Source organism: Rhodovulum sulfidophilum DSM 1374 (assembly GCF_001633165.1).
Taxonomy (GTDB): domain Bacteria; phylum Pseudomonadota; class Alphaproteobacteria; order Rhodobacterales; family Rhodobacteraceae; genus Rhodovulum; species Rhodovulum sulfidophilum.
In genome coordinates this window covers 3183885-3239102 of sequence record NZ_CP015418.1, presented here as the reverse complement: position 1 = coordinate 3239102, position 55218 = coordinate 3183885, and the positions used below count along the sequence as shown (strand labels likewise).

The window sequence follows — 55218 nt, the reverse complement described above, 5'->3', positions numbered from 1 at the left end:
GCCCCGCCGCGACGTGCTTTGTATCGGGGTCCGATTGCAGGATGTCCTCGCCCTGGACGTAAAGCCCGCGGAAGCTGCCATCGACGGCCGCGTCCAGCATGTTGGGGATCCGAAGCCCCGGCTCGTCCGAGATCGTCACCTTCCAGAGCCGCTCGAAGATGGCACGGGTCCCGGCGTCATGGACATGGCGGTAGCCCGGCAGCTCATGCGGGAAGCTGCCCATGTCGCAGCTTCCCTGCACGTTGTTCTGGCCGCGCAGCGGGTTCACGCCGACGCCCGCACGCCCGATATTGCCGGTCGCCATGGCAAGGTTCGCGATCGCCATGACCGTGGTCGAGCCCTGGCTGTGTTCGGTGACGCCGAGCCCGTAATAGATCGCGGCATTGCCGCCGGTGGCGTAAAGCCTTGCGGCCCGCCGGACCTCGGCCGCCGGAACGCCGGTCAGCGCCTCGGTCGCCTCGGGGCCGAGATGCTCTTCGGCGACGAAGGCCGCCCAGTCCTCATAGGCCTCCCGGTCGCAGCGTTCGGCGATGAAGGCCCGGTCGGTCAGGCCTTCGGTCACGATCACATGGGCCATGGCGGTCAGAAGCGCCACATTGGTGCCGGGCCGCAGCGCCAGGTGATGCGCGGCCTGCACATGCGGCCCCCTGACCAGGTCGATCCGGCGCGGATCGGCGACGATCAGCTTCGCGCCCTGCCGGAGCCGCTTCTTCAGGCGCGAGGCGAAGACCGGGTGGCCGTCGGTCGGGTTGGCGCCGATCACCAGCACCACATCCGCCGCCTCGACGCTGTCGAAATCCTGCGTGCCGGCCGAAGTGCCGAAGGTGGTCTTCAGCCCGTATCCGGTCGGCGAATGGCAGACCCGGGCGCAGGTGTCGACATTGTTGTTGCCGAAGACCTGCCGGATCAGCTTCTGCACCAGGAAGGTTTCCTCATTGGTGCAGCGCGAGGAGGTGATGCCGCCGATGGCGCCGGTGCCGCTTTCGGCCTGGATCCTGCGCAGCCTTTTCGCGGTGAAGGTCAGGGCTTCCTCCCACGAGACCTCGCGCCAGGGCTGGTCGATGGTCTCGCGGATCATCGGGCTCTGGATGCGGTCGGGATGGGCGGCATAGCCGAAGGCGAAGCGGCCCTTGACGCAGCTATGGCCGCGATTGGCCTTGCCGTCCTTCCAGGGCACCATGCGCACCAACTGATCGCCCTTCATCTCGGCCCGGAACGAACAGCCCACGCCGCAATAGGCGCAGGTGGTGACGATGGCCCGGTCGGGCGTGCCCATCTCGATCACCGCGTTTTCCTGCAGCGTCGCGGTCGGGCAGGCCTGCACGCAGGCGCCGCAGCTGACGCAGTCGGAATTCAGGAAATCCGTGGTGCCGGAGGCGATCCGCGCCTCGAAGCCCATCCCCTCGACGGTCAGCGCGAATGTGCCCTGAACCTCTTCGCAGGCCCGCACGCAGCGGAAGCAGGCGATGCATTTCGACGGGTCATAGGTGAAATAGGGGTTCGAGCTGTCCCTGGCCTCGTAGCGCGGGTTGGCCTCGCCGTTCTGCCGGGGCTCGAAATGGTTGGCGCCCGGGGTATAGCGCACCTCGCGCAGCCCGACGGCACCCGCCATGTCCTGCAACTGGCAATCGCCATTCGCGGCGCAGGTCAGGCAGTCGAGCGGGTGGTCCGAGATGTAAAGCTCCATCACCCCGCGCCGCAGCTTCGCGAGCCTGGGCGTCTGGGTCTGCACCTGCATGCCTTCGGCGGCGGGCGTGGTGCAGGAGGCAGGCGTGCCGCGGCGGCCCTCGATCTCGACCATGCAAAGACGGCAGGACCCGATGGGCTCGAGACTGTCGGTGGCGCAGAGCTTGGGGATCTCGATCCCGGCCTCGGCCGCGGCGCGCATCACCGAGGTGCCCTCTGGCACGGTCACCTCCATGCCGTCGACGGTCAGCGTCACGGTCTTGTCCGAGCAGCGGGCGGGGGTGCCGAAATCGGCATCGGGAATGATGAAGTCCTTCATCTGCTGGCCTCCGGGCTGGCGGATTGGTCATGCGATGCGAAAAGGGCCGCGCCCGATCCTGGGAGCGCGATCCCTGACGACAGGGCGGTGCGTTTCATGGCGCAACCCGCTGCCATGCGTTCCGCTGTCTGAAATGCTGCAATGCGCCTTCCCCCGGGGGGGATCGGACGTGGCCCGGGCCGGGCGCCCGGGACAGACCCTGGGGCGCTTTCGGGCCAGACGGCGTATGGCTGCCCCATCGAGGCGACATGAACCCGGCTCATTCGGCCGCCTCCCGCGCGGGGGGGAAATCCTCGGGGAAATGCCGCAGCGCGCTTTCGACCGGGTAGGGGGTGAAGCCGCCCAGCGCGCAGAGCGAGCCCGCGCGCATGGTCTCGCACAGATCGGTCAGGATCTCGGGCGCGGCCGGATCGCCCGCGAGGATGCGGTCGATGGTCTCTATGCCCCGGACCGCGCCGATCCGGCAGGGGGTGCAGGTGCCGCAGCTTTCCACCGCGCAGAATTCCATGGCAAAGCGCGCCATCGCGCCCATCTCGGCGGTGTCGTCGAAGACCACGAGCCCGGCATGGCCAATCAGCCCGCCCGCCTCGTCGCATTCCTCGTATCCCAGCGGCGTGTCGAACAGCGAGCGGGGGAAATAGGCCCCGAGCGGGCCGCCGATCTGCACCGCCTTGACGGGTCGGCCCGAGGCGGTGCCGCCGCAGACGCCCTCGACGAGTTCGCCGATGGTCATGCCGAAGGCCGCCTCGAACAGCCCGCCACGCCTGACATTGCCCGCGATCTGCAAGGGCACGGTGCCCAGAGAGCGGCCCAGCCCGAAAGAGCGGTAATGCTCGGCCCCTTCCGACAGGATCGCCGGGACCGAGGCCAGAGTGATCAGGTTGTTGACCACCGTCGGCCGCCCCATGAACCCCTTGTGGGCGGGCAGAGGCGGTTTCGGGCGCACGGTGCCGCGCTTGCCCTCCATCGAATTCAGAAGCGCGGTTTCCTCGCCGCAGACATAGGACCCGGCGCCGACACGGTCCTCGATGTCGAAATGATCGCCCAGAATGCCGGCCTCGCGCGCGATCCTCAGCGAGGCGTCCAGCGTCGCGATCGCCTGCGGATATTCCGAGCGCATGTAGACATAGCCCCGGTCGGCGCCGACCGCGCGGGCGCAGATCGCCATGCCCTCGATCAGGCAGAACGGATCGCCCTCGATCAGCATCCGGTCGGCGAAGGTGCCGCTGTCGCCCTCATCGGCATTGCAGACCACGGCCTTGCGCGCGCCCCCGGCCTCCAGCACCGTCTTCCACTTGATGCCGGTCGGAAAGCCCGCGCCGCCCCGGCCGCGCAGGCCCGAGGTGGTGATCTCGGCCACGATCTCCTCGGGCGTCATCGTCATCGCGCGGTCCAGCCCCTTCAGCCCGCCTTGCGCGCGATAGGCGTCCAGATCGAGCGGCTCGGCAATGCCGCAGCGGGCGAAGGCAAGACGGGTCTGGCGGGCGAAGAACGGGATCTGCTCGACCGGGCCGAGGGCCTTGGGGTGATCCTCGAAGGCGCCCTCGAACAACGCGGGCACATCGGCAGGCTCGAGCGGGCCGAAGCCCATGCGCAGGCCGTTTTCCTCGATCTCCAGCAGCGGTTCCAGCCAGACCATGCCGCGCGTGCCGGTGCGTTTCAGCATCAGGTCGAGCCCGCGTGCCTCGGCTTCGGTCTGCAGGGCCCGGGCGACCTCGTCGGCACCAAGGGCCAGGGCGGCGGCGTCAAGCGGCAGATACAGCGTGAGGCTCATGCCGATCCCTCCCGCGCGAGGCGTTCCAGCCCGTCGGCCGTGACCCGGCCGACGGGGCGGTCATCGACCAGCGCCGCGGGCGCGCAGGCGCAGAGCCCGAGGCAATAGGCCGGTTCCAGCGTCACCGCGCCATCTTCGGTCGTGCCATGCCACTCGACACCGAGCCGTGCCTTCAGGTCATCGCCCAGCGCCGCCGCGCCCATCGCCTGGCAGGCCTCGGCCCGGCAGACCCGCAGCACCCGGCGGCCGCCGGGCTCGGTCCGGAAATCGGGGTAGAAGCTGACCACGCCATGGATCTCGGCCGTGCTGAGGCCCAGTTCCTCGGCCAGGGCCGGATAGGCCGCCATGGGCACATGGCCGATTTGATCCTGCACCGCATGCAGCACGGGCAGCAGCGGGCCGTCGAGATGCGCATGGGCCGCGGCGATGCTGCGGCATCGCGCGATGATGTCGGTGGTCATGCAGTCCTCCCTTTGCATGCCATAGTGTGCCGTTTCGACCCCGGCGGGATCAATGGCCGCGATTCGTCGGGCGATAGAAATATTCTATTGAAACTTCGCCTGCCGCGCGGCCTCCATCAGGGCGTCGAGCACCGGGGTCATCGGTTCGCGATGGGGCGCGATCAGCCCGACCACATGTTCGGCCTCGGGCTCGGTCAGCGGCACCGCGACCAGCGATCCGGCGCCGAGGAAGGGCTGGGCGGTTCTCAGCGGCAGGATCGTGACCCAGCCCGAGGTCTGGACATGGGCGATCAGCGCCAGAAGCGAGTTCGACTCGAGCCGGGCCGTGGCCACCGCGCCCGCTTCGGCCATATGGCGGTCGACGATCCGGCGGTTCTGCATGTCGGGGGACAGAAGGCAGAGCGGTTCGGCCGCGGCCTCGGCCCAGGGCACCGCCGCGCGCCCGGCCAGAGGGTGATCGGCGCGCATCACCAGGGTGTAATGCTCGGCATAAAGCGGCACCGTCGCGACCCGGCCGAGCGGCTCGTTTTCAAGATAGGTCAGGCCGGCATCGACCTGGAGATCGTCCAGCATCTGGACGATTTCCGTCGAATTCCGCGAGAAGATGGTGATTCGCAGATTCGGGTGACGCAACGTCAGAGGGCCGGTCAGCGCGGTGATCGCGGCCAGCGCGGTCGGCACCGCGGCAAGCCTCAGATCGCCCGACAACCCGCGTTTCACCGCGCGCATCTCCTCGCGCAGCGCGCGGGCGTCGGCGACGATCACCCGGGCGCGTTCCAGCACCCTTGCGCCCTCGGGGGTCAGCCCGCCGAAGCGCGAGCCGCGCCAGACCAGAAGCACGTCAAGTTGTTCCTCCAATTGCTTTATCGCGGCCGAAAGCGTGGGCTGGGTCACGCCGCAGGCCTCGGCCGCGCGGCCGAAATGGCGCTCGCGCGCAAGCACAATGAACATCTCGAGCTTGTCGATCATCGGTCTCCTCCTCGCGACAGACTGCACCGGACCGCGCATGGCGCAAAGCACCTTAACGCGTATATGGGCGGAGAGGGCGTCGTGCCGTCCCGGCGATGGCACGCTTGAAAAGTGATCCGGAAGCCGCTTTGACTGCGCCTCGCAGCCCTTCCGAGACCGGGGCCGAACCGAAAGGACGCCAGATGAGGCCGTGCCTGCTTGCTGCCTGCCGAGACTGCCAGCCCCGTTTCCCGGCCGATCCGGCCGGCTTCCGGAGGGCGCGGCGATGATCCGGCGCGGTCCGAAGAAGGAGCTGACGCTTGGCCGGGCGCAAAGCCGCGGCCTGCTTCTGGCGGTGCTGGTCTTCAGCGTCTTCACCAACCTTCTGATGCTGACCGGCCCGATCTTCATGCTGCAGGTCTATGACCGGGTGCTTGGCTCGCGCTCGGAGGAGACCCTTGTCGCGCTCTTCATCCTGGTCGCGGCGCTGTATCTGTTCTACTGGCTGCTCGACTATGCCCGCGGCCGGGTGATGGCGCGGATCGGCTTGCGGCTGCAGGCGGCGCTGGCGCGGCGGGTGTTTTCGGCAATGGTCGAACGCGCGGCCTTGCGCGGCGGGGAGGGGCCGGGCGCCACCGCCATCGGCGATCTCGACGCGATCCGGAACCTCTTCGCGGCGCCGGTGCTGCTGGCGCTGTTCGACATGCCCTGGACGCCGGTCTTCCTGGCGGCGATCTTCCTGTTTCATCCCCTGCTGGGATTTGCGGCCATCGGCGGCGGCGCGGTGCTGATCCTGGCCACGCTCGTCAATCGCTGGGTGACGGGGGGCGCGCTGGAACGCTCGCAGTCCAGATCCTCGCGCGCGGCGCGGCTGGCGCGGCAGGCCGAGGAGGGCGGCGGGCTGATCTGGTCGCAGGGCATGGCCTCGGTGATGTCCGAGCGCTGGGCGCGGATGCAGGACGAGGCCAATGCCGAGGGCATGTCGGCCAATGACCGCAGCGGCAGCTTTGCCAGCTTCTCGCGCGCGTTCCGTTTCTTCCTGCAATCGGCGATTCTGGCGCTCGGGGCCTATCTGGTGCTGCAGCATGCGGTGACGCCGGGGGCGATGATCGCCTCGTCTATCCTGCTGGGCCGCGCGCTCGCGCCGATCGAGCAGGTGCTGGGCCAGTGGGCCCTGATCCAGCGCGCCCGCAGCGGCTGGCGCGCGCTGACCGAGTTCCTGCAGGCGGTGCCCGAGCGGATCCGGCCGACCCGGCTGCCCGATCCGGTGGCGCATCTGAGCGTGACCAATATCGGCCTGCGGGCCAGCGCGCCCGGCGCGCCGCCGGTGCTGCAGGGCATCAGCTTCGAGATCACGCCCGGCGAGGCGCTGGGCGTGATCGGCAAGAGCGGCGTCGGCAAGACCACGCTGGCGCGGATCATCCAGGGGCTATTGGCGCCCAGCGCGGGCGAGGTCCGGCTCGACGGCGCCACGCTCGACCAGTACGGTCCCGAGCGGCTGGGCCAGTTGATGGGCTGTCTGCCGCAGGAGGTGCGCTTCTTCGACGGCACCGTGGCCGAGAACATCGCCCATATGGAACTGAACCCCGATCCGGCGCGGGTGGTGCAGGCGGCCACGCTGGCCAGGGTGCATGACATCATCCTGAGGCTGCCGCAGGGCTATGACACCATGCTGATCGAGGGCAGCGGCCTGTTGTCGGGCGGTCAGCGGCAGCGGCTGGCGCTGGCGCGGGCGCTTTATCACGACCCGGTGCTGCTGGTGCTCGACGAGCCCAATTCCGCGCTCGACGCCGACGGGTCCGAGGCGCTGAACGCGGTCGTGACCGACATGAAGCGGGCCGGAAAGTCGGTTCTGATCATGACCCACCGCCCGACCGCGATCGCGGTCTGCGACCGTCTGATGGTGATCGATGGCGGCCAGCAGAAGGCGCTGGGGCCGCGCGACGAGGTCCTCAGAAGCGTGGTCCGGAACGCGCCCGAGGTGCAGCGCGCGATGGGCGCGGTCCGCAGCACCGCGGTGCCGGAGCAGGAGGCGCGGAGATGACCGCGAGATCGCCGGAAAGCGCCCGCTTGCCGCTGGCGGTGGGGCTCGTCGCCATTCTCTGCCTGGTGGGCGGCATCGGCGGCTGGAGCGTGGCCACCAGCATCGCGGGCGCTGTCGTGGCGCCGGGCACGATCAAGGTCGAAACCGAACGTCAGGTGGTGCAGCATGCCGATGGCGGCGTGGTCGGAGAGATCCTGGCCAAGGATGGCGATGCGGTCGCGGCCGGGCAGGTCCTGGTCCGGCTCGACGGCACCTTCCTGCGCTCGGAGCAGATGATCGTCGAACGCCAGCTGCTGGAGATCCAGGCCCGCAAGGCCCGGCTGGTGGCCGAGCGCGACGGGCTCGACAGCCCCGATTTCGCCGTCCTCGACAGTTTCGACAATATCGATCCCGCCTGGGTCCTCGATCATGTCGAGGGCCAGACCCGGCTGTTCGCCGCGCGCAAGACGGCGCTGGCGCAGGAACTCGATCAATTGCACGAGCAGACCGTGCAGATCGACAACCAGATCGAGGGCACCCGCGCCCAGCAGGACGCGCTGCAAAAGCAGCTGGTGCTGATCGAGAAGGAACTGGCCGACAAGATGACGCTCTATCGCCAGAGCCTCGTGCCAGCGAGCCAGGTGCTCGCGCTTCAGCGCGAGGAGGCGGGGCTCGAGGGCAATATCGGGCGGCTGGCCTCGCAGGAGGCCGAGCTGCGCGCCAAGGTCTCGGAGCTTGTCGTGCGGGGGCTCCGGCTGCGCGAAAGCCGCCGCGAGGATGCGATCACCACGCTGCGCGACCTGCAATATTCCGAGATCGAGTTGCAGGAGCGTCGGCTCAGCCTGGCCGAGCGGCTGTCGCGGCTCGATATCCGCAGCCCGGTCGACGGGGTGGTGTTCGGCTCGAAGGTGTTCACCGTGGGCTCGGTGGTGCAGGCGGCCGAACCGATGATGTATGTCGTGCCGGGCGGGCAGGCGCTGCTGGTCTCGGCCCGGGTCGAGACCACCGATATCGACGAGGTGTTCCCGGGCCAGCCGGTCTCGCTGAAATTCACCACCTTCGACAGCCGGACCACGCCCAATGTCTCGGGCCAGGTGCTTCGGGTCTCGGCCGATGCGCTGACCGACGAGGCGACGCGGGCGACCTTCTACGAGGTGGTGATCCAGCCCGATATCGACGAGATGGCCGATCTGCCCGATATCGAGCTGGTGCCCGGCATGCCGGTCGAATCCTTCATCCGCACCCGCGACCGCTCGCCGCTATCCTACCTGCTGCATCCGCTGGCGGTCTATTTCGAACGCGCCTTCCGCGAGACCTGAGCTTGCCCGAGGCTGCCGCCGGTCCGGGCTGACGCTTTTCGCGCCTGACGCGTTCCGGGCTTGACCGGGAACGGGCCGCGTCGCAGCCTGCGCCGGGCAATGCGCAAGGGGAGGAAACGCATGGAAAATCCGGTCAACAGGTTCAAGGCGGGGCTGAGGGACGGGCGGCATCAGCTGGGGGTCTGGAACGCGATCCCGGATGCGACCGTCGCGGAATGCCTGGCTGCCTGCGGTTTCGACTGGATCGTGATCGACGGCGAACATGGCGCGATGGAGGTGACCGACGCGCTGCCGGCGCTGCAGGCGGTGGCGGGCTATCCGGCGGCCTCGGCGGTGGTGCGCCCGGCGATCAATGACTGGGTGCTGATCAAGCGCCATCTCGATCAGGGGGCGCAGACCTTGATGCTGCCTTACGTGCAGTCGCGCGACGAGGCCGAGGCGGCGGTGCAGGCGATGCGCTATCCGCCGCGCGGGCTGCGCGGGATGGCGGGGATGACGCGGGCCAGCCGCTACGGGCTGGTGGCCGATTACCTCCGCCGTGCCGAGGAGGAACTATGCCTGATCCTGCAGATCGAGACCGTGGCCGCGCTCGAGCGGCTGGAAGAGATCGCGACCGTCGAGGGGGTCGACGGCATCTTCATCGGCCCTGCCGATCTGTCGGCCAGCATGGGCTATCCGGGCCAGCCCGAGCACCCGGCCGTGATCGCGGCCATCGAGGGCGCCATCGGGCGGCTGAAGGCGGTGGGGGTGCCTTCCGGCATCCTCGCGCTCGATCCCGATTTCGCGCGGCATTGCATCGCGCTCGGCACCGGCTTCACCGCGGTCGGGGTCGACATGGTGACATTGCAGCGCGGTATGACGGCGCTGGTCGAGACCTTCGCAAGCGGCTGAGCAGGGGGCTCAGGCGCTGATGCGGGCGTTCTGGCGACGGTCGTAGGAGGAGGGGATGCCCAGCACGTCGCGATACTTGGCGACGGTGCGGCGGGCGAGGGCAAATCCCGCCGCCTTGGCCTCGGCCGCGATCGCCGCATCCGAGAGCGGCCGGGCCGGGTTCTCCTTGGCCACGATATCGCCCACCAAGGCGATCAGCGCATCCTGCGACGGCCCGTCCTCGCCCGATCCGGGGGTGAAGGCACGGCTGAAGAAGGTCCGCAGCGGCACCGTGCCGCGCGGCGTCTCGATCATCCGGTGCTGCACCGCGCGGCTGACGGTCGAGGCATGCAGGCCCAGTTCCTCGGCCACGTCCTCGGTGCCGAGCGGGTGCAGATGGCGCGGGCCGCGGTCGAGATAGTCGCCCTGCCGCCGCACCAGGCAGACCGCGGCCGCCAGCAGGGTGGAATGCCGCCGCTCGACCGCGCGGGCCAGCCATTGCGCGCGCGAGCGGGCCCGGGTGGCATAGGTCCGCGCGGCGGTGTCGCGCCCGGTCTCGGGGGCTTCGGTGACCTTGATCGCGGGCAGGGCCGAGCGGTTCAGCTCGACCGCCCAGGTGCCGTCCTTGCGGATCACCCTCAGATCGGGCGGCAGGATCGGGGGCTCGGTCGCGGCGAAGGCGAGGCCGGGCTTGGGATCGAGCCCGCGGATCGCGCGCAGCGCATTGCGCACGTCCTGGGGCGTGCCGTCGCAAAGCTCGGCCAGCGCGTCGATCCGGCCCTCGGCGACCATTCCGAGATTGTCGAGAATGACCGACAGCTCCCAGGTCAGCATGTCCCTGTCCTCGGCCTGAAGCCGGAGACAGTCGGCAAGTCCGCGGGCGAAAAGCCCGGCCGGTTCGAACTGCTGCAGCCGTGCCAGCACCGCCTCGGCCACGCTGATCGGCACCCCGGCCGCGGCGGCGACGGCCTCGGGCGGGCTGCCGAGCCAGCCGGTCGGCTCCAGCGCCTCGGCGAAGGTCTCGGCCACGCGGGCCTGGCGCGGATCGGGAAAGGCCAGCGCGATCTGGCGCAGGACATGGTCGTAAAGGCTGGGCCTGTCCGAGGCCAGCGCCGCGACCGCGTCGAAATCGGAGCCTGCGCCGCTGCCGGCAACGCCGCTCGGCACGGCGCGCAGCGCCTGCGGCACGGATACTTCGAGACAGGGATTCTCCAGCGCCTCCTCGGCCAGATAGGCCGAGAGGTCGACCGCCGTCATCTGCAGGATCCTGAGCGCCGCCTGCATCTTCGCGGTCATGGCCAGACCCTGGGTCTGGCGCTGGGAAACCATCATCTCCATGGTACAACCCTAACACGGAAACGACCGTGTTCCACACTCATAGCGCAGCATTCCGTCACGCCCGGCCGCCCGGGCCGACAAGGTCGGGGCGCGCCGGTCCGGGGGCTCAGCCGAACTTGAAGAGAACCCCGTAACCGCCTCGGGGATAAGACCATTCCAGCTCGCCCGTGGCCTGGCACACGATCCGGCAGGTGCCGCATTCCATGCAGCCATCGGCCGCCACCTCGACCTGGCCCTCCTCGTTGATCGAGTAGCAGCCGGCCGGGCAGATCTTGGTCAGCGCCTTCAGCTCTTCGCTGTCGCCGCCGGGCTGGTGGTTGATCTTCACATGGGGGCGGCCTTCATCCACCTGATAGCGGTTCTGGTAAAGCCGTTCTTCCATGCGTGGGGATTTGGTGCCGTTGGTCTTGTCGTTCATCTCCAGGCCCTCGCCACTTTGAGCATGTCGACGGCAACATTCAGCCAGTTGCCGCGCGATGTCTTGAGACCCTTCAGGATCTCGGCTTCCTTGGCCCGCTTGTCGCGCCCGTCGACCCGCAGGAAGGCGTTCATCGACCGGTTGAGGATCGCGGGGTAGGTGGTGAAGAGCTGCCGGTTCTTCTCCAGCAGCCGCGGGATCTTGCGGTATTTCCTGAGATCCTTGATCACGAAGCTCTCTTCGAGCGCGTCGCGGTAAAGCTTGAGATTCTCCTCGCTGGCGGGCAGGCCCTGCGCCTTGAGCGCGGCCAGGCTTTCGCCCGCCAGCCGGCCCGAGGTCATGGCGAGGTTCGAGCCCTCGCGGTGCACCGCGTTCAGGAACTGACCGGCATCGCCCACGATCAGCCAGCCATCGCCGGTCAGCCGCGGGATCGCGTCATAGCCGCCCTCGGGGATCAGGTGGGCGACATATTCCTTCATCTCGGCGCCCTTCAGGAGCGGCTTGACCGAAGGGTGGTTCTTGAACCGGTCGAGCAGCTCGTAGGGCGGGATCTTCTCGCGGGCGAAATCGGCGACCAGACAGCCGACGCCGATCGAGATCGATTCCTTGTTGGTGTAAAGGAACCCGGTCCCGACCATGCCAGACGACACCGAGCCCAGCACCTCGATCACCACGCCCTCCTCCTCGTCGGCGAGATTGAAGCGTTCGCGGATGGTCTCTTCGGGCAGGAAATGGGTTTCCTTGACCGCCAGCGCCACATGCTGGGGCTTGAGCTCGGGGCGGAAGCCCGAGCGCTGGCCGACAAGCCCGTTCACGCCTTCGCCCAGCACCACCACATCGGCATAGACCGGGCCGCCCTCGCGGTCGGTCAGCACGCCGATGACCTTGCCGGCCTCGTTCTTCACCAGCTCGGTCACCGTGGTCTCGGTGATCAGCGTGACCCCGGCCTCGCGCACCTGTTTCGAGAACCACTTGTCGAACTGTGCGCGCAGGATGGTGTAGCGGTTGGGTTTTTCCTCGTTGAAGGTGTCCGAGCGGTGATGGGTGCCGGTATGGGAGTTTTCCGACAGCATCCAGAACCGCTGTTCGACCACATGGCGTTCGAGGGGCGCGGTCTCGCGGAAATCCGGGATGATGCGTTCCAGGGCATCGGCATAGAGGATCGCGCCCTGCACGTTCTTCGAGCCGGGATATTCGCCCCGGTCGATCTGCAGCACGTTCATTCCGGCCTTGCCCATGGTGTAGGCGGCCGCGTTGCCGGAGGGCCCGGCCCCGACGACGATTGCATCGAAATGTTCAGCAGGCATCGGTCAGTCCTCTCAGCTGGCCATCGCACGCGCCGACAACCGGCGGGCGAAGGCATCGGTGAGCGCCGGCAGCACGGTCAGCGCGTCGGCCACCACGCCCAGATGGGCGAATTCGAAGATCTTGGCCTCGGGGTCGGTATTGATCGCGATGATCAGATCCGCCCCCTCGACCCCGACCCGGTGCTGGATCGCGCCCGAGATCCCGGCGGCGATGTAAAGCTTGGGCCGGATGGTGTTGCCGGTCTGGCCGATCTGGCGTTCGGCCGGGGCCCAGCCCTTCTGCACCAGCGGCCGCGAGACGCCCCATTCGGCGCCCAGCACCTCGGCCAGCCGCTGCACCAGCGCCAGGTTCTGCGGCTGTTGCAGCCCCAGCCCGCCCGCGACGACGATATCGGCATAGGCGAGGTTGGCCTTCTCGACCTGGGCGTCCGAGACGAATTCGAGCACCTTGGTGACGATGTCGTCCTCCTGCATCCTGAGCGAATGCCAGACCATCCGCCCCGAGCGCGAGGTATCGGGTTCGGGCATCGCCATCACCCGCGGTCGCACCGTCGCCATCTGCGGGCGGTGGTTCAGCGTGTGGATGGTGCACAGAAGCGTGCCGCCGAAGGTGGGCCGGGTCGCGGCCAGCGACTTGTCATCGGCGATCTTCAGCTCGGTCGCATCCGCCGTCAGACCGGTCTGAAGCGTGGTCGCGACCGAGCCCGCCAGGTCGCGCCCCAGAGGCGTCGCGCCCAGAAGCAGGATCTCGGGCTGGTACTTGTTGACCAGATCGGTCATCGCCTGGGTGAAGGGCTCGTTGCGGTAATCCGCCAGCAGCGGATCCTCGCAGATGTAGCAGACATCGGCGCCGTAGTGATAGGTCTGCCGGATCGCCTGCTTGGTGTCCTCGTCGCGCCCGCCCAGCACCAGGGCGCAGAGATCGACGCCCAGATCGTCCGCGAGCTTGCGGCCCTCGCCCATCAGCTCCCACGAAACCGGGTGGACCTTGCCGCGCTCGATCTCGATGAAGACCCAGACATGCTTGTAATCCTTGTATTTCTCGGCCAGCTGCATCTGCATCGCGGCGCGGCTGCCGGCGGGGGGTTGCGGCGCTTGTGCCATCACGCTGTCTCCTTATGCAGGGGTCTTGGCGGAGAGGTCCGCCTCGAGTTTCGGGCTTTTCGCGAACAGGACGTCGAGGATCGCATCGCCGATTTGCGCCGGCGCCTTGCCCTCGACCGCGACCATCTCGGCCTTCTCGGCGCGGGGCTGGGGCGCGAAGACGCGCCTGACCACCGTGGGCGAGCCGCGAAGCCCGCATTTCATCGGGTCCTCGATGCCCGCATCCTCGGCCGACCAGATCGTCAGCGGCGCGCGGGCGGCGCGCAGCATGTCCTGCAGGCTGCCCCGGCGCAGCAGGTTGGTATCCTCGAGCATGGTGATCAGGCAGGGCAGCCTAGATTGCAGCACCTGCACCCCGCCCTCGGAGCGGCGCCGGACGGTGATCGTGGCGCTGTCGCTTTCCAGCGAGTCGATGGCCGAGACATAGGTCAGCTGGTTCAGCCCCATCCGCCGGGCGATGCCGGGGCCGACCTGGGCGGTATCGCCGTCGATGGTCTGCTTGCCGGTGAAGACGATGTCGATGGGGCCGTCCTCGGCCAGCTTGGCCAGCGCCGCGCTCAGCGCGAAGGAGGTCGCCAGCGTGTCCGACCCGGCAAAGCGGCGGTCGGTGATCAGCACCGCCTTGTCGGCGCCAAGCCCCAGCGCGCGGCGCAGCGCGTCCTCGGCCATGGGCGGACCCATGGTCAGCACGGTGACCGACCCGCCGTAATCGTCCCTGAGCCGCATCGCCTCTTCGAGCGCGAACAGGTCATAGGGGTTGATGATCGTCGGCACGCCCTGGCGCATGATGGTGTTGGTGACCGGATGGACCCGGATCTGGGCCGAGTCCGGCACCTGCTTGATGCAGACGACGATATTGAGCCCCTTCTTGGTCTCGACGGGCGCTTCGGGCGCGTCGATGGCCTCGGCGGCGGGGAAGTCGGGTTCGGTGAGTTTCTCGCTCATTTGACAGACAGCCGGAGCCCCTCCATCGGCACGACATTGCCGCGCGGTTGCGTGTAGATCTTCAGCGCCTTCTGGGCGCGCGGGGTGGAATTCTCGAAATCGGCATGGGCCTTCTGCAGCGCATCGCGGGCGGCGGCGCGCACGCCGTCGTCGTCGAGCTGGTCCAGATCGGTCTCGTCCAGATACTGGCCCATCCGCTTCATCACATGCAGACGTGCGCGGTTCAGGACCGCCTGATCGAAGGGCAGGTCGAGAAAGGCGAAGAGATCTTCGGCCGAGGACAGGGCGTAGAGCTGGTCGAGCATGCTCGGCCGGGGTGCTGGGCGTGTCATGTCAGGCTCCGTTCTTGGGGTTCGGTCGGTCCGGGGTGGCGGGCAAGCGCCTCGGCCCGGGCGGTGAGGAGGATCAGGTCGGCAGCGGTGGCGGCGCGCTTCTCGCGGTCGGCCCAGTCGCGCAGAACCGGCAGCAGCGCGCGGGCCGAGGCCTCGTCCGAGGGCAGCCCGGCAGCCGAAAGCGCCCGGGTCACCGCGGCCAGCCCCGAATGCTTGCCCAGCACGATCTCGCGGGCGCGGCCGAAGCGGGCCGGGCTCAGCGCCTGGGCCTCGTAGGTGCCGGGGTCCTTCAAGAGCCCGTCGACATGGATGCCGCTTTCATGGCTGAAGACATTGGCGCCGACGATGGGCCGGGTCGGCGACAGCGGCCGGTTCGAGGCGCGGGCGACGATCTGCGACAGCCCGCACAGCCGGTCGAGCGCGACGTCGGTCGGCCGTCCCTGCACGGCCAGCGCCGCCGCGACCTGTTCCAGCGCGGCATTCCCGGCGCGTTCGCCAAGACCGTTGACGGTGACCGACAGGAAACCCGCGCCGCCGCGATGGGCCGCGAGCGTATTGGCGGTGGCCAGCCCCAGATCGTCATGGGCGTGAAATTCCAGCGGCAGCGGCCCCGTCGCCAGGATCGACACCAGCGTATGCGCCGCGAACGGGTCCATCAGCCCCAGCGTATCGGCCAGCCGCAGCCGGATCGCGCCGGCCTCGGCCGCGACCTGCGCCAACTGGGCGAGAAAGCCGATATCGGCGCGCGAGGCATCCTCGGCACCGACCGAGACCTCGAACCCCGCTTGCGCCGCCAGCCGGACCAGCCGCGCGACCTCGGCCAGCGCCCAGTCGCGGTCGCGCCCCAGCTTGCCCGCCAGCTGGCGGTCCGAGGCGGGCACCGTCAGATGCAGGCGCGAAAGTGCGGTCATCGCCGCCAGCTCCAGGTCGCTGTCGCGAAGCCGGCACCAGGCGACGCCCCGGGCGCGGGTGAGCCGCGCGCCCGCCTCCCGGATCGCGGCGACCTCGGCCATGCCCATGGCGGGCACGCCAAGCTCGATCTCGGCGACGCCCGCAAGATCGAGCGCCGTCGCGATCTCGATCTTCTCGGCGGCCGAGAAGGCCACGCCCGCCGCCTGTTCGCCGTCCCGAAGCGTGGTGTCGCAGATCCGGGCCGGAGGCGGGGCGGGGGTGAAGTCGTCGGGGACATAGGGGGCAGTCATGGCAGCGGTCCTCAGCGGCTGGGGGCGGGAACGACGAAGACCGGCCGGCCAAGTTCCTCGGCCAGTCGCTTCTGCAGCCCGCCAAGGGTGAGCCCAGCCAGCTGACAGCCCGAACAGCTGCCCTTGAGATGCACCCGCACTCTGGGGCCCAGAATGTCGTGGAAGGCGACATCGCCGCCATCGGCGCGGAAGCGGGGTCGCATCTCTTCCAGTACCGCCTCGACCCGGGCGCGCTCTTCCTCGGCCGAAAGGCGCGGGGCACCGGTCTTCGAGGGCAGGGCGGGCCGGATCGGGGCGACACCCAGCGGCTGGGCGACGCGGAGCCCTTGGGCGGCGCGGAAGGCCGGAGGCTGGGCGTAATCCTTCAGCGCGGCGGCCAGGCCCTCGGCCGCGACCTCGGCGGCGGAGCGGTCCTCGGCGGGCAACCCGCCCAGCGCGGCCTCAATGGCGTCGGCGTCGATAGCGCGGGCCTCGGCGAGGGTCTTTCCGGTCACGAGCTCGGTCAGGGCCGAGCCCGCGGCGATTTCGGGCCCGCCGCCGGTCGACTGGAACATCGCGGCGGCGATCTGCCCGGCCTCGATCTTCAGGGTCAGGCGAAAGGCGTTGCCGCTGCGCACCGATCCTGCTTCGCCGAGCGCGTTGGCGCTGTCGAGCGTGCCGCGGTTCCGCGGGTTCAGGAAATGGTCGGTGAGGATTTCGGAATAGTCCAGCATCTCTCTCTCCCGGGCTGTCAGCAGAAGGACTTGCCGCAACCGCAGCCGCCCTTGGCATTGGGGTTGTCGAAGACGAAGCCCGAGCCCTCGAGCCCGGTGACGAAGTCGATGGTGGTGCCGAGCAGATAGCCCTGGCTCTCGGGATCGATCAGCACCGTGACCCCGCCCTCGGTCTCGACCACGGCATCGGTCGCTTCGCGGGTCAGCTCGAGCGCCATGGCATATTGCAACCCGGCGCAGCCGCCCGATTGCACCATCAGGCGCAGCCCCGCGATGGGCCGACCCGCGCCCTGGATCGCGCTGGCCATGGCGTCTCTGGCGGCTTCGGTGATCTGGATCATGGCTGTCTCCTGTCGGTCTCGGTCCCTGACGGAAGTGAAGCAAGGAGCGTGCCAGGAACCGTTCGCACCGGTTTCAACAAGATTTATGGTCCGACCCCGTCCGGTGTGGGTTTTGTCGGTGCGCTCTTTGGCGGATTTGCGACATGCTGATCGCGGCCGATTGTCGGAAACGGGAGGGCTCCCGCCCCCGTCCGGCCTTAGGCCGGGCCGCGGCCGCTTCGCGGAGGGTATTTGTGCCAAGAAGAAGAGCTGCGAATCCCTTCTTCTTCTTGGTTGAAATACCCCGGGGGTCCGGGGGCAGGGCCCCCGGCGCCGAACAGGTGTCGAGCCGGCCCCCGTTAGGGGCGGCTCGCCGCGGCGGTCGGAGTGAAGGCGATATGGTCAGGCGGGAGCGTGGGTCTGGCAGCTCGAGGGGCAGACCCGGGCGCAGGCGCCGCAGCCGATGCAGTCGTCGCCATCGGCGATGACCATGATCCTGCGTTCGATCTCGTCCTCGAATTCCTCGTCGTCGAGATCGACGATTTCGTCCTCGTCGGTGACGCCCTTCAGGGTCAGCACGTTGCGGGCGCAGACCTTGAAGCAGCGGCCGCAGCCGATGCACTTGCCCTGATCGATGGCCATCAGGAATTCGGGGATGTATTCGGTCCCGCCGCGGGTCGTGGCTGTGATCGTCATGGCTCGGATCTCCTTTGCGGCTTTCGGGGCCGCTTTCAATGCTTGGCCTGTGTCTTTGCTGTCTTTGACGTCATGGCGGGGCCGGTTGCGGCAAGGGGCCCGATCCGGTCATGCGGATCCGTCGGGGCGCCCGTGATGCGCCGCGACCGGGTCGGCTTCCGGAGGAGCCCGGGCGGGACGGGCGGGGTCGGTCAGGCCCGGGCGGTCTCGGGGAAGCGGGCGATCATCTCGGCCGCGTCCCGGGTCATCGCCTCGCCGGTGTCTGCCAGTTTCGCGAAGGTCTCGAAGCCGAAACGGTGGATGTCGCGCACATGTCTGGACAGCACCACCAGCCGCCCCGAGATCAGGACGATCCGGCCGAAGCCCTCATGGGTGATTTTCGACATCTGCGCCGCCTGGGCGCCGGTCCGGCGTTCGAGCAGAAGCGCCACGGCATCGTAGAACCGCTCGACCCGCCAGAGCAGGTCCGGGTCGGGGTCGCAGATGATCGGGATCTCGCGGCGTTCCTCCCTGGTCACGATGAAATCGGCCAGGATCTCGGCATCGGGCTTGCCCTCCCAGCTGCCATGGGTGTCCTCGGCGCGGATCACCGCGATCAGCTGGCTCAGGTAATCGCTGACCGGCAGCGCGCCGCCGCGGGGCAGGGTCTCGGCTTCGGTGCTCATTCGCTGTACTCCCCGGCAGGATCGGTGGCGAAATCGGTCCGCGGACGGCCCAGGACCTTGCGCAGGAAGGGCGGGGGCGCGCCTTTCAGCATGGTCTGGGTTCGGGCCAGGACCTCGGCGATGGGTTCGGGGGCCTTGCGCTTGATCGGATGGATGCCGGCGCGCACCACCCGGGCGGCCGACGGCCCGCCGATCGCCAGCACGAACAGAAGCGCGCAGCCGCTCAGCGCCTCGACCTTGGGCGTGATCCGGTCGTCGAGACTGTCATGGCCGCCTTTCTGGTCGGTCACGGCATCGAATTCCAGCACCTCGACCAGACGCGAGGAGGCGGTCGTCACCTCGTAGACGGCGAATTTCGCGGCCGAGCCGAAATGCGCGTCGAGATGTTCGAGGTCATTGGTCGCAATGGCGATTATCAGCGGGATCTCGCTGTCGGTCATGTCTGTCTCCGGCTCAATGAGGCGCAGTCTGCGGGCGGTCATGCTCGAACTCCGGCTCGATGGGGGCGGCACCGAAATCCTCGGGGCGGGCCGCGTCATGCGGATGGGAGAGCACCGCATTGGCCACCTCGAAGAGGAAGGCGCGGGTGCCGCGATAGCCGACCCGGCAGATATCCTGGGCGCCGAGCCGGTCGTTGATGGGAAAGCCCGCGCGCAGGAGCGGCAGGCCCAGCGCCTGGGCCGCGTGACGGCCATGGGCATGGGCGATCAGAAGGCCCGCGCCCGCCTTGCGGGCCCCGGCCTCTAGATCGCCCAGATCGCCGAGCACGGCCTCTTCGGCCGGGATCAGCTCGACGATGGGATTGGTGCCCGAGGTGGTGACGACGGCGACCGCCTCGGCTCCCATGCCGGCCAGCGCCGAACTCAGCGCATAGGCGAGGTCGGGATCGGCGGCGATGGCATAGCGCAGCCCCCCGGTCTGGAAATGCGCGTCCAGCATCGCGTCCTGCAGCCGGGCGCGGTCGCGCCGGATCGCGGGCGGCGCATCGGCGGTGCCGGCCAGCGCCATCAGCGCCCGGACAAAGCCGTCGACGGCGCGAAGCCCGGTCAGCGAGGGGAAGACCTGCACCGGCATGCCGCCGCGCGCCCCCAGCAGCCGCGCCGCGCCCTGCATGCTTTCGCCGATGGCGAAGGTCGCGGCCGAGCGCGCCATGGCCGGGATGTCGTCCAGCCGGGTGCCGCCGAGCGAGCGGCCGGACCAGTCCTCGGCCAGATGGCCGTCAAGCGCGGTCGAGAGGTCGGGAAGGAAGATCGGCGTCAGCCCGAAAGCGCGGATCAGGCGGTCGATTTCCTCGATCTCGGCCGGGGTCACGCAGGCCGAGGGCAGCACGTTGACCTGTCGGCTGTCGGTATTGCGCTGCTGCGGGTCGGTCTCGGGCACCAGCGCCTCGACGATGGCGGTGACGGCGGCGGCCCAGCCATCCTCCATCGCGCCCTCGAAATCCGGGGTCGAGGCGTAGACCACCTTCAGATCGCCGAAATCCCGGCGCCGGGCCAGGACCTCGCGCAGCTCGCCGGGCACGTCCTCGCCGCGGGTCTCGGTCAGGGCGGTCGAGGCGATGCCGATGAAGCGGGGATGGGCGCGCTTGCGGATATTGGCGATGGCCTCCTCGATCTGCTCGGCGCCGCCGAGGATGGTCGAGACCTCGTTCATCGCCGTGGTCTGGAGCGGGATCGCCTCCTTGAAGTGGCGGACCATGTGGACCATGGCGAAGGCGGTGCAGCCCTGGGCGCCGTGAAACAGCGGCACCGCCCCCTCGATGCCCAGATAGGCCATCGCGGCGCCGAGCGGCGCGCTCGATTTCAGCGGGTTGGTCGACAATGCGCGGCGGGGTCGGGTGAGGCGGGCCATGTCAGCAATCCTCGAAATCCTTGGGGTCATTAACGGGACCCGGGGCCGGGTCCTCGGGGGCGGCGGCGGGACGAAGCCCGGTCGCCGGGCGTGGCGCATCCCCGGGGCCGTCCCAGGGGGCAGGGCGCCGGACATCCTCCCAGACGGGATTGTTGACCGAGCGGTCGATGGCGCGGACCAGATCGACCATGCCCATGTAACCCGCATAGGGTTCGTGCTTTTCCTGGTTCACGTCGATCCAGGGGGTGCGCGCCTTCAGCGCCACGAACTGGCTGCGCGCGCCCGACATCAGGATGTCGGCTTTGGCGGCCTTGAGCGTCGCGTACATGTCCTTCGGCGCCATGTTCTCGTACATGTGGGTTTCGTCGCCCATGATCCGGATGACGCGCGCCTTGTCGGTCTCGGTGGCCTTGCGCACGGAGGTGCCGACGACCTCGATGCCAAGCTCCTGCAGGGCCGAGACCACCGACCAGCTTTTGTGCCCGCCGGTATAAAGCAGCACCCGTCTGCCCTCGACGCGCGGCCGGTAGGGGGCGAGTGCTGCGCGCGCCTTGGCCTCTTCCTCGGCGATCAGCGCTTCGCAGCGGTCCATGAGGTCCTCGGCCGCGCCGCGTTCGACCAGCATCCGGCACATGGTCCGAAGCGCCTCGGAGGTGTCCGAGATGCCGTAGAAGGAGCCCTCGAAGAACGGGATGCCCCAGCTGTCCTCCATCTTCCGGGCAAGCCCGATCAGCGCATGCGAGCAGACCAGCATCGTCACCCGTGCCCGGTGCATCACCGCCACCTGCCGGTAGCGCGCATCGGCCGAGAGCGAGCCGATGATGCGGATGCCGAGCCGGTCGAGCAGCGGCTTGATCTGCCAGAGCTCGCCATTCAGGTTGTAATCGCCGATGATGTTGATGTCGCAATCGGTCATGCGCTCGGGCTCGACCGTGCCGATCACATGGCGATACATCATCTCGCCCGCGAGCTTGCAGCCGAGGTTCTTCGACCCGGCATAGCCCGGCACGTCGACCGGGATCGCGGGCGTGCCGAAGGCCTCGGTCGCGGCCTTGCAGACCGCGGCGATATCGTCGCCGATCATCGCCGTCACGCAGGTGGCATAGACGAAGACGGCGGGCGGGGCATGTGTCTCGACGATCTCGCGGATCGCGGCGTAGAGCTTTGCCTCGCCCTTGCCCATGACGATGTCGAGCTCGGTCAGGTCGGTGGTGAAGCCGGTCTTGTAGAGCATCGAGCCCGAGGAGGCCGAGCCGCGATTGTCCCAGGAATTGCCGCCGCAGGCGAGCGGCGCATGGACCAGATGGGCGACATCGACGATGGGCTGCAGGGTGATCATCGCGCCGTCGAAGGCACAGCCCCCGGCCGCGGCCCCCGGGGTCAGCGGCTTGGCGCAGCCCTTCTTGCGCGCCTCGGCCGACTTGGCGCGGTTGGTGGCGCAGCCGGGCTCGTTGAAGGCTTCCTGCACGGTTTTCTTGAGCGCGTCGGACATCCGGGTCTCCCTGCTTCATGGGAAAGAAGCAGGAAGCGTGCCAAGGCGTGGCTGTCATGGCGGGGCGCGCAAAAAGGCCAGCGTTTCTAGGGCGTCCGAGGGCGCGTGTCGGGTATTTAAGCCAAGAAGAAGGGGGGCGCGTTGCGGGTCATGGCGGGCTTGCGTCGGGTTTTGTCGGGTCTCCGACAGCGGGCCTACATCCGGAAATGCTTGGACAGCTTCAGCCCCTGGCCCTGGTAGTTCGAGGCGATGCCCTGGCCGTAAAGCGCGTCGGGCCGGGCCGACATGCGCTCATAGACCAGACGGCCGACGATCTGGCCATGTTCCAGCACGAAGGGCGCTTCGTGGCAGCGCACCTCGAGCACCCCGCGTGAGCCCGCGCCTCCGGCGTCGTCATGGCCGAAACCGGGATCGAAGAAGCCCGCGTAATGGACCCGGAATTCGCCCACCATCGCCAGATAGGGCGCCATCTCGGCGGCGTAATCGGGCGGGATATGAACAGCCTCGCGGCTGACGAGGATGTAGAAGGCGCCCGGATCGAGGATGATCCGGCCCGCGCTCGAGCGGATCTCTTCCCAGAATTCGGCCGGGTCATGGGCGGCGATGCCGTCGAGATCGACGACGCCGGAATGCGGCTTGGCGCGGTAGCCGACGAGATCGTCGCCCGAGGGTTTCAGATCGACCGAGAAGCCCAAGCCCTCGGAGATCACCGCCGGGCCGCCCGAGACCAGCCCGGCCGAAGCGTCGAGCGCGCGAAGCGCGTCATCGGAAAGCACGGCCTGACCGGCGCGAAAGCGGATCTGGTTCAGCCGCTGGCCGGGCCGGACCAGGACCGAGAAGGAACGCGGGCAGATCTCGGCATAAAGCGGCCCGTCATAGCCCCCGCGGATGCGGTCGAACTCGACCCCGCCATCGGTGATGGTGCGGGTCAGAAGATCGAGCCGCCCGGTCGAGCTTTTGGCATTGGCGACGGCCTGGATGCCCGGGGGCAGGGCGAGCCGCTCCATCAGCGGCACGACATAGACGCAGCCCTTTTCCAGCACCGCGCCCTGCGACAGGTCGATCGCATGCATGCGGAAATCGGCGATGCGCTCGGCGACGCTGCGGCTTTCGCCGGCGAGGAACGAGGCGCGGACCCGGTAGGCGACCGGCCCGAGCCGGAGATCGAGCGAGGCGGGCTGGACCTGACCCTCGGCAAGCGGGGCCGAAAGGCCGATGGCGCCGGTCTCGATCAGGCGACGGATGTCTTGAGCGGGCAGCACGCCGGGTGCGGTCATGGATCCTCCCTCGGCCCGGCGCGGGGCCCCTGAAACACAACCGCCCGCAACCACGAGGGATGCGGGCGGGTGAGGGTAATGGTCGGGCTAGCAGGACTTGAACCTGCGACCTTCCGTCCCCCAGACGGACGCGCTACCACCTGCGCTATAGCCCGACGTGGGGCGCTTCATAACATGTCTGACGGCGGGGGCAAGACGCAAATCGGCCTTCAGTCACGCGCGGCGGTTTCGATGCTGAGAACCACCCGGGCGAGCCGCTCGGCGGCCCGGCCGGCAGCATCCGGATCGGCGTCGAGGAGGCGCTGGAGCCCGTGTTTCAAGAGCCTGCTGCGGGTGGGCAGCCCTGTCGGGACGAAGGCCGGGTCGTCATCTGCGGGGTCGGTTTCCGGAAGATCGGCGCCGAGCGGCTGCGGTATCGCGGGCTGTTCCGGCGGCGCGACGGTAGGCGCGGCCTCTGCCGGCTCGGTCATGCCGCTCGGGAGGTCCTCCGCTTCGGGCGGCATCGAATCGGGCGCCGTTTCCGGCGCGGGCGTGCCCTCGTCGAGGGCGGGGCTTTGCCGCAACCCGGCCGGGGTCGGGGCCTGCGCGACGGGCGGTCGCGCTTCCGAAGGTTCCGGGGCGATCTGCTCGGGGGCAGGATCCAAAGCGGTGGCGTCCGACGGGAGCGGGGCGAGGACCTCGTCATCGTCGGTCGAGGCGGCGCCGTTCGGCGAAGATGGCGTTGGTGTTGGTGTTGGTATTGGCGCGGACGGGGCCTGCTGCCGGGGAGGGCCGCTGTCGGGCCCGGGCAGGATCGCCTCGTCCGGCTCGGGCGCGGGGCGCCGCCGCATCGGCAGGATCTCTGCCGCCTCGGCCTGGGCATCCAGCGCCATCGGCGCCTCGATGTCGGGATCGGTGGCTTCGGCAAGGTCGGCCGCGTCCGCTTCGTCGAGAGGCTGCGACAGGGCCGCGACATGCCTGACGCCCTCCTCGCGCAGGATCTTCTGTACCCCGCGGATCGTCAGCCCGTCTTCATGCAGAAGCCTTTTTATGCCGCCCAGAAGCAGCATGTCCGAGGGGCGGTAATAACGTCGCCCCCCGGCGCGCTTGACCGGCTTGACCTGGGTGAACCGGCTTTCCCAGAACCGCAGGACATGGGCGGGCGTGTCCAGCCAGGTCGATACCTCGCTGATGGTACGGAAGGCCTCGGGGGACTTGTCCGTGGCCAATGCCGCTCAGCCCCTGTTGCCGGCCGCGACGCGGTCCTTCATCAGATGCGAGGGACGGAAGCTCAGCACCCGCCGCGGATGGATCGGAACCTCTTCGCCGGTTTTCGGATTGCGCCCGATCCGGGCGGCCTTCGACCGCACCGAGAAGGTCCCGAAGGACGAGATCTTGACCGTCTCGCCGCGGACCAGCGCATCCGACATGTGCTGAAGCACGCTTTCGACCAGATCCGCGGATTCGTTGCGCGACAGCCCGACCTCGCGGAAAACCGCTTCGGTCAGGTCCATTCGGGTCAGTGTATTGCCTGCCATTCTCTCCCCCATTTGTGACAGCCCCTATCGAAACCCTTGACTTGCAAAACCTTAGGTAGATTTGAATTTCCGAGTCAATACAGGGAACTTACCGCCAAGGGCGGTGGCGACGGCAGAGCCGCGCCTACCAGCGCAGCACGACCGAGCCCCAGGCCAGACCGCCGCCGATCGCCTCGGTCACCACCAGATTGCCCGGGACGATCCGGCCCTCGTGCCGGCCCACCGACAGCGCCAGCGGGATCGAGGCCGCCGAGGTGTTGCCATGGTCCTGAACCGTGACGATGACCTTCTCCATCGGCAGATGCAGCCGCTGCGCGGTGGCCTTGATGATCCTGAGATTGGCCTGATGCGGCACCAGCCAGTCGACATCGGTGCCATCGAGCCCGACCTTGGCAAGCGCGGAATGGGCGGTGTCGGAGAGCTTCTCGACGGCATGGCGGAAGACTTCCTTGCCCTGCATCACCAGATGCCCCGAGGTGCCGGTCGATACCCCGCCATCGACATAGAGGATGTCGCGATGGCGCCCGTCCGAATTGAGATCGACCGAGAGGATGCCGCGATCGGCGGTCGTGCCCGTGCCCTCGGATGCCTCGAGGATCAGCGCGCCCGCCCCGTCGCCGAACAGGACGCAGGTGCCGCGGTCGGTCCAGTTCATGATCCGGCTGAAGGTCTCGGCACCGATCACCAGAACGCGGCGGGCGAGACCCGAGGAAATCATGGAATTGGCATTGGCCAGGGCGAAGATGAAACCGGCGCAGACCGCCTGGACGTCATAGGCGAAGCCATGGGTCATCCCGATCCCGGCCTGCACCATGGTGGCGGCGGACGGGAAGGTCAGATCGGCGGTCGAGGTGGCCAGAACGATGGCGTCCAGATCATCGGCCTCAAGCCCGGCATCCTCGAGCGCGGCCTTGGCCGCTTCCACGGCCATCTGCGAGGTGGTCTCGCCCTCGGCCGCGAAATGCCGCCGCTCGATCCCCGAGCGGGTCCGGATCCATTCATCCGATGTGTCGAGCGTCGCCTCGAATTCCGCGTTTTCCACCACGTGCGCCGGAAGATAATGCCCGACGCCCCGGACGATCGCCCTCGTACTCATGTTTACCTCTTGCTCCCCCCGGCCAGTTCCCTGACCGATTCAGGCTCCGTCGCATTGCTGGCAGCAACCCGTGCCGCCAGCCGTTCGGTGAAGCCCGACTGCGCCAGCTCGAAGGCGAGCTTGACCGCGGCCGACACGCCCGTCGCATCCGACGCGCCATGCGATTTCACCACAGTTCCGTTCAGCCCGAGGAACACGCCGCCATTGGCGCGCCTGGGGTCCATCCGCTTCTTGAGCCGCCTGAGCGAGGTATAGGCCAGGAGCGCCGCCATCTTCGACAGCGGCGTCGCGGTGAAGGCCTCGCGCATGAAATCGCTCAGAAGCTTGGCCGTGCCCTCGCCGGTCTTCAGCGCGACATTGCCGGTGAAGCCGTCGGTCACGATCACGTCGACCTTGGCGGACGGGATGTCGCCGCCCTCGACGAAGCCGACAAAGCTGTAATTGGCGCTTTCCGCAGCGGCATCGATCAGGTCATGGGCGGCTTTCAGCTCGGCCCGGCCCTTGTTCTCTTCGGTGCCGACATTCAGAAGCCCGACCCGCGGCCGCTCGAGCCCCAGACCGTTGCGGGCATAGGAGGTGCCCATCAGCGCATATTGCAGCAGGTCGCGTTCATCGGCGCGGACATCGGCGCCGACATCCAGCATGACATTGAACCCGCCGGGATTGCGCGAGGGCCAGAGGCAGGCGATGGCCGGCCGGTTGACGCCCGGCAGCTTGCGCAGCCGCATGATCGACAGCAGCATCAGCGCCCCGGTATTGCCGCAGGAGACGGCCACCGTGGCTTCGCCATTGCGCACCGAATCGATGGCCGACCACATCGAGGTGTCCTGGCCGTGGCGCATCACGTGGCTGGGCTTGGCGTCCATGGTGACGACGCCATCCGCATGCCGGATCTCCACCCGCCCGCGCAAGGGCTTGCGGCGGGCGACGAGCCGCTCGAGCTCGTCCCGCTGCCCATGCAGTATGAAGCGGATGTCCGGATTCTTGGTGGCGGACAGGGAAATGCCCGCGACGACGGCCGCAGCTCCGCGGTCGCCACCCATGGCGTCCACCGAAATGACGGTGCGCGGGGCGGCGCGCAGCTCCTGGGGATGCTCTTCGGTCATGGACTGACGCGCGCCTTTAGGGGCTGATTATGCCGCGTCGTCTTCGTCCAGGTCGATCTCGTCGGCTTGGGCCACGACCTCGCGGTCGTCGTAATGGCCGCAGGCCGCACAGACATGGTGCGGACGCTTCAGCTCGCCGCAGTTCGAGCACTCGTCGGGATTACCCGCGACCAGGGCATCATGCGAACGGCGTTGGTTGCGGCGGGACCGCGTAACTTTATTCTGAGGGACAGCCATGTCTCAACCTCGGTCTGGAGGGGCCTTGGCCCGGTGTTCTTTCGTTGGGAACGCGCCACTCTCAGCGCCCTTGGCGCGGCGTCGGATCCATCGTGCAAGCGAGGCCGGGAACATACTGCGATTCTGGTTGGGCGCAAGCCCCTTTCTGGGCCTTTTCCCGGGGCGCGACGCCCAGACGCCGTATCCGCCCCCGGGCTTCGGCAAAGTGTCGTCTTCGGCCGCGTCTTCGGCAGCGTCCGGCCTCCCGAGGTCTCACTCGGACGTGTCGCCGCCCTCCGCGTCGTCGCGGGAGGGGCGCAGCCGGGCCAGCGCGGCGAAGGGCTTGAGTTCGGCATCCTGCATCGGCGCCACGCCCGGCGCGGCAAAGACCGCCTCGCCGAGATCGGCACCCTCGGAGCGGGGATAGAGCGGCAGTGCCAAGGCCAGTGCCTCTTCCATGACCAGGGCGAGGTCGAGCCTGTCGGGCAGCGGTTCCTCGTTTTCATCTTCGGGCATCTCGATCTCTTCGGCTTCGGGCCGGGCGGGCATGTCGGCGCGGTAGAGCCGGAGCACGTCGGTGTCGATCCGGGTGGAGACCGGCGCCAGGGTGACGACGCAGGGCTGCACCACCGTGGCGCCGAGGCTTGCCTCGAGACGCCAGTCGGCCTGTCCCTCGGGCCGGAGCGCGCCGGCAAAGCGCAGTTTCTTCAGGCTCGTTATCCCGAGCCGCCCGGCCAGCGCGGCGCGCTCTTCGGGGTCGGGCGTCAGGACGAAGTCGACCGGCTCGCGGCCGCGACGCCCGGCCAGCCGGAGGCTGCGAGGGGCGGTCACTTCTGGTTTTCGGGGTGGTTCCGGCGTGTTGGCCATGGTTCACGTTCCATTCTTGAACCCGGGGCGTTCGATCTGCTAAGCGGGATAGAAGTGAAAAACCCCTGTGACAAGAGGTTGCGATGGCAAGGCCCCGTGCAGTGCACGCCAGATTGGCGCTGGCTGCCGTTCTCTCCGCCGGTCTACTGGCGTGTTCTCCGATCCACCGCAGCCACGGCTATGCTCCGTCCGAGGAGGATCTGTCCGCGATTTCGGTGGGTGTCGATACCCGCGACAGCGTGGCCGAACTGGTCGGCCCGCCCACCATGGGCGGCGTGATGCGCGACGAGGCGTGGTATTACGTGCAAAGCGACTGGGAAACGGTCGGCTTCCGCGAACCGAAGGAGACCGAACGCCAGGTCGTGGCGATTTCCTTCGACGGGTCCGGAACGGTCGAGAATGTCGAACGGTTCGGGCTCGAGGATGGCCGCGTGATCGCGCTGAACCGTCGCGTGACCGAGGCCAACGTCAAGGGCATCTCGTTCCTGCGGCAGCTTCTGGGCAATATCGGCCAGTTCAGCGCCGAGGATATTCTGGGCGACCGCTGATCGCCGGCCGGGGCCCCCTCAACGGGGCCCCGCGATCCGGTCCCGGGCGGGCTAGGTATCGCCTTCGGCGGCGTCCTCCGGCTTGAACTTCAGCGCCACGCCGTTGATGCAATAGCGCAGTCCGGTCGGTGCCGGGCCGTCGGGAAAGACATGGCCCAGATGCGCTTCACAGCTGGCGCAATGCACCTCTGTGCGCGTCATAAGGAGGCGCCGGTCTGTGTGCTCGCCCAATGCGTCGGGGGCGGCCGGACGGGTGAAGCTCGGCCAGCCGGTGCCGCTGTCGAACTTGTCGGCCTGATCGAAGAGCGGCGCGCCGCAGCAGAGACAGGCGAAGGTGCCGGGCGTTTTCGGAAAGTCGTCATGCGAGAACGGGCGTTCGGTCGCATGCTCGCGCGTTACCCGGTAGGCGAGCTCCGGTAGCCGGTCTTGCCAGTCGGGGTCGGTCTCGGACTTTTTCTGGGTCATTTGGTCTCGCGGGTTCTGTCAGGGTTTCGTCACATCTTGTGTGATATCGGCCTTCGGACAATATCTAGGCGGGCAGTCCCGCCCCGCCAGCCCCCTGGAGCCGTCACGATGCTGTCACTTCGCAAGGGTCGCTATGCCGCGCGGCTGGCCGAGACCCCGGCCGATATTCTCGCCGCACAGCGCCTGCGGTACCGCGCCTTCCGTGCCACCGGGGCCCATCCCGAGGGGACCGATGCGGATGCTTTCGATAGGCTCTGCCGCCATGTCCTGGTCGAAGAGACCCGCGGCGGGACCCTGGTCTGCTGTTTTCGGCTGCTGCCGCTGAAGGGCGGGGCCGAGATCGGGCAGAGCTATTCGGCCCAGTATTACGAGCTTTCCGCGCTGGCGGCCTTCGACGGGCCGATGGTCGAGATGGGGCGGTTCTGCATCCATCCGGATTGGCGCGATCCCGATATCCTGCGCGTGGCCTGGGGGGCGATGACCCGATTCGTCGACGAGGAGGGGGTCGAGATGCTGTTTGGCTGTTCGTCCTTCCGGGGAACCGAGGCCGAGACCTACATGGATGCCTTCGCGCTTCTGCAGGACCGGCATCTGGCGCCGAAGCGCTGGTTGCCGCGGGTCAAGGCGCCGAACGTGTTCCGCTTCGGGCAGATGCTGCGCCGGCGCAGGCCGGATGCCCGGCGGGCGATGCTGGGCATGCCGCCGCTCTTGCGCAGCTATCTGGCGATGGGGGGATGGGTGTCGGATCATGCGGTGGTCGACCGCGATCTCAACACGCTTCACGTCTTCACCGGGCTCGAGATCCGGGCCATTCCGCCGTCCCGCAAGCGGTTGCTGCGTGCGGCGGCGGGATAGGACGCCCGGAATTTCGTACGAAATTCCGCAAAGGGGCCGTTGAAGGCCTCGAAATTCTTCGGCGAAGAATTTCCGTGGCGACCGCCCTTTGCCGAGGGGGCACCGATCTGCCGCTTGACCGGCGTCAGCCGGCATCATACCCAGCGCCCATGGCCCGCGCTCCCCTGCTTCAGCTTTCATCGATCTCTCTCACCTTCGGCGGTGATCCGGTCTTTTCCGGCCTCGATCTCGTCATCCAGGAGAATGACCGCGTCGCGCTGGTCGGCCGCAACGGATCGGGCAAATCGACCCTGATGAAGGTCATGGCGGGGCTGGTCGAAGCCGATTCGGGGGGCCGTGTGCTCTCGCCCGGCACGTCGGTCGGCTACATGGAGCAGGAGCCCGACCTGTCGGCCTTCGCCACGCTGGGCGATTTCGCCGCTTCTGCGCTGGCGCCCGGCGAGGGCTACCGCGCCGAGATCGCGGCCGAGGGGCTCAAGCTCGATCTTTCCGCCCCGGCCGCCACGGCTTCGGGCGGCGAAAGGCGGCGGGCGGCGCTTGCCCGTCTGCTGGCTTCGGCGCCCGATCTCATGCTTCTGGACGAGCCGACCAACCATCTCGACATTGAGGCGATCGGCTGGCTCGAGACCCAGCTGGCCGAGACCCGCTCGGCCTTTGTGCTGATCTCGCATGACCGCGCCTTCCTGCGCAATCTGACCCGGGCGACGCTCTGGATCGATCGCGGCGGGGTCCGCCGCCAGGATCGCGGCTTTGCCGGTTTCGAGGACTGGCGCGACAAGGTCTGGGCCGACGAGGACGAGGCGCGTCACAAGCTCGACCGCAAGATCAAGGCCGAATCGCGCTGGGCGGTCGAGGGCATCTCGGCCCGGCGCAAGCGCAACCAGGGCCGGCTCCGGGCGCTCCATGCCATGCGCGACGACCGCTCGGCCATGATCCGCCGCCAGGGCACCGCGGCGATGGCGCTGGAGGCGGGGCCGAAATCCGGCAAGCGGGTGATCGAGGCCAGCGGCATCTCGAAAAGCTTCGGCGATCGGGTCATCCTGCGACCCTTCTCGCTGCGCATCCAGCGCGGCGAGCGGGTGGCGCTGGTCGGTCCCAACGGCGTCGGCAAGACCACGCTTCTGAAGATGCTGATCGGCGAGCTTGCCCCCGATACCGGCGAGGTCCGGCTCGGCACCAACCTCGAGATGGCCGTCTTCGACCAGAATCGCGCCGCGCTGGATCCCGAGATGACGCTTTGGGAAAGCCTCGCGGGCGATCCCGAGATGCGGGTCTCGGGCAAGGCCGACCAGGTGCTGGTGCGGGGCCAGCCCAAGCATGTCGTCGGCTATCTCAAGGAATTCCTGTTCGACGATGCCCAGGCCCGCGCGCCGGTGCGGTCGCTTTCGGGCGGCGAGCGGGCGCGGCTCCTGCTGGCCCGGATCATGGCGCGTTCCTCGAACCTCCTGGTGCTTGACGAGCCGACCAACGATCTCGATGTCGAGACGCTCGACCTGTTGCAGGAGCTGGTCTCGGATTTCGACGGCACCGTGCTTCTGGTCAGCCATGACCGCGATTTCCTCGACCGGGTCGCGACCACCACGGTCGCCATGGAAGGCGATGGCCGTGCCGTGGTCTATGCCGGGGGCTGGAGCGATTATCGCGCGCAGCGGGCCGAGGCCGCCGGTCCCGAGAGCGGCGCCGACAAGCCTGCCGGGAAACCCTCTGGCGGGCGTTCGAAACCCGCCGCTTCCGCCGACGCGGGGGCCGGGACGAAGAAGGCGGCCGGGCTCAGCTATACCGAAAAGCACCGCTTCGACGCGCTGCCGGGCGAGATGGAACGGCTCGAGGCCGAGATCGCCAGGCTCGAGGCGCTGCTCGAGGATCTGGAGCTGTTCACGCGCGAGCCGGTCAAGTTCCGCAAGGCGACCGAGGCGCTGATGGCGCGGCAGGAGGCTTTGGCGAAGGCCGAGGAAGACTGGCTGGAACTGGCCGAAAAGGCCGAGAACGCGGGCTGATCCCGGTCAGTCGGGGAGGCCTGCGCTTGGATGCAGGACCGGCCGGTAGCCGGCCGCCAGGGCCGCGACCGTGGGCGCCGGGGTCAGGACAGTCACCCTTCCGTCAGGCCGGGCACGCGGCGCCCCGTATCCCGCCGGTCGCCAGGGCAGGGCGGCCGCGCCGAGGATGAGATGGGGGACCTCTTCCAGCAGCACGAAGCTTCCGTCCGGCAGCGCGGCGGCCGGGGCGGTGTGATGCCGCTGCCGCCCCGAGGCGGGGCAGATCCGTGCCGCATGCAGCAGGGCATCGAGGCGGGCGGCCGTTGTCGCGCCGAAATCCTTGGCAAAGCGCCGGAAATCGGCGCGGCGGCAGGCGGCGCAGGGGCGGTGCCCGGCGGCCAGCGCCACCGCCTCGTCCAGAAAGAACAGTTCGGTATAGCGCCCCGGCGCCATGATCGGACGGTGTTGGCCGCGAAACTCCGTAAGACAGCAGATCCAGGCCTTGTGGCGCCAGCGCGCCCGGCCAAGCCGGCCTTCGGCATCGTGCAGGCAGCCGCGATTGCCCATGAACAGACCGCGGGCCGGATCGGCCAGGATCGCGCCCAGGGGCGTGACGCGGTTCTGCCGTGGGCTCATCCCATCCGGAGCCCCGCATCGAGCCGGATCACCTCGCCGTTCAGATAGCCGTTCTGCAGGATATGCAGCACCAGCGCCGCATATTCCGCCGGATCGCCCAGCCGGGGCGGGTTCGGCACATTGGCGGCAAGCCCGTCCATGTCTGCCTCGCCCGGGCCCTCCTGCATCGGGGTGCGGAAGAGCCCCGGCGCGATCGTCATCACCCGGATCCGGAGCCCGGCCAGATCGCGCGCAAGGGGCAGGGTCATGGCCGCGATGGCACCTTTCGAGGCGGCATAGGCGGCCTGGCCCTCCTGTCCGTCATAGGCCGCGACCGAGGCGGTGTTGACGATCACCCCGCGGCAGCCCTCGTCATCGGGGGCGTTCTGCGCCATCTCGGCCGCGGCCAGCCTGAGCACGTTGAAACTGCCGATCAGGTTGATCTCGACGGTGCGGCGAAAGCTTTCGAGCCCATGCGGCCCGCTCCGGTCCAGCGTGCGCTCGGCGGTGGCGATGCCCGCGCAGTTGATGCAGGCGGTGATGCCGCCCATCTGCGCCGAGGCCTCGCCGATGGCCTGTTCGACCGAGGGCTCGTCGGTCACGTCGACCGGCTGGAACCCCGCGCCGATCTCGGCGGCCAGTTCCATGCCCCGCTCGGTATCCCGGTCGAGAATGGTCACCGCCGCCTCGGCCGCGCAAAGCCTTCGCGCGGTCGCGGCGCCAAGCCCCGAGGCGGCTCCGGTGACGATGGCCCTGGTTTCGCTGATCTGCATCCGCCCCTCCGTTTTGCCCAGAGCTAGCCCCCGCGCGCGCGGCTTGTCCAGTCCAGCGCTTCCGGCGCTGCGCCGTCGCCGGAGCAAAAGGCGCGGCCGCCGCGCGGAGGTATGGAAAAAACGGCGGCGCATGGAACCCGGGCGCGGTGTCTGGGTTCTAGGTGCGAGCGGCAGCGGTTCCGGTGCTCTTTCGCGGGGCCAAGGGCGGGTTTTGCGTCATCTGCGCGAAGATCTGCCTGTCGCGGAGCGGGGACCGGCCAGTCCTTGCCGGTTCTGGCCGACCGGCGACCGCGGCGGCTCACAAACCCGTGCACGCCTCTTCCAATGAGGGTGCAGGAGGGTTTTCTAAACGTGATGCGGGATAAATCCCCGGTTCCGCATCCATGACGCCAAATGCCGACGATCCCACGGAGACCTCCCGGGGACGCCGAGAAAAACGAGAGGCAAGGAGAAGACAATGACGTCCTATTTTGCACCCGCCGCTATCGCATTGGGCCTGACCGCGGCCGCCGCCGCCCCGGCCATGGCCGGCAGCTATTCCCCCGCTCCCGCCGAGCCGGTCATCGTGCCCGCCGTGCCCGCCGCCGCGCCTGATGGCGACTGGGGCGGGGCCTATCTGGGTCTGAGCTACGGCTATATCGACGTGTCGACCGACAGCGGCGCGCCGGATGATGACAGCGATGCCTTGGGCATCCATGCCGGCTATCGCTGGGATTTCGGCAAGACCGTTGCCGGCCTCGAGGTGGAATATGGTGAACCCGATCTGGATTTCGGTTCCGCAGAAGTGGACAATGTCTGGCGGATCAAGGGTCAGTACGGCTATGACTTCGGCCGCACGCTGGCCTATGCGACCGCCGGTATTGCCCCGACCGACACGTCTGTGGGCGACGAGACCGGCTATCTGGTCGGTGTCGGTGTCGACTACCAGATGACCCAGAACTGGGTGATGGGCGCCGAAGTGCTGTATCACGACTTCGACGAATTCGGCAGCTCGGGTGTCGGGGCTGACGCGACCACCGCGGCGGTGCGTCTGTCCTACCGGTTCTGATCGGTCCCCGGGGCGGTCGGCCTGCCCCGCGGGATCGTCATGTGACGTTCTCGCGGGGGGCGTTGGAGCGCCCGACCCGATCCCGGATCGCCAGCCGCACGGCCTGGCGGGGCCGGGGCGGATAAATTCGGCCGTCATCGTTGCCCCCTTGCAGAGCTGCAGAAGGGCAACGGTGGCGGCCTCGTCTTTCAGGGCGAAGCTAAACAGCTGCAGTCGCAGCCGGGGGGGGGGCCCGAAACCGGGCAGGGCGACGACGGCCGCGCAGGCATCCCCGCTGTGGGTCCGACCCGCATGCGAACCTCTCCAGACCGCAGGGGCGGGGCGTGATCCAGGGTGGTCAGCGCCCGGAACCGGCAAGGATCGCCTCGGGTGCCGCGCGCAGGCTCCGGCCCGGCGATGCCGTCCGGGGTGCTTCGACGGGTGAACCCGGCGGACGCACGGGGCTTGGCGACAGGCGCGCGTCGGGCACGGCGAGATCGTCATGGTCTCGTGGCCTGCCTCTTCTTCGGGCAGGGCAGCATGAGGCGGGTGCGTGCGGTCGGCCGGTGTCAGTCGAGCCCTTCCCGAACCCGGCGCGGCAGGCTTGCGCGCACCGTCGCGTGGCTTTCGCGCAGGCGGTGCGCCATTTCGTCGGCGTCCTGGGCCTCGAACCCGACCGAAATCCAGCCGCCGCGCGGCAGATAGGGCGCCTTTTCGGCGCGGCCGGTCTCGATCAGCATGGTCGCGAATTCGGGATCGGCGCATTTGACCGAGATCCGGCCCGAGCCCGGCGCCATCAGCGCGAAGATCTTGCCGCCGATCTTCCAGACCTCGATGCCGGGGCCGAAGGGCTGGCTGCGCGTCGCCCCGGGCAGGGCGTCGCAGAAGGCACAGAGCGCGTCTTCGGTCATCGGGAGGTCGGATGTCTCGGTCATCGGGATGCGCTCCGCTGTGACGGGAGAGGCTTGGCAGCGCCCAGTCCCGCTGATAAGACACCCGCATGACGACCGCCCGCAACCCCATTTGCTGCATTACCCGCTGACATCTCCCGGGCGGGACGGGCGTCGTATTTCCATCTTTCAGGATATGTGCCAGAACCCGCCGCGGGACGCGCGCGAAGGATCTGGACCGCATGACCGACATTCAGCTTTACAATACCCGCACCCGCCGGAAGGAGAGGTTCGAGCCGCTCGATCCCGCCAATCTGCGGATGTATGTCTGCGGCCCCACGGTCTATGACCGCGCCCATCTGGGCAATGCCCGGCCGGTGGTGACCTTCGACCTGCTGTTCCGGCTGCTGCGCCATGTCTATGGCGCCGATCACGTCACCTATGTCCGGAACTTCACCGATGTCGATGACAAGATCAACGCGGCGGCCCTGGCGCGCAAGCAGGCGGGCGATGCGCGCCCGCTGGAAGAGCTGATCCGCGAGCGCACCGAAGAGACCATCGGCTGGTATCATGCCGACATGGACGCTCTGGGGGCGCTGCGCCCCAGCCAGGAACCCCGCGCGACCGAGTTCATCGGGCAGATGATCGCGATGATCGGGGATCTGATCGAAAAGGGCCATGCCTATGCGGCCGAGGGCCATGTGATGTTCCGGGTGCGGTCCTACAAGGACTATGGCGCGCTGTCGGGGCGGTCGGTCGATGACATGATCGCGGGCGCCCGGGTCGAGGTCGCGCCCTTCAAGGAAGACCCGATGGATTTCGTGCTGTGGAAGCCCTCGGACGATGACCTGCCGGGCTGGGACAGCCCCTGGGGCCGCGGCCGGCCGGGCTGGCATATCGAATGCTCGGCCATGTCCCACGAGCTGCTGGGGGACAGCTTCGACATTCATGGCGGCGGGATCGATCTGCAATTTCCCCACCACGAGAACGAGATCGCGCAAAGCTGCTGCGCCCATCCCGAGGGCGGTTTCGCGAAGGTCTGGATGCATAACGAGATGCTGCAGGTCGAGGGCAGGAAGATGTCCAAGAGCCTCGGCAACTTCTTCACCGTGCGGGATCTTCTGGAGCAGGGCGTGCCGGGCGAGGTGATCCGCTTCGTGTTCCTGTCGACGCATTACCGCAAGCCGATGGACTGGACCGCCGAGAAGGCGCGCGAGGCCGAGGCCACGTTGCGCAAGTGGAGGGGGCTCGTCGCGGGCATCGAACCCGCGCCGAGCCCCGCGCCCGAGGTCATCGACGCGCTCTCGGACGATCTGAACACGGCGGGCGCGATTGCCGCGCTGCACGGGCTGGCAGGAACGGGCGATCTGGCCGGGCTGAAGGCCTCGGCCGGGCTGCTGGGATTGCTGGGCGAGGATATGGGCGTATGGGCCGAGATGCCCGAGGCCGATCTGGGCGGCTGGACCGAGCGGCTTGCCGCGGCCCGGGCTGCGGCGATGGACAGCAAGGATTTCTCGGAGGTGGACCGGCTGAAGGCGCTGCTGATCGGGGCGGGCGTCGAGGTCCGGATGAGCAAGGCGGGCATCGAGCTGCTGCCCGGCGCCGGGTTCGATCCGGCCAGGCTGGAGGGCTCGGAATGACGGCGCGCGCCACTCCGAGTCGGTTCCGCCGGTCCGCCCGGTGGCATGCCGGGCAGCGCCCGACCCTCCCCGCGGGAGGGCGCATGGTCGCCGTTTCGCGCCGAAATTCCGTGCCGGTCCGCATCGGCGGTTTGCCCCGATCCGAACATGGCCGCGCCCTCCCGGGCTCCGGCGCTGCCCTTCCTTCCAGGGCGGGAGCGCGCGCATGAAAGACCGCCTCTATCTTTACGACACCACGCTTCGCGACGGGCAGCAGACGCAGGGCGTGCAGTTCTCGACCGACGAGAAGATCCGCATCGCCCATGTGCTGGACGCGCTGGGGCTCGACTATATCGAGGGCGGCTGGCCCGGTGCGAACCCGACCGACAGCGCCTTCTTCGAGGCCCGGCCCGAGACCCGCGCCACCTTCACCGCCTTCGGCATGACCAAGCGCGCCGGACGCTCGGCGGAAAATGACGAGGTTCTGGCAGGCGTCCTGAACGCGGGCACCGATGCCGTCTGCCTCGTCGGCAAGACCCATGATTTCCACGTCACCACGGCGCTGGGCATCAGCCTTGAGGAAAACCTGGAAAACATCGCGAAATCCGTCGCCCATCTGGTCGCCCGGGGCCGCGAGGCGCTGTTCGATGCCGAGCATTTCTTCGATGGTTACAAGGACAATCCGGCTTACGCGCTGTCCTGCTGTCAGGCCGCGCTGGAGGCGGGGGCGCGCTGGATCGTGCTCTGCGACACCAATGGCGGCACGCTGCCGCCCGAGATCGGCCGCATCACCGCCGAGGTGATCGCGGCGGGCATTCCGGGCGAGAAGCTGGGGATCCATACCCATGACGATACCGGCAATGCGGTCGCGGGCAGTCTGGCCGCCATCGATGCGGGCGCGCGGCAGGTGCAGGGCACGCTGAACGGGCTGGGCGAGCGTTGCGGCAATGCCAATCTGACGACGCTGATCCCGACGCTGCTGCTGAAGGAGCCCTATGCCAGCCGCTTCGAGACGGCGGTGCCCGGCGAGGCGCTGGCGGGCCTTACCCGGGCCTCGCGGCTTCTGGATGACATCCTCAACCGGGTGCCGCTGAAAAGCGCGCCCTATGTCGGATCGTCGGCCTTTGCCCACAAGGCCGGGCTTCATGCCAGCGCGATCCTCAAGGATCCCTCGACCTATGAGCATGTCGCGCCCGGATCGGTCGGCAATGCCCGCATCATCCCGATGTCGAACCAGGCCGGCCAGTCGAACCTGCGCCGCCGTCTGGCCGAGGCCGGGCTCGAGCTTGGCAGGGACGATCCGAGGCTGGCGGAGATCCTCGACGAGGTGAAGGCGCGCGAGGGGCAGGGCTATTCCTACGATACCGCGCAGGCGAGCTTCGAGCTGGTCGCGCGGCGGGTTCTGGGCGATCTGCCCGCCTTCTTCCGGATCAAGCGCTACCGCGTCACCGTCGAGCGGCGGCGGGTCGAGCCTGCCCGCGCGCTCACGCTGTCCGAGGCGGTGGTGGTGTTGGATGTCGATGGCGAGCGCAAGCTGTCGGTCTCGGAAAGCCTTGATGCCGAGGGCAATGATCGCGGCCCGGTCAATGCGCTCTGGAAGGCGCTGGCCAAGGATCTGGGGCCCTATCAGGCCTTCATCGACGACATGAAGCTGGTCGATTTCAAGGTCCGCATCACCAATGGCGGCATCGAGGCCGTGACCCGGGTGATCATCGACAGCGAGGATGGCGCGGGGCGGCGCTGGTCCACCGTCGGGGTGTCTCCGAACATCGTCGATGCCTCCTTCGAGGCGCTGCTGGATGCGGTGGTCTGGAAACTGGTGCGCGACGGCGCGCCCGATTACGACGCGGGGGCCCATGTCGCTTGAGGCCTGCGCCGAGATCCTGCGGCGGGGCGATCCCGACCGCTTTCTGGCCGCGATGTCGGCGCCGGTCGCGGCCCGCGCCCGGCTGCTGCCGCTTTACGCCTTCAATGTCGAGGTGGCGCGGGCGCCCTGGGTGACCGAGGAGCCGCTGATCGCCGAGATGCGGCTGCAATGGTGGCTGGATGTGCTGGACGAGATCGCCGAAGGCCGCCCGGTGCGCAGCCATGAGGTGGCGACCGAGCTGGCCGGGGTGCTGGACGCGGAGGCCGCCCGCGCGCTGGTCCCGCTGGTCGAGGCCCGGCGCTGGGACGCCTATCGCGAGCCCTTCGCCGACGCGGCCGCCTTCGAGGCCCATCTGGCGGCGGGGGCGGGCGCGCTGATGCGGACCTCGGCCCGGGTGCTGGGCGCGAAGGACGGCACCGCGGCGCTGAGCGATCTGGGTTTCGCGATGGGGCTTGCGGGCTGGTTCCGGGCGGTGCCCGAGCTTGTGGCGCGCGGCCGCCAGCCGCTGCCCGATGACCGTCCCGAGGCGGTGGCAGAGCTGGCGCGGAGCGGGCTTGCGCGGCTCGCCTCGGCCCGCCGCGAGGGCGTTCCGGCACAGGCGGTTCCGGCGGCGCGGGCGGCATGGCGCACGCGCGCGATCCTGTCCCGCGCGGCGGCGGAACCCGGGCGGGTGCTCGAAGGCGGGCTCGAGGACGCGGAAATCGCGCGTAGGGCGGGGCTTTTGTGGCGCGCGCTGGCGGGGCGCTGGTAGGATAAGGGCTGGCTCTGGCCGCCGGGGCGGAGCTTTCCTTAGGTCAGGACACATCCCCGCCGTTTCGCGCCCGGGATCGGTGTCGCCTCAGTCCTTGTCTCCGGGACGCAGCACCAGCCAGATCAGCGCGCCGCCCGCCAGCGCGAGGAACGGCACCATGGCGAGGTTGACCGCCACCCAGCCCTCCTGCGGCACGCCGCCCGAACAGTTCATCAGCCCGCCCGAGGCCAGCGAGGCCATGGTCACCCCGCCGAAGACGAGAATGTCGTTCATGCCCTGAACCGCGCCGCGCTCTTCTGGGCCATGTGCCGAGGACAGCATCGCGGTCGCGCCGATGAAGCCGAAATTCCAGCCGATGCCCAGAAGCACGAGGGCGGCGAAGAACTGCTCGATCTCGACCCCGGTCAGCGCGACGGTGCCGGCTCCGGCGAGGATCGCAAGGCCCAGGGCCACGATCGGGCGGGCCCCGAAGCGGGCGATCAGATGCCCGGTGAAGAAGCTGGGCACATACATCGCCAGCACATGCGCGGTGACGATATCGGCGGCGGTGCCGGTGTCGAAGCCGCAGCCCACAACGGCCAGGGGTGTCGAGGTCATGACCAGGTTCATCAGCGCGTAAGATACCGTCCCGCAGATGATCGCGACCGCGATGACGGGATCGCGCAGCAGCTCGGCCCGGGTCCGCCCGGCATGATGCGCGGGATCGCGCGGCGGCGGCCGGGGGATGTCGAGAAAGGCGAAGAGCAGCCCGCCGCCGAGATTGATCGCGATCGCGGTGAGATAGGTGCCGAGGAACGGGATCACCATCGTCTCGGCGGTGACCTTGACGAGCTGGGGCCCGAGGATCGCCGCGGCGAGCCCTCCGGCCAGCACATAGGAGATCGCCTTGGGCTGGAACGTGCCTTCGGCGGTGTCGGCGGCCGCGAAGCGGTAGAAACCCTGGGCCGACATGTAGATCCCGGTCAGGAGCGCCCCCAGCAGGAACAGCGGGAACGAGCCCAGATAAAGCCCCAGCGCCGAGGCGCCGGCTCCGGCCGCCCCGCCCGCGACGCCGAGCACGAACCCGGCGCGACGGCCCCAGCGCTGCATCAGTGCCGAAAGCGGTCCCGCCGTCAGCATCGAGCCCAGCACGATCAGCGAGATCGGCAGCGTCGCGAGGCAGGCATTGGGCGCTAGGGTCTGGCCCGCGAGCCCGCCCACGGTGAAGATCATCGGCATCTGCGCGCCGAGAAGCGCCTGGGCCAGGATCAGGACGGTCACGTTGCGCCGGGCGCGGGGGGAAACGGCAGGGGACGGCAGGGTATCGGTCATGCCGCTGACCTAGCGCGGCCGGGCGCATGGGGGAAGCCGGGAAATCGGGCCTGCGCCCGGCGAAGGCCGTCGGACGGCGCCTGTCCCCTTGGCGGCGGGGCCGCGCCGCCCTATCGTGCCGGGCATGGTCGGACGCATCATAGAGACCGAGGCCTGCCTGGCCGAAGGCGCGGCGCATCTGGCCGCGGTCGAGCCGCGTTTTGTCCATGCGCTGTCCCTGACCGGACCGCTGCCGCTGCGCCGCCGCAAGGACGGGTTCGAGGCGCTTTTGTCGGCCATTGTCAGCCAGCAGGTGTCCGTCGCAGCGGCGGATGCGATCTGGGGACGGATGAAGGCCGCCCGCCTGACCGGGCCGCGCAAGATCATCTGGGCCTCCGACGAGGATCTGCGCGCCTGCGGGCTGTCGCGCCAGAAGATCCGCTATGCAAAGGCCCTTGCCGCGGCGGGGATCGATTTCGCGGCGCTGCGCGGGGTGCCGACCGAAGAGGTGGTCGCGACCCTTGTCGCGGTCCCCGGCATCGGCCGCTGGACCGCCGAGATCTATGCCATGTTCTCGCTCGGCCGCGCCGATGTCTTCGCGCCCGCCGATCTGGCGCTGCAGGAATCGGCAAGGCTGCTTTTCGATCTGCCCGAGCGGCCGAAGGAACGGGCCCTGCGGCAGATGGCCGAGCCCTGGGCGCCGTGGCGGGGCGTTGCGGCCCGCGCGCTTTGGGCCTACTACCGGGTGGCCAAGGACAGGGAAGGGATCAGATGACACGGGTTCTGGAAACGGGCCGCGCGGGCGCGGCCGAGGGCCGGGCAGAGCGGCTGGTGATCTTCCTGCACGGCTATGGCGCGAACGGGGCCGATCTGCTGGGGCTCGCGCAGCCGCTCGGGCCGCATCTGCCCGGCACCGCCTTTCTGGCGCCCGACGCGCCCGAAAGCTGCGAGGGCGTGCCCTTCGGCTATCAGTGGTTCCCGATCCCCTGGATCGACGGCTCCTCGGAGGAACAGAGCGAAGCGGGCATGCGCCGCGCCGTCGACGACCTGAATGCCTGGCTCGACGCGGTGATGGCCGAGGAGGGCGTCGGCCCCGAGAATACCGTGCTTTTCGGCTTCTCGCAGGGCACGATGATGGCGCTGCATGTCGCGCCGCGCCGTGCCGTGCCCTTTGCCGGTGTGGTGGGTTTTTCGGGCCGCCTGCTGGCCCCCGAGACGCTGGAGGACGAAACCGTGTCGCGCCCGCCGGTGCTGCTGGTGCATGGCGATGCCGACGAGGTGGTTCCGGTCGGCGCTTTGCCCGAGGCGGGGAATGCCCTCACCTCGGCCGGGTTCGAGGTCTATGCCCATGTGATGAAGGGCACTGGCCATGGCATCGCCCCCGACGGCTTGTCGCTGGCGCTGGCCTTCATGCGCGAGCGTTTCGGTATCGAGGGCGCCGAATAGGCCCTGCCTTGTTCAGTCTTCCCCGGGCCATGCCGGCGGTCATGCCGTCCCCGGCAGCGGGCTGGCCTCTGGCCCGGGCGTTCTCGTCCCGACGGCGCCCGACGCCCGTCCCTTGCCCGGAGGGGGCCGGAATTTGCCGCGCCACAGCCCCGGATCGGAACTGTCGGCGCCCGCCTGACAGGCGGCTTTCGGGACGGGCAGGTCCGCGATCCTAGAGCCTTCAGCCGGGCCGTCGCCGCGATCTGTCCTCCGATGCGGCTGCGGCCCGTACCGCGGGATCCGGCCGGTCGCCTCGAGCCGCTCTCCTTCGGCCGGATGGATCGGATTTGGCAGGAATACGCCTCTCAGCACCTAACGGCCTCCGGGAATGGCGTGAGGTCCGCGAGACCGACCGAGCCAGTTGCCGCCGAGGTGAAAGCTCCCTGCTGCCGGAGCCGCCTAGGGCGGAAGGGCAGGAGCACCGGGACGATCCCGGCCCGGATTTCGGTGCTTTTAGCGCCGGGATGCCCCGTCAGCCCCTGACTGTCCCCCTGACCGGCAAAGCCGGTGCGGCTCCGGGGCGCGATGACGCGACGGTACGTGGCCCCGTTCCCTGCGGGGCCCGCCCATCAGTGCCGGATGCGGCGGCGCCCGGCGGCACAGGACATCTCGGCCCGGCCAAGGGTCAGAAGCGCGCGGCGGAAGCCCGGCCCGCTCAGCACGACCTCGCCCGCGCCAAGCGCGCGGGCATCGCGCAGCGCCTCTGCGGTCAGGGTCTGGGCGGTCTTGACCGCCGCCGCCAGCGGTGCCCCGCGGGCGATCCCCGCCACTATCAGCCCGGCGAAAAGATCGCCGGTGCCGGGCAGCGCGATCGGCAGATGCTCGGTCGGATGGCGGCCTATGTCCCCGGCGCCCCCGGGGCCGAGGATGACGCTTTCGATATGGCCGGGCGGGGTGTCCTCGAGCGCGCAGCCGGTCGCGATCAGATGCGCGCCGGGGGCGATGCCAAGCTCTGTCCGCGCCGCCTCCAGATCGGCGATCCGCGCGATCCCGCGCCCGGTCAGCCAGCTCAGCTCGAACGGGTTCGGCGTGGCGATATCGGCCATCGGCAGCAGCCTCTCGCGCATCACGTCGGCAATGGTTTCGGGAACGTAGAGCCCCGGCCCGCTATCGCCCATCACCGGGTCGCAGAGATAGGTCAGTCCGGGGTTCCGCGCCTTGGCCTCGGCGATGAAATCGGCCACCATCAGCGCGACCTCGAGCGAGCCGATATAGCCGGTGAGAATATAGTCGGCCCGCTCCCGCAGGCTGCGTTCGCGCGCGCCCTGCAACAGGTCGGAAAAGAACTCGGGCGGCAGCGCGCGGCCGCGCAGGGTCGGGTAATCGGGCGTGTTCGAAAAGACTACCGTCGGGATCGCCGCGACCTCGAGCCCGGCCGCCTGCATCGGAAACAGCGCCGCCGAATTGCCGACATGGCCGAACACCACCTGGCTCTGGATCGCGATCACGAAGGGCGGGCGGGTCATGCCTGGCCCTCCAGCCGCGCACGCTGGTCCTCGACCCGGCCGCTGTCCAGCCGCCGCTGCGCCAGCCGCCGCCAGCTTTCGGCCAGAACCTCGAGCGCGGCGATGCCTTCAAGATCGTCCCGGTTCAGCCGGTCGACATGCAGCGCGTGCCAGAGCCGGTTCAGCGTCCAGTCGGGCGCGACCCGTTCGGTCAGGTGCAGCCGGTCGCCGGGGGCGACGATGCCCGGTTCGAGGACGCGGTAATACCAGCCGGTGCGCCCGGTCTGCTGCACCCGCCGCGCCATGTCGGGCAGGCCGAAACGATGGTTGAGCTTCCAGCAGGGCTGGCGCCCCTGCGACACCTGCAAAAGCGCCGTGCCCAGCCGGAAGACATCGCCCACGGCGACCTCGGTTTCGGTTGGCCCGCCGACCGAGATATTCTCGCCGAAGGCGCCCGGCGCCGACAGCGCGGGCAGATCGCCCAGCGCGGCGCGCCAGCGGATGTAATGCCCGGCGGGATAGTGATGCACCGCCTTCTCGACGCCGCCATGGACGCGGCGGTCGGCCTGCGCGTCGCCCTCGAGGCCCTCGGGGCCAAGCGCAAGCGGGCGCTCGACCGGCGTCTTGACGATGGCGCTGGGGCGCCCGCTGTCCGGAAGCGCGGCGATGGCGCCGGTCAGCAATGTGACCCCGGCATTCTGGATCTGTTTCATCGAAGCCTCTTGCGTTTCGCGCCGGTCTGGCAAAAATCCGGCTGGTGAAAAAGATCCAGTTTGGAAAATTCAGATAGGCCGGTTTGCGATGGTGCGTGCTCCTCTTGCGCTCGATATCGACAGGGCCGATGGCGGGCCGCTGTTTCTCGTGATCGCGGAGGCGATCACCCGCGACATCACCCGGGGAAGGCTGCGGCCGGGGGCGCGGCTGCCCGGAACGCGGGCGCTGGCGCGCGAGCTGGGGGTGCATCGCAACACCGTCGATGCTGCCTATCAGGAGCTGCGGATGCAGGGCTGGCTTCAGGCGGCACCTGCGCGCGGAACCTTCGTGGCCGAGGATCTGCCGCAGACGATGACCGCGCCGCCCGCCGCGCCGGTCCTGGCCGAACCGGCCGCGCGCCGCCCGGCGCTGGCCTTTTCGGACGGCGCGCCCGATCCTGGTCTCGTGCCCGACAAGGCGCTGGCGCGGGCCTTCCGGCGGGCGCTGCTGTCGCCGGCCTTTCGCAGCGGGGCCGATGATGGCGACGCCCGCGGCACGCGGGCCTTGCGCGAGGCGCTTGCGGACTATCTCGCCTCCGGCCGGGGGGTGGTCGCCGATCCGGGGCGGCTGCTGATCGCCCGCGGCAGCCAGATGGCACTTTATCTGGCGGCCCGCGCCACGCTGGCGCCCGGCGCGGCGGTTGCGGTCGAGGAACCCGGCTATCCGCTGGCCTGGGCGGCGTTCCGTGCCGCCGGGGTCGAGCCGCGCGGCGTCCCGGTCGATGCGGGCGGGCTTTCGGTCGTGGCGCTGGAGGCCGCGCTGGACGCCGATCCGCGGATCGGGGCGGTCTGTGTCACGCCGCATCATCAATATCCGACCACGGTGACGATGGGGGCTGCGCGGCGGCTGCAGCTTCTGGATCTGGCGCAGCGCCGCGGCCTCGTTGTGATCGAGGATGATTACGACCATGACTACCGCTTCGAGGGCCGTCCGGTGCTGCCGCTGGCTGCGCGCGCGCCCGACGATCTGCCGCTGATCTATGTCGGGTCGCTGTCCAAGCTGCTGTCGCCCGGTATCCGGCTGGGCTATGCGCTGGCGCCCGAGCCGCTGCTGTCGCGGATGGCCGAGGCGCGGGCCGCCATCGACCGCCAGGGCGATGCCCCGCTCGAGGCGGCGCTGGCCGAGATGATCCGCGACGGCGATCTGGGGCGCCATGCCCGCAAGGCCCGCCGGATCTACCGCGCCCGCCGCGACCTGCTGGCCGGGGCCCTGGCCGAGCGGCTGGGCGAGCGGGTGGTGTTCGATCTGCCCGCTGGCGGGCTGGCGCTGTGGATGCGCTCGGCGCAGGGCGGGGCCGATCTCTGGGCGATGCGGGCGGGGCAGGCGGGGCTTGCGCTGCTGCCGGGCGCCCGGTTCATGCTCGGCGCTCCGGCGCCGCAGGCCTTCCGGCTTGGCTATGCCGCGCTTGACGCGGCGCAGATCGTGCGGGCGGTCGAGATCCTGGCCCAAAGTTGCCCGCAGGGATGAGGGGAGCGGCCCGGCGCGCCATCCGAGCCGAGGAAACACCAGGCGCGCCTTCTAGCGAGGCTGTTCTGGATCTCGACGAGCGGTTTGTTCCGGGGGCTTGAACCGGGTCTCCTGCAGCCCCCGAGCGAGAGGGGCAGTGACGCGCCCGCCCCATGGCCGTCCGGTCCGTTTCTGCCAGTGCCACCAGTGCGCCTGCCCGCATCTGTCCGATCCGGGGCCGTCTCATGGTGGGGGCTGATCGCGGCGGTCGGCTCTTGTCCATCGCCGCATCCTTCCTTGTCGCGACGGCGAAGACACCGGGTCGAGGGGCGATCTTGCCGGTTTCGGTCCCATCGCGCCCGACACCGCCGCCGCGACCCGTGGGACGGGGTCTGGACCGGACGCGGCGGCGATATTGCTTGCCGGCGCTGCCGCTCGGATCGGGGCGCTGGCCCGAAAGCTGCCGGGCCTGTCCTTGGACCATGCAGGGCGGTGATGGCGGTGAGAACGGGCGGCTTACACCCGCCTTCTGCGCAGGAGGTCTCGGGAATGCGCCGGGAGGGGGGCTGCATCGCATAGGTGGCCCGGGGCGCGTGTGCCGGTCCGGCGAGAGCGGCATGCCCGGCTCTGTTGACTCGGAAGGGGCGGGCGGCGCCCGGTCCGCTGCTCAGGCGGTGTCGTCGCGCAGGCAGGCCAGCGCGAATTCCGCCTCGCTTCGGGCCAGGACCCAGCCGTCGCAGATCACCGTGTCTCCGGCGGCGAAATCCTGCTGCGCGGCGGTGGCCAGGGCCTCGGGGCTCTTGGCCTCCGTGGCTTCGTTGCGACCGACATAGCCCTGACGCAACAGCTCCCTGGCAATCCGGCGCGGGCCGGCGAGGGTGGCAAGACGCGGGCGCCCGGTGCCGCAGGGCCTGGCCAGACCGGTCAGGATCGTGCCCATGTAGCCTGCGGCCCCCAGCCCCAGCCCGCCCAGGATCAGATGACGGCGTTTCACTAGGCGGCTCACAGCAGCCCCTCCCGTTCGGCCCGGGCCTTCAGGTGATCGGACAGCCGGAAGGCCATGGCGGTGATGGTGAGCGTCGGGTTCGGATAGCCGCCGGTCGGAAACAGCGCCGAGCCCGCGACATAGAGATTTTCCACGCTGTGCAGCCGGCCGTCGCCATCGGTGACGCCGCGGCGCGGGTCCTCGGCCATGCGCACCGTGCCCATGTGATGGCCGCCGCCGCCGACCCCGTCGAGGAAGATCTCGGGTTCGGGATCGATCTCGATCCGCATCCGGCCGAAGCCGATCCGCCCGGCCTCCTGGGCGATGACCTGATGGGCGGCGAGGATGCAGTCATGGTCCTGACGGGTGATCTGCCAGTCGAGCTGGGCCTGCGGACGCCCATAGGCATCCTTGTCGGCGCGCAGCGAGACGCGGCTGGCGGGGTTGGGCCTCTGCTCGATATTGTTGAACAGCCCGTAGGTGTCGTGCCGGGCATTGCTGCCGCATCGATAGGCCCGGGCGGTGCCGAAGGGATCGCTGACGAGCCCGGCGATGTCGGCGGCGTCGATCCGGCCGCTGCGCAGCGCCCTCAGATCGCGCAGCCGGAGCGGCAGAGAATAGAACTCGCTCCGGAACTTGCCGATCCGCCTGGCCCGGACCGCCTCGGCGGTCAGCACCAGGTGACAGCGCACCGCGATCTCGCCATAGGGCACTTCCGACAGATAGAGCGGCAGCACATCCGCGGGATCGCGGGGCAGCAGCAGCCCGCTCTTGAACATCAGATGTTCCTGGAAATAGCGGCCGACCAGATCGTTCTCGTTACCAAGACCGGCCGGACGCTGGCCATTCGCCACCAGCAGCATCCGCGGGATCTCGATGCCCCCGGCCGCCAGCACGAAATAGCGCGCGCGAACGTCGAAGCGGTTCCCCGCCGGGCTGCGTACCACCACATGCGACACCGTCTCGCCTGTGGCCTCGCCCAGCCGGATGTCGCAGACATCGGCGTAAAGCACGACCCGGACATTGGCCGCCTTGTCGAGGCGCGGGCCGTATTCGTCGCCGTAGAACACCCGGCGATAGCGCGAGAGCTGGCTTTTCAGCATCGGCCCGTCGAAGGGCATCAGCCGGGTGCCGAGCGCGCGGGCCACGGGCGCCGGGTCGTATTCGTACTCGCCGAGCCCGAGAAAGGCATGCGCCTGCCGGTAATAGGGGGCAAGCGTGTCCGCGCCGAACGGCCAGCCCGACATCGGGATCCATTCCTTGGGCTCGAAATCGTCGGGCTCGAGCCGGACGCAATGCCCGCCCCAATGGTTGGTCGCGCCGCCGAAGAACCTCAACCGGTTCGCGGTCACGTCATAGGGTCGGCCGATATCGGGAACGATCGAGGCATCCTCGACGACCGGGTCCATGTCCATGCCCCCGGCTTCGAGCAGGCAGACCCGCAGCCCGCTGTCGGCCAGCGCCGAGGCCAGGGTGATGCCCGCGGCTCCGGCCCCCATGATGCAGATATCGGCCTCGAGACCGGGATCGTCGGCAAAGCTGCGCGCGTCCTGGAAGCTGTCGAAAGCCATGGCTGCAACCCTCCTGAGCGGATCGGCGGACCGGGGGCGCGGCCCGGGCGCGTGCCTTCAATGAAATGAGTAGGGCGGGGCTTCGGCGCCAAGTCAAGCATTCCGGCGTGGTGCCCATGCGGTGTCGGGCCGCGTTGCGAGGAGGGCGCGTCCACTGTAGCGCCGCGCTCCGGCCTGTCGCGGCAAGGGCGCGGTGATATCGCGCGGTGACGTCGAGGCGCGCCGGTCGGCAGGATTGCGGAGCGGTCAGGGCTCGGTCGGGAGGCAACCGCAGCCGATGCCGTCGCGAGCCGTGTCTCGCAGCTCGTTCTGCCCCCTCGACCCGTCTCTCGGCCCTGCCCGCGACGCCGCGCCAGCCCGGTATCCTCGCCCGGACCGGGCGGCTCTGTCATTCGGACCGGGCGGTTCCGTACCCTCAAAGGGCGGTCCCATCCCACGGACGCGGCGGGCCGGTGGCGGCAAGATCGCGACCGCTCCGGCGCGCTCGGCAGTTGCGCGTTGGCAGGGGGATGCTAGACAGGTCGCAGGGAATGAGGGAGGCCGCGCAGGGGACCCCGCGGATGCAGCCCTCGCTTTCCGTAAATGCCAGGCAATGCCAAGGAAGCGTCATGGTTTCACGCGTCATACCGGTCGATCCGTTCGATCTCGTCATCTTCGGCGCGACCGGAGACCTGTCCACCGGCAAGATCCTGCCCGGGCTTTACCGTCGCGATGCCGACGGCCAGCTGCCCGAGGCCGCCCGCATCGTCGGGGCCGCGCGCAGCCCGATGGGGGACGAGGATTTCCGCACCCTGGTGCGTGCCGCAATTCATGCCGCCATCCCCGAGAAGAAGCGCGACCGCGAGGCGATCGAGCGGTTCCTGACGCGGCTCTCTTATGTGGCGGTCGATGCCACCGGCGAGGATGGCTGGCCCGAGCTGGCCGCCAAGATGCGCCCCGATGTGGTGCAGGCCTATTACTTTTCGGTCGGGCCGGGGCTGTTCGGCGCGCTGGCCGAGCGGCTGCATGCCCATGGCATGAACGCCGAGACCTGCCGGATCGTGGTGGAAAAGCCCTTCGGCCATGATCTTGCCTCGGCCCGCGCGCTGAACGCCACCCTGGCCGAGCATTTCGACGAACACCAGATCTACCGGATCGACCATTATCTGGGCAAGGAAACGGTCCAGAACCTGATGGCGGTGCGCTTTGCCAACATGCTTTTCGAGCCGCTCTGGAAGGCGCAATATGTCGACCATATCCAGATCACCGTGGCCGAGACCGTGGGCGTCGCGGGCCGTGGCGGCTATTATGACAAGTCGGGCGCGATGCGCGACATGGTGCAGAACCACATGATGCAGCTTCTGTGCCTGATCGCGATGGAGCCGCCCTATGCCTTCGAACCCGATGCCGTCCGCGACGAGAAGCTGAAGGTGATCCGCGCGCTCGACCCGGTGCGCCCGGCCGATCTGGTGCGCGGCCAGTACCGCGCGGGCGGCGGCATGGGCAGCTATCACGACGATGTCGAGGCGCCCGACAGCCGGACCGAAAGCTTCGTCGCGCTCAAGGCGCATGTGTCGAACTGGCGCTGGAAGGGCACGCCCTTCTATCTGCGCACCGGCAAGCGGCTGCGCGCGCGGACCTCGGAAATCGCCGTCACCTTCAAGGATCCGCCGCATTCGATCTTCGGCGATCAGGAGGGCCATCGTGCCAACCTGCTGGTGATCCGGCTGCAGCCCAATGAGGGCATCAAGCTCAAGGTCACCATCAAGGAGCCGGGGCCGGGCGGCATGCGGCTGATCGAGGTGCCTCTGGACATGTCCTTCGCCGAGGCGCTGGGCCCGGGGGCGCAGGAAATACCCGACGCCTATGAGAGGCTGATCATGGATGTGATCCGCGGCAACCAGACGCTTTTCATGCGCGGCGACGAGGTCGAGGCGGCCTGGGCCTGGACCGATCCGATCATCGCGGCCTGGGAAGCACGCGGCGACCGGCCGCAACCCTATGATCCGGGCGGGTCGGGGCCCGAGGATGCGCTGATGCTGCTGCATCGCGACGGCCGGCGCTGGCGGGAGATCCGGCCATGAAGCTGCATACCTATCCCGATCTCGAGATGATGATGATCGCGCTGGCCAATGTGCTGGCGGGAGAGCTGAACAACGCGCTGTTCCACGAGGACCGGGTGACCATCGCGCTGCCCGGCGGCACCACCCCGGGGCCGCTTTACGACGATCTCTGCGCCAGCAGCCTCGACTGGGCGCGGGTGCGGGTGATGCCGACCGACGAACGCCTGGTCGCACCCGATCACCCGCGCTCGAACGAGGGCATGATCCGGGCGCGGCTTCTGACCGGCAAGGCGGCCGAGGCCCGCTTTGTCGGCCTCCGCCCCGGCGCCGACGGCATGGAGGGGCTCACGACCCGGGTGCGCCGGGCGCTGCCCTTGAACGTGCTGGTGCTGGGGATGGGCGAGGACATGCATACCGCCTCGCTTTTCCCGGGCGCGCCCGAGCTTGACGCCGCGCTTTCGCCCGAGGCGCCGCCGGTGATGCAGATCACCCCGCCCGGCCAGCCCGAGCCGCGCATCAGCCTGACCGCGCCGGTTCTGCAGGGCGCGCTCAGCACCCATATCCTGATCACGGGGGCGGCCAAGCGGGCGGCGCTCGAACAGGCGGCGGATCTGGCCGATCCGCATCTGGCGCCGGTCTGCACGGTGCTGAAGGATGCAACGGTCCATTGGACGGAGTAACGACGTGACGCTTTCGACGATCTGGGAACGGCTCGACGCCCAGGCGGGCCGGGCCGCGACCCGCCCCCTGACGGCGCTGTTCGAGGACAGGGGCCGTGCCGCGGCCTTTTCGGTCCGGTTCGCCGGCCAGTCGGCGGCCGCCGCCGCAACCGATGCCGAAGAGATGCTGTTCGATTTCTCGAAGACCAATATCGACGAGGAAACGCTCGAGCTGCTGATCGAACTGGCCATCGCCGCCGGTGTCCAGGCCCGGCGCGACGCGATGTTCGCGGGCCGCCGGATCAACGAGACCGAAGGCCGGGCGGTCCTGCACAGCGCGCTGCGCAATCCCGAGGGCAAGGTCGCGCTTGACGGGCGCGACGTGATGCCGGGTCTGCGCGAGACGCTTCTGAGGATGCGCGGCTTCTCCCGCGAGATCCGGGGCGGCGGCATTTGCGGGCAGGGCGGGCCGATCACCGATGTCGTCAATATCGGCATCGGCGGCTCGGATCTCGGCCCCGCCATGGCCTGCCTCGCGCTGGCGCCCTATCATGACGGACCGCGCTGCCATTTCATCTCGAATGTCGACGGGGCCGATGCCGCCGACACGCTGAGGGGGCTCGATCCCGAGACCACGCTGGTCATCGTCGCCTCGAAGACCTTCACCACCATCGAGACCATGACCAATGCCGAGACGGTGCGGGGCTGGATGGCGGCGCGGGTGTCCGAGCCGGGCGCGCAATTCGTGGCGCTGTCCTCGGCCCTGGAGAAGACCGCCGATTTCGGCATCGCCCCCGAGCGGGTCTTCGGCTTCGAGGACTGGGTCGGCGGGCGCTATTCGGTCTGGGGGCCGATCGGGCTGTCGCTGATGATCGCCATCGGCCCCGAACGCTTTGATGAATTTCTCGCGGGCGGCGCGGCGATGGACGCGCATTTCCGCAGCGCGCCGCTGCGGGCCAACCTGCCGGTCCTGCTGGCGCTGGTGGGGATCTGGCATGCGCAGGTGCAAGGCCATGCGACGCGGGCGGTGCTGCCCTATGACCAGCGGCTGGCCCGGCTTCCGGCCTATCTCCAGCAGCTCGAGATGGAGAGCAACGGCAAGAGCGTGACCATGAGCGGGCAGGCGGTCTCGCGGCCGACCGGTCCCGTGGTCTGGGGCGAGCCCGGCACCAATGGCCAGCATGCCTTCTATCAGCTGATCCATCAGGGCACCCAGATCGTGCCCTGCGAATTCCTGGTCGCGGCGCGGGGCCATGAACCCGAACTGGCCCGTCATCACCGGCTGCTTCTGGCCAATGTGCTGGCCCAGTCCAAGGCCTTGATGGAGGGACGCGGGATCGAGGCGGCCCGCGCCATTGCCGCCAAGGCCGGCTTTCAGGGCGACGAGCTGGAACGGCAGGCCCGCCACCGGGTCTTTCCCGGCAACCGGCCCTCGACCACGCTGATCTATCCGCAGCTGACGCCCCGGATGCTGGGCCAGATCGTGGCGCTTTACGAACACCGGGTCTTCACCGAGGGGGTGATCCTCGGCATCAATTCCTTCGACCAGTGGGGGGTCGAGCTCGGCAAGGAGCTGGCGAACTCGCTCGAGCCGCTGCTGGAGGGCGGGCCTCGTTCCGAGACGCTGGACGGCTCGACCGCGCAACTGCTCGATTTCATCGCCGCCGCGGGCTGAACCTCTGATCTGGCGGCGGCGCGGGGCTGAGGGGCCGGATCGGGGAAAGGATTCGTTCAGGTTTTCGGCCTAGCCTTGGGGCGGGCTGTGAGCGGAGCGAAGATGTCGACCTGTCGGGAATGCGGGAAAGTCCTGAGCGTGTTCGGATCGGACGGGGACACGCTCTGCGAGCTTTGCGCCATGGTGCAGGATGCCGAGCTGCTGTTTCGGCAGATCCGCAGTCTGGAGGATGACGGCAAGACCCGTGCCGAGATCGCCGAGGCGGTCTGGGACCGCTGGGCCGCCGAAGAGCGTGCCGCCGGGATGGGCGACGTCGCCCCGAAGGCCGGTTTGGCCGCGCCCGCGCCCGTGGATCCCCGTTTGCGCCGCTGAGCGCGCCTCTCGTCCTGACAGGGCGCCCTTTGACCGGAGCGATTTTCTCCCGGTGACGGACCTTTTCGCGTGACGCGGGATGAGCTGCCTCTCTCGGTGGGATCATGGCCATCGTCTGCGGGATGGTGTGCGGCGCCCGGGTGCTGGACCGTCGGGAACCGGAATGCTCCGTTTGTCTTCCGAGGGCAGGGCGGTGGCACCATCGGGATGAGGCATGGCTTGTATTCGAGCGCGCTGTCGGTCTTCGGTGTTGCTTCTGTGCCGATCCTTAGGTTCTTCGCGGGCGTCGGCAGGGCTGATGAACCTGCGGGCGTTCACGCTCGCCATCCGGAGATTGCCGGTGACGGCCTCGATGAAGCCGTTATCGGTTGGCTGGCCGGGCCGTGAGAAATCTGGCGTGATGCGGTAGGCATCTACCTGACGGGTCCCGTGCGTCTCCCTTGTCGCGACTGGTGTCCCGGGGGCTCAGGTGGCGCTGCGATGGCGGATCGGGTCGGCCAGCAGGCGCAACCCGTTCAGCACCACCAGCACGGTGCCGCCCTCATGGCCCACAACCGCTACTGGCAGCGGCAGGTCGAACAGGATCCCCGAGGCGACCAGGACCGCCATCGCGCCCATCGCGAAGATCAGGTTCTGGCGGATGATCCGGGCCGTGCGCCGCGACAGCGCATGGGCCGCCGCCAGACGGCCCAGATCCTCGGACAGAAGCGCGACATCGGCGGCCTGCAGCGCGACCTCGGACCCGGCGGCCCCCATCGCGATGCCGATATCGGCGCGCGCCAGCGCCGCCGCGTCATTGACCCCGTCGCCGACGAAGGCAACCCGGCCCGAGCGGGTCAGCCCGGCCACGATCCGCAGCTTGTCCTCGGGGCGCAGCTCGGCATGGATCTCGGCGGGCGCGATGCCGAGATCGGCGCCGATCCGCTCGGCCACCGCGCGCCGGTCGCCGGTCAGCATCGCCAGTCTTGCGATGCCCCGCGCCCGCAGCGCGTCCAGTCCGGGCCGGGCGGTCGGACGCGGCTGGTCCTCGACCGTGACCGCGCCGAGATAGCGCGCGCCGCGGCCCAGCAGAACCAGCGTCTGCGCCCGCCGGTCGAGGTCGCCGATCAGGGCGGGGCGCTCGCTCGGCGCGTCCTTCGCGCCCATCCGTGCCGCCAGCCGTTCATTGCCCGCCCAGAGCACGCCCTCGTCATCGACCCCCACCATGCCCTCGCCGGGCACCGCGCGGGCCTCGCGCACGGCAAGCGGGCTCAGGCCGCGGGCGGTGGCGGCGCGGCGGATCGCATCGGCGATCGGGTGTTCGGAATGGGCCTCGAGCCCGGCCAGCCGCGCGAGGAAGATATCGGGATCGCCCTCGCAGGCCAGTTCGACCACCTCCTGCCGCCCGGTGGTCAGGGTGCCGGTCTTGTCGAAGGCGAAACTGTCGACCCGGGCCAGCGTCTCGAGCGCGGCGCCGCCCTTGAACAACACGCCTCCCCGGGCCGAGGCCGACAGCGCCGACAGGATCGCGGCCGGAACCGAGATCACGATGGCGCAGGGGCTGGCCGCGACCAGAAGCGTCGCCGCCTTGTAAAGCGCCGCGTGCCAGCCAAGGCCGAGCCAGAGGAAGGCGGCGAAGGCCAGCACCGCGCCCGCCAGCACGGCGATGGTATAGCGCTGGCCGAACCATTCCGAGAAGCGTTCCGAGGGCGCGCGGGCGGCCTGGGCCTCGGTCACCAGCGCGATCATCCGGGCCACGGTGCTTTCGGCAAGCGGCCGGGTGACCTCGACCGCCAGCACGCCATGCAGGTTCACCGTCGCCTCGAAGACCTGCGCACCGGGCTGCTTGTGGACCGGGACGGATTCGCCGGTGATGGTGGATTCGTCGATCGCCCCTTCGCCCTCGCGGATCGTGCCGTCGACCGGCACCCGCGCGCCGGGGCGCAATATCACGATGTCGCCCGGCGCCAGATCGGCCACCGCGACCTCTTCGGTGTCGCCCGAGGCCCTGCGCCGGAGCGTGCGGTCGGGGCGCAGCTCCATCAGCGCCTCGATGGCGCGTCGGGCGCGGCCGATGGCGCGATGTTCGAGCGTGGTCGACAGGCTGAACAGCGTCAGCAGCACCGCGCCCTCGGCCGTTGCGCCGACGGCCGCCGCCGCGAGTGCCGCGATCACCATCAACAGGTCGATATCGAGCGCGCGCTCGGTCCAGAGGGCGTGGAGCGCGCGTGCCCCGGCCGGAATTCCTCCTGCCATGTAGACAAGCGC

Annotated in this window: 53 protein-coding genes and 1 tRNA gene (2 of these 54 running past the window's edge); 17 read left to right on the top strand and 37 right to left on the bottom strand. The window is 69.1% G+C overall.

The genetic code is table 11. The features are described 5' to 3' along the window. The 4 genes from fdhF to A6W98_RS15160 form a co-directional block, all read right to left on the bottom strand. Window positions 1–2005, bottom strand: the 5' portion of a protein-coding gene (fdhF, locus tag A6W98_RS15175; RefSeq protein ID WP_042462800.1) for a formate dehydrogenase subunit alpha. It extends 866 nt beyond the left edge of the window; the window shows 2005 of its 2871 coding nt (coding positions 1–2005); it begins with the start codon at window positions 2003–2005; its stop codon lies off the left edge, out of view. 259 nt (window positions 2006–2264) lie between these two features. Next, window positions 2265–3779, bottom strand: coding sequence for an NADH-ubiquinone oxidoreductase-F iron-sulfur binding region domain-containing protein (locus A6W98_RS15170; RefSeq protein WP_042462798.1), 1515 nt, complete (start codon window positions 3777–3779; stop codon window positions 2265–2267). Next, window positions 3776–4240 carry a formate dehydrogenase subunit gamma gene (locus A6W98_RS15165; RefSeq protein WP_042462795.1) on the bottom strand — a complete coding sequence of 155 codons (465 nt, stop codon included), beginning with the start codon at window positions 4238–4240 and terminating at the stop codon, window positions 3776–3778. The genes A6W98_RS15170 and A6W98_RS15165 overlap by 4 nt, the downstream gene beginning before the upstream one ends. Window positions 4241–4324: 84 nt before the next feature. Next, window positions 4325–5209 (bottom strand): LysR family transcriptional regulator, encoded by an 885-nt coding sequence (locus A6W98_RS15160; protein ID WP_042462792.1) that lies wholly within the window; start codon window positions 5207–5209, stop codon window positions 4325–4327. Window positions 5210–5474: 265 nt separating this feature from the next. Between A6W98_RS15160 and A6W98_RS15155 the strand changes: the two genes are divergently transcribed. The 3 genes from A6W98_RS15155 (at window position 5475) to A6W98_RS15145 (ending at window position 9421) form a co-directional block, all read left to right on the top strand. Next, complete coding sequence (locus tag A6W98_RS15155) at window positions 5475–7232, top strand: type I secretion system permease/ATPase (RefSeq protein WP_042462788.1); 1758 nt, start codon at window positions 5475–5477, stop codon at window positions 7230–7232. Further along, window positions 7229–8530: an HlyD family type I secretion periplasmic adaptor subunit gene (locus A6W98_RS15150; RefSeq protein ID WP_042462786.1), complete on the top strand. Its 1302-nt coding sequence runs from the start codon at window positions 7229–7231 to the stop codon at window positions 8528–8530. Before A6W98_RS15155 ends, A6W98_RS15150 begins: the two co-directional genes overlap by 4 nt. 120 nt (window positions 8531–8650) lie before the next feature. Then, window positions 8651–9421, top strand: coding sequence for an HpcH/HpaI aldolase family protein (locus tag A6W98_RS15145; RefSeq protein WP_042462783.1), 771 nt, complete (start codon window positions 8651–8653; stop codon window positions 9419–9421). A 9-nt stretch (window positions 9422–9430) separates the two neighbouring features. Here A6W98_RS15145 and rpoN read toward each other — a convergent pair whose 3' ends face one another. From rpoN to A6W98_RS15035, 22 genes are all read right to left on the bottom strand, one after another. After that, a complete protein-coding gene (gene rpoN, locus A6W98_RS15140; RefSeq protein WP_247904410.1) occupies window positions 9431–10732 on the bottom strand; it encodes an RNA polymerase factor sigma-54 in 1302 nt (433 codons plus the stop codon). 112 nt (window positions 10733–10844) lie between these two features. Continuing rightward, complete coding sequence (locus tag A6W98_RS15135) at window positions 10845–11156, bottom strand: ferredoxin family protein (RefSeq protein WP_042462776.1); 312 nt, start codon at window positions 11154–11156, stop codon at window positions 10845–10847. Next, window positions 11153–12463, bottom strand: coding sequence for an FAD-dependent oxidoreductase (locus A6W98_RS15130; protein ID WP_042462773.1), 1311 nt, complete (start codon window positions 12461–12463; stop codon window positions 11153–11155). The genes A6W98_RS15135 and A6W98_RS15130 overlap by 4 nt, the downstream gene beginning before the upstream one ends. A gap of 12 nt (window positions 12464–12475) precedes the next feature. Continuing rightward, complete coding sequence (locus tag A6W98_RS15125; RefSeq protein ID WP_042462771.1) at window positions 12476–13567, bottom strand: electron transfer flavoprotein subunit alpha/FixB family protein; 1092 nt, start codon at window positions 13565–13567, stop codon at window positions 12476–12478. A 12-nt stretch (window positions 13568–13579) separates the two neighbouring features. Next, on the bottom strand, window positions 13580–14512 hold the full coding sequence (locus A6W98_RS15120) for an electron transfer flavoprotein subunit beta/FixA family protein (RefSeq protein ID WP_081251965.1): 933 nt from the start codon (window positions 14510–14512) through the stop codon (window positions 13580–13582). After that, window positions 14509–14844 carry a nitrogenase-stabilizing/protective protein NifW gene (gene nifW / locus A6W98_RS15115; RefSeq protein WP_042462767.1) on the bottom strand — a complete coding sequence of 112 codons (336 nt, stop codon included), beginning with the start codon at window positions 14842–14844 and terminating at the stop codon, window positions 14509–14511. The genes A6W98_RS15120 and nifW overlap by 4 nt, the downstream gene beginning before the upstream one ends. After that, the gene (nifV, locus tag A6W98_RS15110; protein ID WP_042462764.1) at window positions 14841–16046 is read right to left on the bottom strand and encodes a homocitrate synthase; all 1206 of its coding nucleotides are present in this window, start codon (window positions 16044–16046) and stop codon (window positions 14841–14843) included. The genes nifW and nifV overlap by 4 nt, the downstream gene beginning before the upstream one ends. 11 nt (window positions 16047–16057) lie before the next feature. Then, window positions 16058–16759: an iron-sulfur cluster assembly scaffold protein gene (locus A6W98_RS15105; RefSeq protein ID WP_042462761.1), complete on the bottom strand. Its 702-nt coding sequence runs from the start codon at window positions 16757–16759 to the stop codon at window positions 16058–16060. Between the two features lie 17 nt (window positions 16760–16776). Continuing rightward, complete coding sequence (locus A6W98_RS15100; protein ID WP_042462757.1) at window positions 16777–17100, bottom strand: HesB/IscA family protein; 324 nt, start codon at window positions 17098–17100, stop codon at window positions 16777–16779. Between the two features lie 381 nt (window positions 17101–17481). Then, window positions 17482–17775 (bottom strand): ferredoxin III, nif-specific, encoded by a 294-nt coding sequence (gene fdxB, locus A6W98_RS15095; RefSeq protein ID WP_081251964.1) that lies wholly within the window; start codon window positions 17773–17775, stop codon window positions 17482–17484. Between the two features lie 191 nt (window positions 17776–17966). Next, window positions 17967–18440: a NifX-associated nitrogen fixation protein gene (locus A6W98_RS15090; RefSeq protein WP_042462754.1), complete on the bottom strand. Its 474-nt coding sequence runs from the start codon at window positions 18438–18440 to the stop codon at window positions 17967–17969. Beyond that, window positions 18437–18880, bottom strand: coding sequence for a nitrogen fixation protein NifX (nifX, locus tag A6W98_RS15085; RefSeq protein ID WP_081251963.1), 444 nt, complete (start codon window positions 18878–18880; stop codon window positions 18437–18439). The genes A6W98_RS15090 and nifX overlap by 4 nt, the downstream gene beginning before the upstream one ends. Before the next feature lie 13 nt (window positions 18881–18893). After that, the gene (gene nifN / locus A6W98_RS15080) at window positions 18894–20291 is read right to left on the bottom strand and encodes a nitrogenase iron-molybdenum cofactor biosynthesis protein NifN (protein ID WP_042462749.1); all 1398 of its coding nucleotides are present in this window, start codon (window positions 20289–20291) and stop codon (window positions 18894–18896) included. Between the two features lies 1 nt (window position 20292). Further along, window positions 20293–21783, bottom strand: coding sequence for a nitrogenase iron-molybdenum cofactor biosynthesis protein NifE (gene nifE / locus A6W98_RS15075; RefSeq protein WP_042462746.1), 1491 nt, complete (start codon window positions 21781–21783; stop codon window positions 20293–20295). A 194-nt stretch (window positions 21784–21977) separates the two neighbouring features. After that, window positions 21978–23060 (bottom strand): 2'-deoxycytidine 5'-triphosphate deaminase, encoded by a 1083-nt coding sequence (locus A6W98_RS15070; protein WP_042462744.1) that lies wholly within the window; start codon window positions 23058–23060, stop codon window positions 21978–21980. Window positions 23061–23139: 79 nt separating this feature from the next. Next, window positions 23140–23215, bottom strand: a tRNA-Pro gene (locus A6W98_RS15065). 54 nt (window positions 23216–23269) lie between these two features. Continuing rightward, window positions 23270–24268 carry a MerR family transcriptional regulator gene (locus A6W98_RS20455; protein WP_081251962.1) on the bottom strand — a complete coding sequence of 333 codons (999 nt, stop codon included), beginning with the start codon at window positions 24266–24268 and terminating at the stop codon, window positions 23270–23272. A 6-nt stretch (window positions 24269–24274) separates the two neighbouring features. Beyond that, a complete protein-coding gene (gene ihfA / locus A6W98_RS15055) occupies window positions 24275–24577 on the bottom strand; it encodes an integration host factor subunit alpha (protein ID WP_369822816.1) in 303 nt (100 codons plus the stop codon). Window positions 24578–24701: 124 nt separating this feature from the next. Further along, the gene (locus A6W98_RS15050) at window positions 24702–25673 is read right to left on the bottom strand and encodes a beta-ketoacyl-ACP synthase III (protein ID WP_042462738.1); all 972 of its coding nucleotides are present in this window, start codon (window positions 25671–25673) and stop codon (window positions 24702–24704) included. A gap of 2 nt (window positions 25674–25675) precedes the next feature. Continuing rightward, window positions 25676–26779: a phosphate acyltransferase PlsX gene (plsX, locus tag A6W98_RS15045; protein ID WP_042462736.1), complete on the bottom strand. Its 1104-nt coding sequence runs from the start codon at window positions 26777–26779 to the stop codon at window positions 25676–25678. Between the two features lie 27 nt (window positions 26780–26806). Continuing rightward, window positions 26807–27016 (bottom strand): 50S ribosomal protein L32, encoded by a 210-nt coding sequence (gene rpmF, locus A6W98_RS15040; RefSeq protein ID WP_042462734.1) that lies wholly within the window; start codon window positions 27014–27016, stop codon window positions 26807–26809. Between the two features lie 252 nt (window positions 27017–27268). Continuing rightward, complete coding sequence (locus tag A6W98_RS15035) at window positions 27269–27862, bottom strand: YceD family protein (protein ID WP_052678086.1); 594 nt, start codon at window positions 27860–27862, stop codon at window positions 27269–27271. Window positions 27863–27963: 101 nt separating this feature from the next. Here A6W98_RS15035 and A6W98_RS15030 point away from each other — a divergent pair, with 101 nt between their 5' ends. After that, a complete protein-coding gene (locus A6W98_RS15030; protein ID WP_305954927.1) occupies window positions 27964–28410 on the top strand; it encodes an outer membrane protein assembly factor BamE in 447 nt (148 codons plus the stop codon). 51 nt (window positions 28411–28461) lie between these two features. On the opposite strand, the gene msrB is transcribed toward A6W98_RS15030, so the two are convergent. After that, window positions 28462–28875, bottom strand: a complete 414-nt coding sequence (gene msrB / locus A6W98_RS15025; protein ID WP_042462729.1) for a peptide-methionine (R)-S-oxide reductase MsrB — start codon at window positions 28873–28875, stop codon at window positions 28462–28464. A gap of 108 nt (window positions 28876–28983) precedes the next feature. Here msrB and A6W98_RS15020 point away from each other — a divergent pair, with 108 nt between their 5' ends. Together A6W98_RS15020 and A6W98_RS15015 are read left to right on the top strand one after the other, a co-directional pair. Beyond that, window positions 28984–29730, top strand: a complete 747-nt coding sequence (locus tag A6W98_RS15020) for a GNAT family N-acetyltransferase (protein WP_042462727.1) — start codon at window positions 28984–28986, stop codon at window positions 29728–29730. A gap of 149 nt (window positions 29731–29879) precedes the next feature. After that, window positions 29880–31727, top strand: a complete 1848-nt coding sequence (locus tag A6W98_RS15015; protein ID WP_042462725.1) for an ABC-F family ATP-binding cassette domain-containing protein — start codon at window positions 29880–29882, stop codon at window positions 31725–31727. 6 nt (window positions 31728–31733) lie between these two features. On the opposite strand, the gene A6W98_RS15010 is transcribed toward A6W98_RS15015, so the two are convergent. Both A6W98_RS15010 and A6W98_RS15005 read right to left on the bottom strand, forming a co-directional pair. Continuing rightward, complete coding sequence (locus A6W98_RS15010; RefSeq protein WP_042462723.1) at window positions 31734–32342, bottom strand: hypothetical protein; 609 nt, start codon at window positions 32340–32342, stop codon at window positions 31734–31736. Then, the gene (locus A6W98_RS15005) at window positions 32339–33094 is read right to left on the bottom strand and encodes an SDR family NAD(P)-dependent oxidoreductase (protein ID WP_042462720.1); all 756 of its coding nucleotides are present in this window, start codon (window positions 33092–33094) and stop codon (window positions 32339–32341) included. Before A6W98_RS15005 ends, A6W98_RS15010 begins: the two co-directional genes overlap by 4 nt. A 457-nt stretch (window positions 33095–33551) precedes the next feature. Between A6W98_RS15005 and A6W98_RS15000 the strand changes: the two genes are divergently transcribed. Beyond that, entirely contained in the window at window positions 33552–34142 is a 591-nt protein-coding gene (locus A6W98_RS15000) for an outer membrane protein (RefSeq protein ID WP_042462718.1), read from the top strand. Between the two features lie 548 nt (window positions 34143–34690). On the opposite strand, the gene A6W98_RS14995 is transcribed toward A6W98_RS15000, so the two are convergent. Further along, entirely contained in the window at window positions 34691–35056 is a 366-nt protein-coding gene (locus A6W98_RS14995) for an MmcQ/YjbR family DNA-binding protein (RefSeq protein ID WP_052678085.1), read from the bottom strand. 197 nt (window positions 35057–35253) lie between these two features. Here A6W98_RS14995 and cysS point away from each other — a divergent pair, with 197 nt between their 5' ends. The 3 genes from cysS to A6W98_RS14980 all read left to right on the top strand — a co-directional run bounded on the left by cysS (window position 35254) and on the right by A6W98_RS14980 (window position 39248). Beyond that, on the top strand, window positions 35254–36651 hold the full coding sequence (cysS, locus tag A6W98_RS14990) for a cysteine--tRNA ligase (RefSeq protein WP_042462716.1): 1398 nt from the start codon (window positions 35254–35256) through the stop codon (window positions 36649–36651). A gap of 205 nt (window positions 36652–36856) precedes the next feature. Beyond that, window positions 36857–38497: a citramalate synthase gene (gene cimA, locus A6W98_RS14985; protein ID WP_042462714.1), complete on the top strand. Its 1641-nt coding sequence runs from the start codon at window positions 36857–36859 to the stop codon at window positions 38495–38497. Next, a complete protein-coding gene (locus A6W98_RS14980; RefSeq protein WP_042462712.1) occupies window positions 38487–39248 on the top strand; it encodes a squalene/phytoene synthase family protein in 762 nt (253 codons plus the stop codon). The genes cimA and A6W98_RS14980 overlap by 11 nt, the downstream gene beginning before the upstream one ends. An 87-nt stretch (window positions 39249–39335) precedes the next feature. Here A6W98_RS14980 and A6W98_RS14975 read toward each other — a convergent pair whose 3' ends face one another. After that, on the bottom strand, window positions 39336–40559 hold the full coding sequence (locus A6W98_RS14975) for an MFS transporter (protein ID WP_042462711.1): 1224 nt from the start codon (window positions 40557–40559) through the stop codon (window positions 39336–39338). A 124-nt stretch (window positions 40560–40683) separates the two neighbouring features. Between A6W98_RS14975 and A6W98_RS14970 the strand changes: the two genes are divergently transcribed. Further along, entirely contained in the window at window positions 40684–41313 is a 630-nt protein-coding gene (locus A6W98_RS14970) for a DNA-3-methyladenine glycosylase family protein (RefSeq protein WP_042462709.1), read from the top strand. After that, entirely contained in the window at window positions 41310–41984 is a 675-nt protein-coding gene (locus A6W98_RS14965) for an alpha/beta hydrolase (RefSeq protein WP_042462705.1), read from the top strand. The genes A6W98_RS14970 and A6W98_RS14965 overlap by 4 nt, the downstream gene beginning before the upstream one ends. Window positions 41985–42592: 608 nt before the next feature. Here the strand turns inward: A6W98_RS14965 and pdxY are convergent. Next, window positions 42593–43489 carry a pyridoxal kinase gene (pdxY, locus tag A6W98_RS14960; protein ID WP_042462703.1) on the bottom strand — a complete coding sequence of 299 codons (897 nt, stop codon included), beginning with the start codon at window positions 43487–43489 and terminating at the stop codon, window positions 42593–42595. Then, complete coding sequence (locus A6W98_RS14955) at window positions 43486–44181, bottom strand: MOSC domain-containing protein (protein ID WP_042462702.1); 696 nt, start codon at window positions 44179–44181, stop codon at window positions 43486–43488. The genes pdxY and A6W98_RS14955 overlap by 4 nt, the downstream gene beginning before the upstream one ends. 88 nt (window positions 44182–44269) lie before the next feature. On the opposite strand from A6W98_RS14955, the gene pdxR reads away from it, so the two are divergent. Continuing rightward, window positions 44270–45688 carry a MocR-like pyridoxine biosynthesis transcription factor PdxR gene (gene pdxR, locus A6W98_RS14950; RefSeq protein WP_042462700.1) on the top strand — a complete coding sequence of 473 codons (1419 nt, stop codon included), beginning with the start codon at window positions 44270–44272 and terminating at the stop codon, window positions 45686–45688. Between the two features lie 646 nt (window positions 45689–46334). Here pdxR and A6W98_RS14945 read toward each other — a convergent pair. After that, complete coding sequence (locus A6W98_RS14945; protein ID WP_042462697.1) at window positions 46335–46661, bottom strand: hypothetical protein; 327 nt, start codon at window positions 46659–46661, stop codon at window positions 46335–46337. A gap of 8 nt (window positions 46662–46669) precedes the next feature. Continuing rightward, entirely contained in the window at window positions 46670–48223 is a 1554-nt protein-coding gene (locus tag A6W98_RS14940) for a GMC oxidoreductase (protein ID WP_042462694.1), read from the bottom strand. Window positions 48224–48831: 608 nt separating this feature from the next. Between A6W98_RS14940 and zwf the strand changes: the two genes are divergently transcribed. From zwf to A6W98_RS14920, 4 genes are all read left to right on the top strand, one after another. Next, the gene (gene zwf / locus A6W98_RS14935; protein ID WP_042462691.1) at window positions 48832–50286 is read left to right on the top strand and encodes a glucose-6-phosphate dehydrogenase; all 1455 of its coding nucleotides are present in this window, start codon (window positions 48832–48834) and stop codon (window positions 50284–50286) included. Beyond that, window positions 50283–50945, top strand: coding sequence for a 6-phosphogluconolactonase (pgl, locus tag A6W98_RS14930; RefSeq protein ID WP_042462690.1), 663 nt, complete (start codon window positions 50283–50285; stop codon window positions 50943–50945). The genes zwf and pgl overlap by 4 nt, the downstream gene beginning before the upstream one ends. Window positions 50946–50949: 4 nt before the next feature. Continuing rightward, the gene (gene pgi / locus A6W98_RS14925; protein ID WP_264580091.1) at window positions 50950–52599 is read left to right on the top strand and encodes a glucose-6-phosphate isomerase; all 1650 of its coding nucleotides are present in this window, start codon (window positions 50950–50952) and stop codon (window positions 52597–52599) included. Between the two features lie 102 nt (window positions 52600–52701). Further along, window positions 52702–52971 carry a hypothetical protein gene (locus A6W98_RS14920; protein WP_042462687.1) on the top strand — a complete coding sequence of 90 codons (270 nt, stop codon included), beginning with the start codon at window positions 52702–52704 and terminating at the stop codon, window positions 52969–52971. 102 nt (window positions 52972–53073) lie between these two features. Here A6W98_RS14920 and A6W98_RS22380 read toward each other — a convergent pair whose 3' ends face one another. Then, entirely contained in the window at window positions 53074–53325 is a 252-nt protein-coding gene (locus tag A6W98_RS22380) for a hypothetical protein (protein ID WP_414478772.1), read from the bottom strand. Between the two features lie 111 nt (window positions 53326–53436). Beyond that, window positions 53437–55218: the 3' portion of a heavy metal translocating P-type ATPase gene (locus A6W98_RS14915; RefSeq protein ID WP_042462684.1), read on the bottom strand. 138 nt of this gene lie beyond the right edge of the window; only the last 1782 of its 1920 coding nucleotides appear in the window; its start codon lies beyond the right edge, outside the window; it ends in the stop codon at window positions 53437–53439.

Excerpts from the sequence above, each read along its gene's own strand:
- A6W98_RS15170 (WP_042462798.1), bottom strand. The coding sequence starts at position 3,779 with ATGAGCCTCACGCTGTATCTGCCGCTTGACGCCGCCGCCCTGGCCCTT.
- A6W98_RS15165 (WP_042462795.1), bottom strand. The coding sequence starts at position 4,240 with ATGACCACCGACATCATCGCGCGATGCCGCAGCATCGCCGCGGCCCAT.
- A6W98_RS15160 (WP_042462792.1), bottom strand. The coding sequence starts at position 5,209 with ATGATCGACAAGCTCGAGATGTTCATTGTGCTTGCGCGCGAGCGCCAT.
- A6W98_RS15155 (WP_042462788.1), top strand. The coding sequence starts at position 5,475 with ATGATCCGGCGCGGTCCGAAGAAGGAGCTGACGCTTGGCCGGGCGCAA.
- A6W98_RS15150 (WP_042462786.1), top strand. The coding sequence starts at position 7,229 with ATGACCGCGAGATCGCCGGAAAGCGCCCGCTTGCCGCTGGCGGTGGGG.
- A6W98_RS15145 (WP_042462783.1), top strand. The coding sequence starts at position 8,651 with ATGGAAAATCCGGTCAACAGGTTCAAGGCGGGGCTGAGGGACGGGCGG.
- rpoN (WP_247904410.1), bottom strand. The coding sequence starts at position 10,732 with ATGATGGTTTCCCAGCGCCAGACCCAGGGTCTGGCCATGACCGCGAAG.
- A6W98_RS15135 (WP_042462776.1), bottom strand. The coding sequence starts at position 11,156 with ATGAACGACAAGACCAACGGCACCAAATCCCCACGCATGGAAGAACGG.
- A6W98_RS15130 (WP_042462773.1), bottom strand. The coding sequence starts at position 12,463 with ATGCCTGCTGAACATTTCGATGCAATCGTCGTCGGGGCCGGGCCCTCC.
- A6W98_RS15125 (WP_042462771.1), bottom strand. The coding sequence starts at position 13,567 with ATGGCACAAGCGCCGCAACCCCCCGCCGGCAGCCGCGCCGCGATGCAG.
- A6W98_RS15120 (WP_081251965.1), bottom strand. The coding sequence starts at position 14,512 with ATGAGCGAGAAACTCACCGAACCCGACTTCCCCGCCGCCGAGGCCATC.
- nifW (WP_042462767.1), bottom strand. The coding sequence starts at position 14,844 with ATGACACGCCCAGCACCCCGGCCGAGCATGCTCGACCAGCTCTACGCC.
- nifV (WP_042462764.1), bottom strand. The coding sequence starts at position 16,046 with ATGACTGCCCCCTATGTCCCCGACGACTTCACCCCCGCCCCGCCTCCG.
- A6W98_RS15105 (WP_042462761.1), bottom strand. The coding sequence starts at position 16,759 with ATGCTGGACTATTCCGAAATCCTCACCGACCATTTCCTGAACCCGCGG.
- A6W98_RS15100 (WP_042462757.1), bottom strand. The coding sequence starts at position 17,100 with ATGATCCAGATCACCGAAGCCGCCAGAGACGCCATGGCCAGCGCGATC.
- fdxB (WP_081251964.1), bottom strand. The coding sequence starts at position 17,775 with ATGACGATCACAGCCACGACCCGCGGCGGGACCGAATACATCCCCGAA.
- A6W98_RS15090 (WP_042462754.1), bottom strand. The coding sequence starts at position 18,440 with ATGAGCACCGAAGCCGAGACCCTGCCCCGCGGCGGCGCGCTGCCGGTC.
- nifX (WP_081251963.1), bottom strand. The coding sequence starts at position 18,880 with ATGACCGACAGCGAGATCCCGCTGATAATCGCCATTGCGACCAATGAC.
- nifN (WP_042462749.1), bottom strand. The coding sequence starts at position 20,291 with ATGGCCCGCCTCACCCGACCCCGCCGCGCATTGTCGACCAACCCGCTG.
- nifE (WP_042462746.1), bottom strand. The coding sequence starts at position 21,783 with ATGTCCGACGCGCTCAAGAAAACCGTGCAGGAAGCCTTCAACGAGCCC.
- A6W98_RS15070 (WP_042462744.1), bottom strand. The coding sequence starts at position 23,060 with ATGACCGCACCCGGCGTGCTGCCCGCTCAAGACATCCGTCGCCTGATC.
- ihfA (WP_369822816.1), bottom strand. The coding sequence starts at position 24,577 with ATGGCAGGCAATACACTGACCCGAATGGACCTGACCGAAGCGGTTTTC.
- A6W98_RS15050 (WP_042462738.1), bottom strand. The coding sequence starts at position 25,673 with ATGAGTACGAGGGCGATCGTCCGGGGCGTCGGGCATTATCTTCCGGCG.
- plsX (WP_042462736.1), bottom strand. The coding sequence starts at position 26,779 with ATGACCGAAGAGCATCCCCAGGAGCTGCGCGCCGCCCCGCGCACCGTC.
- rpmF (WP_042462734.1), bottom strand. The coding sequence starts at position 27,016 with ATGGCTGTCCCTCAGAATAAAGTTACGCGGTCCCGCCGCAACCAACGC.
- A6W98_RS15035 (WP_052678086.1), bottom strand. The coding sequence starts at position 27,862 with ATGGCCAACACGCCGGAACCACCCCGAAAACCAGAAGTGACCGCCCCT.
- msrB (WP_042462729.1), bottom strand. The coding sequence starts at position 28,875 with ATGACCCAGAAAAAGTCCGAGACCGACCCCGACTGGCAAGACCGGCTA.
- A6W98_RS15020 (WP_042462727.1), top strand. The coding sequence starts at position 28,984 with ATGCTGTCACTTCGCAAGGGTCGCTATGCCGCGCGGCTGGCCGAGACC.
- A6W98_RS15015 (WP_042462725.1), top strand. The coding sequence starts at position 29,880 with ATGGCCCGCGCTCCCCTGCTTCAGCTTTCATCGATCTCTCTCACCTTC.
- A6W98_RS15010 (WP_042462723.1), bottom strand. The coding sequence starts at position 32,342 with ATGAGCCCACGGCAGAACCGCGTCACGCCCCTGGGCGCGATCCTGGCC.
- A6W98_RS15005 (WP_042462720.1), bottom strand. The coding sequence starts at position 33,094 with ATGCAGATCAGCGAAACCAGGGCCATCGTCACCGGAGCCGCCTCGGGG.
- A6W98_RS15000 (WP_042462718.1), top strand. The coding sequence starts at position 33,552 with ATGACGTCCTATTTTGCACCCGCCGCTATCGCATTGGGCCTGACCGCG.
- A6W98_RS14995 (WP_052678085.1), bottom strand. The coding sequence starts at position 35,056 with ATGACCGAGACATCCGACCTCCCGATGACCGAAGACGCGCTCTGTGCC.
- cysS (WP_042462716.1), top strand. The coding sequence starts at position 35,254 with ATGACCGACATTCAGCTTTACAATACCCGCACCCGCCGGAAGGAGAGG.
- cimA (WP_042462714.1), top strand. The coding sequence starts at position 36,857 with ATGAAAGACCGCCTCTATCTTTACGACACCACGCTTCGCGACGGGCAG.
- A6W98_RS14980 (WP_042462712.1), top strand. The coding sequence starts at position 38,487 with ATGTCGCTTGAGGCCTGCGCCGAGATCCTGCGGCGGGGCGATCCCGAC.
- A6W98_RS14975 (WP_042462711.1), bottom strand. The coding sequence starts at position 40,559 with ATGACCGATACCCTGCCGTCCCCTGCCGTTTCCCCCCGCGCCCGGCGC.
- A6W98_RS14970 (WP_042462709.1), top strand. The coding sequence starts at position 40,684 with ATGGTCGGACGCATCATAGAGACCGAGGCCTGCCTGGCCGAAGGCGCG.
- A6W98_RS14965 (WP_042462705.1), top strand. The coding sequence starts at position 41,310 with ATGACACGGGTTCTGGAAACGGGCCGCGCGGGCGCGGCCGAGGGCCGG.
- pdxY (WP_042462703.1), bottom strand. The coding sequence starts at position 43,489 with ATGACCCGCCCGCCCTTCGTGATCGCGATCCAGAGCCAGGTGGTGTTC.
- A6W98_RS14955 (WP_042462702.1), bottom strand. The coding sequence starts at position 44,181 with ATGAAACAGATCCAGAATGCCGGGGTCACATTGCTGACCGGCGCCATC.
- pdxR (WP_042462700.1), top strand. The coding sequence starts at position 44,270 with ATGGTGCGTGCTCCTCTTGCGCTCGATATCGACAGGGCCGATGGCGGG.
- A6W98_RS14940 (WP_042462694.1), bottom strand. The coding sequence starts at position 48,223 with ATGGCTTTCGACAGCTTCCAGGACGCGCGCAGCTTTGCCGACGATCCC.
- zwf (WP_042462691.1), top strand. The coding sequence starts at position 48,832 with ATGGTTTCACGCGTCATACCGGTCGATCCGTTCGATCTCGTCATCTTC.
- pgl (WP_042462690.1), top strand. The coding sequence starts at position 50,283 with ATGAAGCTGCATACCTATCCCGATCTCGAGATGATGATGATCGCGCTG.
- A6W98_RS14920 (WP_042462687.1), top strand. The coding sequence starts at position 52,702 with ATGTCGACCTGTCGGGAATGCGGGAAAGTCCTGAGCGTGTTCGGATCG.